44 protein-coding genes and 1 pseudogene (1 of these 45 running past the window's edge) are annotated in these 57,671 nt (G+C 47.3%); 27 read left to right on the top strand and 18 right to left on the bottom strand.

What is annotated here, in order from left to right; all coding sequences use genetic code 11:
- Both ICL55_RS29050 and ICL55_RS29045 read left to right on the top strand, forming a co-directional pair.
- Positions 1 to 483, top strand: partial view of a hypothetical protein gene (locus ICL55_RS29050; RefSeq protein ID WP_188104289.1) — the final stretch only. The gene continues 1,044 nt to the left of window position 1, outside the view; only the last 483 of its 1,527 coding nucleotides appear in the window; its start codon lies beyond the left edge, outside the window; its stop codon occupies positions 481 to 483.
- A gap of 220 nt (positions 484 to 703) precedes the next feature.
- On the top strand, positions 704 to 2,578 hold the full coding sequence (locus ICL55_RS29045; RefSeq protein WP_188104287.1) for a serine hydrolase: 1,875 nt from the start codon (positions 704 to 706) through the stop codon (positions 2,576 to 2,578).
- A gap of 79 nt (positions 2,579 to 2,657) precedes the next feature.
- On the opposite strand, the gene ICL55_RS29040 is transcribed toward ICL55_RS29045, so the two are convergent.
- Positions 2,658 to 10,370, bottom strand: coding sequence for an amino acid adenylation domain-containing protein (locus tag ICL55_RS29040; protein WP_188104284.1), 7,713 nt, complete (start codon positions 10,368 to 10,370; stop codon positions 2,658 to 2,660).
- Between the two features lie 286 nt (positions 10,371 to 10,656).
- Between ICL55_RS29040 and ICL55_RS29035 the strand changes: the two genes are divergently transcribed.
- Complete coding sequence (locus ICL55_RS29035; protein ID WP_188104282.1) at positions 10,657 to 11,184, top strand: hypothetical protein; 528 nt, start codon at positions 10,657 to 10,659, stop codon at positions 11,182 to 11,184.
- 75 nt (positions 11,185 to 11,259) lie between these two features.
- On the opposite strand, the gene ICL55_RS29030 is transcribed toward ICL55_RS29035, so the two are convergent.
- The 3 genes from ICL55_RS29030 to ICL55_RS29020 are packed head-to-tail and all read right to left on the bottom strand — an operon-like array spanning position 11,260 to position 13,512.
- A complete protein-coding gene (locus tag ICL55_RS29030; RefSeq protein ID WP_188104280.1) occupies positions 11,260 to 12,123 on the bottom strand; it encodes an NmrA/HSCARG family protein in 864 nt (287 codons plus the stop codon).
- A 55-nt stretch (positions 12,124 to 12,178) separates the two neighbouring features.
- Entirely contained in the window at positions 12,179 to 12,970 is a 792-nt protein-coding gene (locus tag ICL55_RS29025; protein WP_188104278.1) for a helix-turn-helix domain-containing protein, read from the bottom strand.
- Positions 12,971 to 12,990: 20 nt separating this feature from the next.
- Positions 12,991 to 13,512, bottom strand: coding sequence for a hypothetical protein (locus ICL55_RS29020; protein ID WP_188104275.1), 522 nt, complete (start codon positions 13,510 to 13,512; stop codon positions 12,991 to 12,993).
- A gap of 162 nt (positions 13,513 to 13,674) precedes the next feature.
- On the opposite strand from ICL55_RS29020, the gene ICL55_RS29015 reads away from it, so the two are divergent.
- The 11 genes from ICL55_RS29015 (at position 13,675) to ICL55_RS28970 (ending at position 21,479) form a co-directional block, all read left to right on the top strand.
- On the top strand, positions 13,675 to 14,478 hold the full coding sequence (locus tag ICL55_RS29015) for an SDR family NAD(P)-dependent oxidoreductase (protein WP_188104273.1): 804 nt from the start codon (positions 13,675 to 13,677) through the stop codon (positions 14,476 to 14,478).
- Positions 14,479 to 14,496: 18 nt separating this feature from the next.
- On the top strand, positions 14,497 to 15,354 hold the full coding sequence (locus ICL55_RS29010) for an RNA polymerase sigma factor (protein WP_188104271.1): 858 nt from the start codon (positions 14,497 to 14,499) through the stop codon (positions 15,352 to 15,354).
- A gap of 19 nt (positions 15,355 to 15,373) precedes the next feature.
- Positions 15,374 to 15,895, top strand: coding sequence for a DUF3237 domain-containing protein (locus ICL55_RS29005; RefSeq protein WP_188104269.1), 522 nt, complete (start codon positions 15,374 to 15,376; stop codon positions 15,893 to 15,895).
- Between the two features lie 190 nt (positions 15,896 to 16,085).
- Positions 16,086 to 16,730 carry an SCO family protein gene (locus ICL55_RS29000; RefSeq protein WP_223151633.1) on the top strand — a complete coding sequence of 215 codons (645 nt, stop codon included), beginning with the start codon at positions 16,086 to 16,088 and terminating at the stop codon, positions 16,728 to 16,730.
- Positions 16,727 to 17,092, top strand: coding sequence for a hypothetical protein (locus ICL55_RS28995; protein ID WP_188104267.1), 366 nt, complete (start codon positions 16,727 to 16,729; stop codon positions 17,090 to 17,092). Before ICL55_RS29000 ends, ICL55_RS28995 begins: the two co-directional genes overlap by 4 nt.
- Before the next feature lie 48 nt (positions 17,093 to 17,140).
- Positions 17,141 to 18,007: a helix-turn-helix domain-containing protein gene (locus ICL55_RS28990; protein ID WP_188104265.1), complete on the top strand. Its 867-nt coding sequence runs from the start codon at positions 17,141 to 17,143 to the stop codon at positions 18,005 to 18,007.
- Positions 18,008 to 18,019: 12 nt separating this feature from the next.
- A complete protein-coding gene (locus ICL55_RS28985) occupies positions 18,020 to 18,172 on the top strand; it encodes a hypothetical protein (protein ID WP_188104262.1) in 153 nt (50 codons plus the stop codon).
- A gap of 11 nt (positions 18,173 to 18,183) precedes the next feature.
- Positions 18,184 to 18,318 (top strand): hypothetical protein, encoded by a 135-nt coding sequence (locus ICL55_RS35480; RefSeq protein ID WP_281392632.1) that lies wholly within the window; start codon positions 18,184 to 18,186, stop codon positions 18,316 to 18,318.
- A gap of 186 nt (positions 18,319 to 18,504) precedes the next feature.
- Positions 18,505 to 19,962 carry a c-type cytochrome gene (locus ICL55_RS28980; protein ID WP_188104260.1) on the top strand — a complete coding sequence of 486 codons (1,458 nt, stop codon included), beginning with the start codon at positions 18,505 to 18,507 and terminating at the stop codon, positions 19,960 to 19,962.
- A 17-nt stretch (positions 19,963 to 19,979) separates the two neighbouring features.
- Positions 19,980 to 21,323 (top strand): c-type cytochrome, encoded by a 1,344-nt coding sequence (locus tag ICL55_RS28975; RefSeq protein ID WP_246496691.1) that lies wholly within the window; start codon positions 19,980 to 19,982, stop codon positions 21,321 to 21,323.
- Between the two features lie 6 nt (positions 21,324 to 21,329).
- Entirely contained in the window at positions 21,330 to 21,479 is a 150-nt protein-coding gene (locus ICL55_RS28970) for a hypothetical protein (RefSeq protein WP_188104258.1), read from the top strand.
- A 65-nt stretch (positions 21,480 to 21,544) separates the two neighbouring features.
- On the opposite strand, the gene ICL55_RS28965 is transcribed toward ICL55_RS28970, so the two are convergent.
- From ICL55_RS28965 to ICL55_RS28940, 6 genes are all read right to left on the bottom strand, one after another.
- Positions 21,545 to 22,315, bottom strand: coding sequence for a PepSY domain-containing protein (locus ICL55_RS28965; RefSeq protein WP_188104256.1), 771 nt, complete (start codon positions 22,313 to 22,315; stop codon positions 21,545 to 21,547).
- A gap of 11 nt (positions 22,316 to 22,326) precedes the next feature.
- Positions 22,327 to 22,902 (bottom strand): DUF2911 domain-containing protein, encoded by a 576-nt coding sequence (locus tag ICL55_RS28960; RefSeq protein WP_188104254.1) that lies wholly within the window; start codon positions 22,900 to 22,902, stop codon positions 22,327 to 22,329.
- Between the two features lie 109 nt (positions 22,903 to 23,011).
- Positions 23,012 to 23,410 (bottom strand): HYC_CC_PP family protein, encoded by a 399-nt coding sequence (locus tag ICL55_RS28955; RefSeq protein WP_188104252.1) that lies wholly within the window; start codon positions 23,408 to 23,410, stop codon positions 23,012 to 23,014.
- An 88-nt stretch (positions 23,411 to 23,498) separates the two neighbouring features.
- The gene (locus ICL55_RS28950) at positions 23,499 to 24,356 is read right to left on the bottom strand and encodes an AraC family transcriptional regulator (protein WP_188104250.1); all 858 of its coding nucleotides are present in this window, start codon (positions 24,354 to 24,356) and stop codon (positions 23,499 to 23,501) included.
- Positions 24,357 to 24,477: 121 nt separating this feature from the next.
- Positions 24,478 to 24,966 (bottom strand): DUF4822 domain-containing protein, encoded by a 489-nt coding sequence (locus tag ICL55_RS28945; RefSeq protein ID WP_188104248.1) that lies wholly within the window; start codon positions 24,964 to 24,966, stop codon positions 24,478 to 24,480.
- Positions 24,967 to 25,075: 109 nt separating this feature from the next.
- Entirely contained in the window at positions 25,076 to 26,296 is a 1,221-nt protein-coding gene (locus ICL55_RS28940; protein WP_246496689.1) for an amidohydrolase, read from the bottom strand.
- A gap of 196 nt (positions 26,297 to 26,492) precedes the next feature.
- Between ICL55_RS28940 and ICL55_RS28935 the strand changes: the two genes are divergently transcribed.
- From ICL55_RS28935 to ICL55_RS28925, 3 genes are all read left to right on the top strand, one after another.
- Positions 26,493 to 27,827 carry an amidohydrolase gene (locus tag ICL55_RS28935; protein ID WP_188104243.1) on the top strand — a complete coding sequence of 445 codons (1,335 nt, stop codon included), beginning with the start codon at positions 26,493 to 26,495 and terminating at the stop codon, positions 27,825 to 27,827.
- 186 nt (positions 27,828 to 28,013) lie between these two features.
- Entirely contained in the window at positions 28,014 to 28,217 is a 204-nt protein-coding gene (locus ICL55_RS28930) for a hypothetical protein (protein ID WP_168737423.1), read from the top strand.
- Positions 28,218 to 28,758: 541 nt separating this feature from the next.
- Complete coding sequence (locus tag ICL55_RS28925) at positions 28,759 to 29,502, top strand: DUF4397 domain-containing protein (protein ID WP_168737422.1); 744 nt, start codon at positions 28,759 to 28,761, stop codon at positions 29,500 to 29,502.
- 473 nt (positions 29,503 to 29,975) lie between these two features.
- Here the strand turns inward: ICL55_RS28925 and ICL55_RS28920 are convergent, their stop codons facing one another.
- The 8 genes from ICL55_RS28920 to ICL55_RS28885 all read right to left on the bottom strand — a co-directional run bounded on the left by ICL55_RS28920 (position 29,976) and on the right by ICL55_RS28885 (position 43,333).
- The gene (locus tag ICL55_RS28920) at positions 29,976 to 30,659 is read right to left on the bottom strand and encodes an outer membrane beta-barrel protein (protein WP_168737421.1); all 684 of its coding nucleotides are present in this window, start codon (positions 30,657 to 30,659) and stop codon (positions 29,976 to 29,978) included.
- A gap of 9 nt (positions 30,660 to 30,668) precedes the next feature.
- Positions 30,669 to 31,931: a TolC family protein gene (locus ICL55_RS28915; RefSeq protein ID WP_168737420.1), complete on the bottom strand. Its 1,263-nt coding sequence runs from the start codon at positions 31,929 to 31,931 to the stop codon at positions 30,669 to 30,671.
- Positions 31,932 to 31,935: 4 nt separating this feature from the next.
- On the bottom strand, positions 31,936 to 35,037 hold the full coding sequence (locus tag ICL55_RS28910; protein ID WP_168737419.1) for an efflux RND transporter permease subunit: 3,102 nt from the start codon (positions 35,035 to 35,037) through the stop codon (positions 31,936 to 31,938).
- A 25-nt stretch (positions 35,038 to 35,062) separates the two neighbouring features.
- Positions 35,063 to 36,169: an efflux RND transporter periplasmic adaptor subunit gene (locus ICL55_RS28905; RefSeq protein WP_168737418.1), complete on the bottom strand. Its 1,107-nt coding sequence runs from the start codon at positions 36,167 to 36,169 to the stop codon at positions 35,063 to 35,065.
- A 448-nt stretch (positions 36,170 to 36,617) separates the two neighbouring features.
- A complete protein-coding gene (locus tag ICL55_RS28900) occupies positions 36,618 to 39,161 on the bottom strand; it encodes a TonB-dependent receptor plug domain-containing protein (protein ID WP_168737417.1) in 2,544 nt (847 codons plus the stop codon).
- 119 nt (positions 39,162 to 39,280) lie between these two features.
- On the bottom strand, positions 39,281 to 40,270 hold the full coding sequence (locus ICL55_RS28895; protein ID WP_168737416.1) for a FecR family protein: 990 nt from the start codon (positions 40,268 to 40,270) through the stop codon (positions 39,281 to 39,283).
- Positions 40,271 to 40,348: 78 nt separating this feature from the next.
- On the bottom strand, positions 40,349 to 40,864 hold the full coding sequence (locus ICL55_RS28890) for an RNA polymerase sigma-70 factor (protein WP_168737415.1): 516 nt from the start codon (positions 40,862 to 40,864) through the stop codon (positions 40,349 to 40,351).
- Between the two features lie 432 nt (positions 40,865 to 41,296).
- Positions 41,297 to 43,333, bottom strand: a complete 2,037-nt coding sequence (locus ICL55_RS28885; protein ID WP_168737414.1) for a kojibiose hydrolase — start codon at positions 43,331 to 43,333, stop codon at positions 41,297 to 41,299.
- Positions 43,334 to 43,749: 416 nt separating this feature from the next.
- Between ICL55_RS28885 and ICL55_RS28880 the strand changes: the two genes are divergently transcribed.
- From ICL55_RS28880 to ICL55_RS28835, 10 genes and pseudogenes are all read left to right on the top strand, one after another.
- The gene (locus ICL55_RS28880) at positions 43,750 to 44,325 is read left to right on the top strand and encodes an RNA polymerase sigma factor (RefSeq protein ID WP_168737413.1); all 576 of its coding nucleotides are present in this window, start codon (positions 43,750 to 43,752) and stop codon (positions 44,323 to 44,325) included.
- Between the two features lie 167 nt (positions 44,326 to 44,492).
- Positions 44,493 to 45,683: a FecR family protein gene (locus tag ICL55_RS28875; protein WP_168737412.1), complete on the top strand. Its 1,191-nt coding sequence runs from the start codon at positions 44,493 to 44,495 to the stop codon at positions 45,681 to 45,683.
- Between the two features lie 153 nt (positions 45,684 to 45,836).
- Entirely contained in the window at positions 45,837 to 49,256 is a 3,420-nt protein-coding gene (locus ICL55_RS28870) for a TonB-dependent receptor (protein ID WP_188104241.1), read from the top strand.
- Between the two features lie 34 nt (positions 49,257 to 49,290).
- Entirely contained in the window at positions 49,291 to 51,090 is a 1,800-nt protein-coding gene (locus tag ICL55_RS28865; protein ID WP_168737410.1) for a RagB/SusD family nutrient uptake outer membrane protein, read from the top strand.
- Between the two features lie 20 nt (positions 51,091 to 51,110).
- Complete coding sequence (locus ICL55_RS28860; RefSeq protein WP_168737409.1) at positions 51,111 to 51,833, top strand: DUF3823 domain-containing protein; 723 nt, start codon at positions 51,111 to 51,113, stop codon at positions 51,831 to 51,833.
- Positions 51,834 to 51,891: 58 nt separating this feature from the next.
- Positions 51,892 to 53,472: a beta-N-acetylhexosaminidase gene (locus tag ICL55_RS28855; protein WP_168737408.1), complete on the top strand. Its 1,581-nt coding sequence runs from the start codon at positions 51,892 to 51,894 to the stop codon at positions 53,470 to 53,472.
- 94 nt (positions 53,473 to 53,566) lie between these two features.
- On the top strand, positions 53,567 to 54,706 hold the full coding sequence (locus tag ICL55_RS28850) for an acyltransferase family protein (protein WP_168737407.1): 1,140 nt from the start codon (positions 53,567 to 53,569) through the stop codon (positions 54,704 to 54,706).
- A 519-nt stretch (positions 54,707 to 55,225) separates the two neighbouring features.
- On the top strand, positions 55,226 to 55,705 hold the full coding sequence (locus tag ICL55_RS28845; RefSeq protein ID WP_188104238.1) for a hypothetical protein: 480 nt from the start codon (positions 55,226 to 55,228) through the stop codon (positions 55,703 to 55,705).
- Positions 55,684 to 57,297 (top strand): discoidin domain-containing protein, encoded by a 1,614-nt coding sequence (locus ICL55_RS28840; RefSeq protein WP_168737405.1) that lies wholly within the window; start codon positions 55,684 to 55,686, stop codon positions 57,295 to 57,297. The genes ICL55_RS28845 and ICL55_RS28840 overlap by 22 nt, the downstream gene beginning before the upstream one ends.
- 25 nt (positions 57,298 to 57,322) lie before the next feature.
- Positions 57,323 to 57,671, top strand: a pseudogene (locus ICL55_RS28835) (hypothetical protein); the annotation flags it as partial.

Below are 57,671 nucleotides of genomic sequence, written 5' to 3'. Positions count from 1 at the left end.
AACAAAAACAATGAACTGCGGTGGGAAACCTCTTACGGTCAGTTTGGTTATTATGATCTGCCGGTCAATGTAGTGGCAACTCCCTCAGGCAACTTCTCCGTTCTGGGATATAATAATGTGGAGGCGGGGAAGACAGGAATCTGGTTGTCCCAATTTGATAAGGCCAATGGAAATCTATTGTGGGAGTATAAGTATGTGCATCCTGAACATGGATTATACCCATCGGGTATTTGCATGGGAAAGGACGACCAGTATTATATTACCGGTAATACCCAGGCCACCAGCTACAACTATACGAGGGCTTACATCCTGAAAGTAAATGAACGGGGACATCATGTCTGGAATTACACCTTTCCGACAGCCGGCAGTCGGGGAGAACGTATTTTTGTCAATGCTTCCGGGGAAATATATGTGTTTGGTACCTCCACCAAGGATAATTGGGACCACCGCGCGCTGTATATCACAAAGTGGAAAGAGTCATAACTGCTAAATCGTACGGATACGGGAAGAGGCTTGTAAGTCAGCTTACATGCCTCTTGTCTTTTGGACAGTAAAAAATATTTCCTATATTCATGCATCTTTTTTTAAATAGTTCCTGAGATGCCTACATCTCACCAATCAATAAATCGATGATATACCCCAATTTCTGCACTGCAGCTGTGTTTTGTATCCTCAAATTATCACCACAATCAAATCTGTTAAAATGAAAGTGTCACGTTTATCATTCGTTTTCATTGTCTGCGCTGTTTTCTTTTTTAATGTGCTGGCTGCGCAGTCCTGGGTTGCACGTCATGGGTTGTCCGCCGCGGATTACCAAACTGAAGTTAATAGATGGGTGCAGCAGGGCTACAGGCCTGTCAATCTCAGCGCCTACGATGGCCGCTTTTCCGTGATTTTTGAAAAACAAAACAATGCACCTGCCTGGGTAGCGCGTCATGGGCTGTCTGCTGCCGACTATCAAACGGAGGTTAACAAGTGGGTACAGCAAGGGTACCGCCCTGTGCGGGTATGCGGCTATACCGATGGCGGACAGGCCCGGTATGCTGCCTTATTTGAAAAAAGGGTGAATAGTCCCGCCTGGGTGGCCCGTCATGGCCTCACGGCAAGTGACTACCAAACTGAATTCAATAAATGGACGCAGCAGGGCTATCGGCCCACTGACATCAGCGCCTATACGGTAAATGGTCAGGATTTATATACCGTTATCTTCGATAAAATCACCAATGGTCCGGCGTGGCAGGCCCGCCATGGGCTCTCCGCCAGTGACTTTCAAAACGAATTTAACAAATGGGTAGGGCAGGGGTACCGCCTCACCATCGTAAGCGAGAACAGCGCCGGACGTTATGCCGCGGTATGGGAAAAAACAGGTACCACGGCCTGGCAGGCACGCAGCGGGTTAAACAGCCAGCAATACCAGGACGAATTTGACCGGCTCTTTTACCAGGGCTACCGGCCTGTATGGGTAAGCGGCACCAATGTCAACGGTAAGGATACTTATACGGCCATATGGGATGCCAAAGACACCTATCGCCAGACCGATATGCAGAAAGTAGACGCCGCCATCGCCAAATTTATGAACGACTACAACGTGCCGGGTCTATCGTTTGCCATTGCCAAAGACGGCCATCTGGTGCTGGTGAAAACTTATGGCTACGCCAATAAAGAAACCGGTGAAGCCGTGGCGCCACGCCATCGCTTCCGCATCGCCAGCGTCACCAAACCTATTACGGCAACAGCCATCATGAAATTATATGAGCAGCATAAACTGGAGATGACCGATAAGGTATTCGGTTCCGGCGCTCTGCTGGGAACCACCTACGGCACACAGCCCTATAAAAAAGACGTGGATAAAATCACCGTCCAGAATTTCCTGAATCACAACTGTGGCGGCTGGGCAGCAGACCTGGGCTTCGATCCCATGTTTAACTACACTAACTTAAACAAGGCAGATTTAATTTCTAAAGTGCTGGACGATCAACCGCTGCAGAAAACACCGGGAACAGAATACCATTATTCCAACTTTGGCTTCTGTGTGCTGGGCCGCGTCATTGAAAAATTATCAGGCCAAAACTACGACAGCTACGTAAAAAGCCAGATACTGGCTCCCGCAGGCATCAGCAATATGGAAATAGGCGGCGATACAGAGGCCGACAGAAAAACCAATGAGGTAAAGTATTATGGACAGGGTGGTGAAAACCCCTACAATATGAAGATCTCCCGCATGGATGCACATGGTGCGTGGATCGCTACACCGATGGACCTGGTCCGCTTCCTCGTTCGTGTTGATGACTTTACCACCAAACCGGATATTTTACAGCCGGCAACACTCGGCCTGATGTATACGCCCAGCACCACCAATGCAGGCTATGCCAAAGGCTGGGCCGTCAATAAAGTGCCCAACTACTGGCATAACGGATCGCTGCCCGGTGAACAAGCCCTGATGGTGCGCACCAATGACGGATTTTGCTGGTCGGTGCTGGTAAACACACGCGCCGGCAACATCGGCGGTGATATGGACGCCCTCATGTGGACCATCAAAAACAGCATTGGCTATTGGCCTTCCATCGATTTGTTCTAAAAGAGATTTTTGATAAAGAAAAAAGAACGGCTTGTAAGTGTCACTTACAAGCCTTCCTTTTTTGGGCGGTCAACTTATGTTACAACGGCTCGTGCTGACCTACCGTATTCCATTCATCAGCTGGTAGCAGCAACTGAATTTTCTGTTCAGGGGACGCTATAATATTATTCAATAAAATCAAATATTTCCTGAACAGCTTTGTTATCGTTTCCTGCCTGAAAATGTCTGTATTGAATTCCACTGAAAACAATAGCCCGTCTGGCTTTTCTCTTACGGACACATTCAGTTCGTACTGACTGGTTTCATGTGTCTTCTTCACTTCTTTCATAGTGACGTTATCCAGCTGCAATGGCGGTAATTCAGGTGTATTCTGTAAAATGAAAATCGCCTGATAGAGATATCTGTCTTGTATGCCCCATTCATCCGCCAGGGCTTCCATGATCATCTCCAGTGGCACCTCCTGTGCTTCGTAGGCCTCTATGGCGGTCTGCCTGACCTGTTGCAGTAATGCAGTAAAGGAAGGATTACCGGCGAGGCTGCTGCGGAGCGGCAACAGGTTGTTGGAGAAAAATCCGATGAGGTCTTCCATTTCCCGCGTTGTACGGCCGGCCACAGCGGTGGCCACACAGATATCATCTTTACCGCTGAATTGATGCAATGTAATGTTGAAGGCAGCGAGCAATGTCATGAACAGGGTACTGTCATGGCGCTGCGCCAGTGCATGCAGCGCGGCCGTCAATGTATGGTCGGCGTGGAAGTGTAACATGCGTCCCCTGTTGCTTTCCTGTAAAGGCCGTTCATAATCTGATGGCAGCAACCAGGGCGTGTATCCTTCCAGTTTAGTGGTCCAGTACCGGAGCTTTGGAGTGAGGATACCGGATGCTATCTGCCGGCGCTGCCACAACGCATAGTCAGCAAACTGCAAGGGGAGAGGCGGCAGCGGGATTTTTTCATGGTGGCAATAGGCATGGTAAAGCTGTGTGAACTCTTTCATGAGTATGGCCAGTGACCAGCCATCGGCAGCAATATGATGCAGGAGCATCATCAATAGATGTTCATCGGCACCGGTTGTTATCAGGTGGGCTTTCAGCATGTAATCCTTCGATAGATCAAACGGGGAGGCCAGCCATGATTGCAGGTAGGACTGAATAGCTGCTTCGTCCTGCTGAAACGAGAGATCGGTGAAGGCCAGTTTCCAGTTGTTGGCAGTAAGGAAGTATTGACCGCCTTTTGCGTCAGCAGGCCGTGTCCTGATCACCGTACGCAGCGGTTCGTGCCTGTCTACCAGTGTACGGAACGCCTGTGTCAGGGCTTCTTTGTTAACATCTCCCCGAAGGTGGAAAATAAAGGGCATGTGATAGTGGGCGGTGCCTATCTCCCGGTCTATCAGCCACAGCTCTTCCTGACCGAAAGATAACGGCACCTCCATCGGATGGCTGCGGTCAAACGGTGTGATCACGTTGTCATCGGTACTTTGCTGTAGTTCATCAATGTAGGCTGAAAGTCTGTCCAACGTTCTGTAGTGGAACAGTTTACCAACAGGTATGCTGACATGTAGCGCCATCTTAATATGTGCCCGTAGTCTGATGACCAGCAGGGAGTGCCCGCCTAGTTGGAAGAAATTATCATATTTACCAACGGCGTTTGTGTTCAGCAGTTGCTGCCAGATAGCGGCGATCGCCTTTTCTGTTGCGGTGTCCGGCGCTACATGCTCAATTTCGGCAGTGACCCCGAAGTCAGGTAAGGCCTGTTTGTCTACTTTGCCATTGGGTGTCAGCGGCAGGGCGCTCATCGGATGTATGGCTGCCGGCACCATATATTCCGGCAGGTGGGCTGTCAGGAATTGCAGCAGTGCTTTTTTGTCGAAGGTACCGAGTGGTACTACATAAGCTATCAGCTGCCCGTTGCCCGTGGTGTCTTTCTTAACGATGATGACGGCCCTTTCCACCAACGCGCTTTTTAAGATCATATGCTCTATTTCTCCCGGCTCTATGCGGTAGCCACGCACTTTTACCTGGTCATCTGCTCTTCCCCTGAAGGCTACCTGGCCATCTTCTCCAAAGCAGGCAAGGTCGCCGGTTTGGTACAATCGCTCTCCGGCTACGAAAGGGTGCGCGATAAAACGCTCAGCAGTAAGGCCGGGGTTGTTGTAATAGCCGCGTGCAAGCCCTGCTCCGCCTACATACAGTTCGCCGGTGACGCCCACCGGCAGCAGTCGTTGCTGCTTATCCAGTACATAGGCGGTCCGGTATTTCATCGGGCGACCGATAGGGATATCATCTGATACCTCCGGCCCGATGCGATAGTTCAATGACCCGGTGGTGTTCTCGGTTGGTCCGTACCCATTGATGATGTCAAGGTCGGGATAGGCCTGGCGTAGCTTTCGTATATGTGTTGCCGATAGCTTTTCGCCGCCGGCGATAACCATGTGCAGCGATTGGAAGATGCTGATATCTGTATCTATCAGTTGGTTTAGCCATCCTGATGTGAACCATATTTTGGTGACCTGATGTTGCCTGATTGCCTTTTTCAGGAGCTCGTTGTCCAGCAGCTGTTCGTCGCTGCAAAGCACCAGCTGCCCTCCATTTAGCAGCATGCCCCAGAAATCCAGCGTGGTGCCGTCAAACGAGAGCGCGCTGGTGGTCAGTAAAACATCGTTGGCCGTAAGTCGGGCAAAGTCGCATTGATAGGTCAGGCTCACCACGTTGCCGTGTGTCACCATCACGCCTTTGGGGCGACCGGTAGAACCGGAGGTGAACATGACATAGGCCAGGTCTTCCGGATGGATATCCTGTTGCAGATCATCTGCCGGAAGCGTTGAAAGCGTGTCTCTGAGCGTGTCCAGACAGATCACCTTTGCTGATGTATCTGACAGGTGGGTATCACTGCTCATCGTAATGGCCGCCTGATAGGTGATATCTTCCAGCATACGGGCAATGCGCTCTTTAGGATAGGCCGGGTCCAGCGGAAGGTAGGCGCCACCGGCTTTCAGGATGCCCAGTATGGCAATGATCAGATCGGCGGACCTGTTTATGCAAACGGGAACGGGAGTATCTTTTGTTACTCCCTGCGCTTTCAGGTAATACGCCAGCTGATTGGCCCGTGCATTCAGTTCGGCATAGGTCATCCTGCTGTTGCCGATAAGCGCCGGGGCATCGGGTTGTAAGGATACCTGTTTTTCAAAAGTGTCCGGAATGGTATTGAATAGGGGTTGCTCCGCTGTTATGTTGTTCATCGGAGTGAAGCACCTATCCAGTTCATACGGGGATAGAATGGCCGTTCTGTCTATTGGGTCATCATAATGATGCAGCATTTGTTGCAGTATCTGATCGAGGTATGCGGAAAAATCCTCCAGCGTTTTTCCTGACTTCAGTTGGTAGGACTGGCACAGCAGGATGGTGAGCACATCGCCGGTGATGCTGACGGTACAGTCTAAATACGTATTGGCTACCGCGAAGCTGCCGAAGGTCATCGTTCCGGGATCGTTGACGGTGCCCTGCAGGAGGCGTTCATGTAACTGATCGTACACATGGAAGTTGATAAAGTTGAACAGCACATCAAAGAAGGGATTCCCATCCGTGTTGTGATTCGGGTGCAACTTTGCTATCTCCGCCAGGGGCAGGCGATCATAGGCCCTGATCGTGAGTTGCTGCTGTTCCAGGCCGCGCATCAGGTCGCGCCAGGTAGCCCTGCCGGAAGCGTAGCATCTTAAAGGAATCGTATTGAGAAAGCAACCCAGCATCTGCTCCGCATCTTCCAGGAGAGGCCTGTTGCTGGTCACCAGGCCCAGCGTCAGTTCTTCTTCATGTGTCAGCATACTGAGCGCATAGTAAAATGCGCCCAGGAAAAGCGTGCTGACGGCGACACCTTCTTTTTGCGCTTGCAGTTTTACCGCATCCAGTATGCCGGACTCGTATTTTTTGAGGAAGCGGTGACTAACTTTTTCAGTGGTGAAAATATCGAGGTGCTTGTAGCCGTTCATTTCCTGCGTCCAGAAGGCTTTTGCCTGTGCGTTGTTTTTTTCGAGTATGTTTTCGATAACATAATCTTTGTAGGTAGCTTTCAGCGCGGGCAGTGCCTCCGTAGAGGAAGACGTATAGCGGTTGTTGATTTCCGTATTAAGACTGGCAACGCTCCATCCGTCCAATATCGCGTGATGCATCTGAAGAACGAATACGCAGTGTGTTTTCAGTTTTATCACGGTGGTGCGCCAGAGTGGGGCCTGAGCATAATGGAAAGGAATGGTGCGTTCTTTTTTCAGGTACTCCGCTATCAGCTCGTTGTCGTTTTCCAGATGGCTCCAATCCAGTACGGGCAGTTGTATCGGTACGGACTTGTACACGATCTGCATGTTTTCTGTATGGGCATCAAGACTGAAGGCGGTCCTCAGTATACCGTGCCTGGCGCTGACCTGAGAAAGCACCTTTTCAAGTCTCCGGAGGTCCGTGTTCAGCGGCATGCGGGAAGAGAACTGGTCGTGATAGATGGCGTCTTCCGGCGCGCGCAGCGAAGCATAGATCATCCCGGCCTGTATGTCGCTCATCGGGAAGATATCTTCAATGTTGTCCACATCGGGAAGAGCAGAGAGCAATGAATTTTTTTGCCTGGTTATTTCGGCCATGATAGCCGTTCTGGAAGCATCATGGGTATTTGCCGGCATTTCTCCGATCAGCTGCGATAAATCTGCGATGGTGGCGGCCTTATATACGTCGGCGGCCTGTAGTTCTCTATCGAAGGCCTTTTTTATGCTGCTGACGACTTTGATCAACCGGATGGAGTCGCCTCCCAGTTCAAAGAAATTATCATTTCTGCTGATATTATTTACACCCAGTACCTGCTCCCAGATATGCGCCAGTTGCCGTTCCCGGGCATTTTGAGGGCCAGTTCTTTCCGTATGGTGGCGGATGACAGTATCCAGTGCAGAAAGCGCCGCTTTATCCACTTTGCCGTTTTTTGTCAGGGGTATTTCGCTGACAGGCGTGAGCAATAACGGCACCATATAATCGGGAAGCCATGCACGCAGGTGGCGGATGATGGCTTCTCTGTTGAATTCCCCGTTGGGTACGATGCAGGCGGCCAGTTGTTTCTCTTCCGATGTATTAATACGATTTGATTTGACAAAAACAGCCGCCTGTTTCACGGCGTCGGAGCGATGCAGCACATTTTCTATCTCTCCTAATTCTATCCGGAAGCCGCGTATTTTTACCTGATTATCTATGCGGCCAAGATATTCCATGGTGCCGTCCGGCAGCCATCGCGCAAGATCGCCGGTCCTGTATAAACGCGGGCTTGTATCGGCATCGAAAGGGTTGGCAATAAATCTTTCCGCTGTTAGCTCATCGCGGTTCAGATATCCTCTTGCCAGGCCGGCACCGGAGATATACAGTTCCCCAGGTACGCCTATGGGCTGCAGCTGTTGGCGGGCATCCAGTATATAAGCGCCCAGCGATGGAATGGGCCGGCCTATGATGCTGCCGGTGCTGTGGAGGTGTTCCCGGGTGATAGGCTGATAGGTAACATGGACAGTCGTTTCGGTAATGCCGTACATGTTGATCAGGCTACAGTCAGGAAATTTCCTGTTCCAGGATTGCAGCCTGGCAGGATTAAGCGCTTCTCCGCCGAAGGTAACGTAACGTACCGAAAGATCGTTATAGGCGTCGTTGGTGGCGACTGCTTCCTGCAGCACATAGAATGCGGCAGGAGTTTGATTCAGCACGGTTACCTGCTCTCTTTTCAGCAGCGCCGCAAAGGCAGTGGTATCTCTGGTGAGGTGCTTAGGTACTATGACCAGGCGGCCGCCGTAGAACAGGGCGCCATACATTTCCCATACGGAAAAATCAAAGCAATAGGAATGGAACATCGTCCATACGTCTTTCTCATGGAAGTCGTAATATCCCGGCATGGCGTCAAACAGACTAACGACATTGCGGTGTTCTATGATCACGCCTTTGGGCTTTCCTGTGGAGCCCGACGTATAAATCACGTAGGCCGCATCATGCGGCTGGATGGCAGCCGGGGGCGCTGTTATCCCCGCAGCGGAGAAATCCGACTGATCACTTAATATCACGGTTTCTCCGTGATATATTGTCTGTAACGCTGGCTGGCTTTCTACGGATGTGATCACGATAGGGGCAGCTGTATCTTCCAGCATAAACCGGATACGTTCTTCCGGGTATTCAGGGTCTATGGGCACATAGGCCCCGCCTGCACTTAATATGCCGAGGAGCGCCACGATCATTTCAGTGGACCGTTCTATGCAAACAGGCACCAGTACATCTTTTCCGACACCTTTGCTGCTCAGATAATATCCCAGCTGCCGGGCGCGTGTGAATAGTGCGTTATAGGTAAGCGAGTGGTCGTTACAGGTGATGGCGATGTGGTCGGGCGTGCGGGCTGCCTGCTGCTCAAAAATAGACCAGATGGTTTTGTTGCTATGGCAATCTGCCAGCGGACGGGAAGATGGCAGGAGCAGCAGTTTTTCATCGGCCGGTATGATATCAATTTCACTGACAGGACGAGGCAGGTTGTCGGCGAACTGTGAAATGATATGGAGTATACGCCTGGACAATAAGACCGCTTCCGCTTTTTGGATATGTGTCAGCTGATGGAGAATGTTCAGCTGCAACGGTTGATGCCTGCCATAGTCCTGCCAATATATGCGCAGCGGCCTCCTTTCGTATTCCGTCCATATCTGATGGAAGGAAGTGGAGATACTTTCATCGAAATCGAGCTGGAGGTCAAGCAGTACATAGTTGACAAGTACTTCAAACAGGGCGCTGTCGGTCTGTTTGTCTTTCAGCATCCGGCTGAGGTCATTCAGGGATGCCTGTTGATGAGGATAATCTTCCTTTTGTGCGGCATCAATTTTATGCAGGAGATCGAGGACAGTTTCGTCGGGGCTGTATTGGCCGATGAATGGAACGATGCCGGAATACATGCCCATGGTGCAGCGCTGCTGCGGTGTCAGTCGCCGGTGGCGGACTACGCCTAGCAGGAGTGCTGTATGCCCGGTGATATGCGCGAAGTAGAGGACCACGGCGGCCACCGTGATTTTCTGTAAGCTGTATCCACAGGTTTGCGCCAATTGTTCCAGCGATGTCCTCTCCGAAGGAGTTAATGGCAGGGTAAAGAGACTACTGGTTTTCCCGTAGTCGTGATGGTGAGGATAGGTGTAATTGAATATCTTCGGCGGCTTGTTTTTAAGTTTGTCTTCCCAGTAGTGAAGTTGCTGCCGGTAAGCGCCACTCTGATAAAAAGGGGAGTAGGCTTCAATTTCTTTTGCGTAAGAAGGGTAGGCGTGCGTGCTATCAGGTTGCCTGTACTGCCGTGCTATAGCCTGTAAGAAAAGCTGATATCCGCTGCCATCGATAATAAGGTGATGATACCTAAACTGGTACCAGTGTTCTTCTTCGGTAATTTTTATCAGATAATGTTCGAACAGGGGATGGTCTTTTTTTAGCGGAAAGGTGGTGTTGCATTGCTGCTGCATCCATTCCAGCGTATAGGCTTCCGCGTTGTCGAGGTGGCTGTGGTCTATTGCCTGCAAAGGGATTTCAGGGGAGGTGCTGCTTAGATATCCTTCGGGCTGCGGGCTTCCCAGGTCAAAGCTCATACGGAAAATATCATTGCCGGAAATCACCGTGCTGACAGCCTGGGCAAATCTTGCTTTATTCAGCGGGCCTTTTAATTTGAGGTATCCTGACAGGGTGTAATGAGGACTTTCAGGATGCATTAGTTGGTCTACATAAATATCCTTCTGGGTAGGATGTAGAGGGAAAACATGTGTTAACATAACTAGTAATTGAATAAGAAAAGCAGGGATTAAACGGGTTTAGTCGGATTAATCACCAGGTTATTTTAAAGGGCATATGAAAATAGTGGCATGGAGGCGCATGCAATCTTGTTGTAACGGTATTAACGAAGTACGTGATTTTTAAAAGGGCTAAAATAGCACTTTGGTGGTATTTCTTGTTTGTGAAATTGTTTTAATGGAAGTGTTTATTTACAAGATATAAATGGCGTAATGTGTTCCATGTTCCTATATTTGGCAGTCGAATGCTAAAACAATAAATATAAACATGAAACTATCTATTCTTTGTGCCACCATGCTGGTCACATTGTTTGCTTTCCATCCTTTATCCGCGCAACAAAGCGGTCCTGCTTTGACTGTGAAAAAACTATTTACCTTACTGGACAATCCTAAAAGTCTGATCAATAAAGAAGACCAATGCTTCAAAGAGGTGGATGGCATGGATATCCTGAAATTGAATAAGCCATATATCAGGGTGTATTTAAACAATCTCAAAAATACCGGACTGTTTTCTCCCGCTTATCTGTTGGAAAAAGAAAAATATTACCAGCAAATGGAGAAGGACATTGCAAAAGACGGATACGCCAGTGGCAGGGACTGCGACGAATATACGCTTAGTCAGGACCCACCGGAGAATAAAGAAATATTAGCCGTCCTGCAAAAAACAACCCCGGTGATAACCGGCAACGCGGCCACCGTTACGTTGCGCTTCAAAGGTATTCATCACTATGCGTTGATCTACAAACTGGTAAAAGTCAATAACGATTGGCTCATTGATAGTTTCAATTCAAAGTAACGCAGCCTGATAAAGATAACATAAAGCAGCGCGCCCGGTACTACACCGGGCGCGCTGCTTTTTATTTAATAATACTTAATTCGTGATTCTTTTCGCGCCTGTCTTCTTCAGCCATGCTTCAAACGTCAGCAGGTCCGGATGGAGGTTGCGCAGGCTTGCTTCGTCTGCTTTGGTGGTTTTGCCGGAGTTGAGGAGTTCGTAGCCTCTGGCGAATCGGGGATTGAGTTGCCGGAGTGTTTCCATGGGAAGCAGCTCATAGGTGATGGGCAGGCCAGTGGTTTTGCTCATGGCCGCTGCCATTTGCACGGGAGTTAAGGTATCGCCCGACAGTTCGATGATTTTCTGATTAAATACTTCGGGCTGCCGGAAGGCCATGGCCGCCAGTTTGCCGATATCCTCCAGCGCAATCAGCTGCATTTGGGTAGTAGGTAGCGCTGCGGTGGTAAATGAAGTACCCTGTAGTCCGAATTTTGGGTGGAGGAAGTTTTCCATAAAAGAAGCGGGCCGCAATATAGTATAGGAGATGCCTGTCGCCTGAATATACTTTTCTACGATGGCTTTTTCAGTTTGCATCCCGGTTAGCGCTGCCTGGTCTACACCAATAGCGGAACTATATACCAGGTGGGCCACTCGGTGCGCCTTCGCTGCATCGGCGATATTTTTTCCGGCCTGTACTTCGTCCTGGTCCATGGCTAACGGCCCCGGATGTACGTTAAAGACACCATATACGTCTTCCATGGCCTCATCAATGGAGGCCGGGTCGGCCAGATCTCCTTTTACCATTTCCGCTCCCAGGGCGGTGAGTTCCTGTGCAGCGGTACTGGTGGTGTCGCGGGTAAGTCCGCGTACCGTCCATCCTGCTGTTAATAAGACACGGGCCACAGCGCCGCCCTGCTGGCCAGTGGCGCCCACTACTAAAATGCGATTCCTGTTTTGCATAAATCAAATGGTGTTTACAGGCAAAACTATCACCGCTACCTGGTTTGGAATTGTATCATACCGACATTCTCTGATGGGAGGAACAACACACCTGGAAGTTTTTGGGACTGACACCGGTCAGCCGTTTAAAATCGGCAATAAAATGGGACTGGTCGAAGTACCCCGCCAGATGCGCAACGTCTGTCAGCCGCAGGGAAGGCTGGTTGGCAATGAGTTGTTTGGCCCATTCAAAACGGGAAATGCGAAGAAAGCGGCTCATGCTGATGCCGATATACCGCTTGAAGTTTCGTTCTATCTGACGTTCACTTAATGGCAGCGCCTGTAGCTGCCCGAATGGAGAGCTGCCGATGTTATTTTTAATACCATCTGCCAGGTCAACAATAAGCTGATGGGAAGCATGTGGTGCAGTAAACCGCTGCAATAGAAACGCTTCAAACAAACTGACCCGCGCGGCAAAAGGCTCCGGTTGCAGTTGCTCATACAACCGGTGAAAGCTGCTGCCGAAAATATCTTCCCCGGACACCGTGCCGCTGCTTAATTCCTGCATGGGCAGCCTGGTGAACATACTTAATCCATAAGGGGTGAAGCTGACGAAAAATTTATCTGCGGGAGCGGAATGACTATCAACAGGGCTGAATTGGACCATCTTGTCTTTCACGTTGAGCAGTCCCGTTTTCATGGACTGTCCATCGTAAAAAGTGCCCTGATCAAAATCCATCAGGAAAGAAGTACTCAGCCGGGAATGGATAGATTTGAACAATACACCGGTGCCATCCAGTTGAACGAAGTACTCAACATAAGGTGTTAATAGCTGGTGCTGCGGTTTGGCAAACTGATAGTTAAACATGGCCGGCGTGTTTTTCCCGGTTATCGCACCGGGGCGTACATCGGGGCATAAAACGGAGAATAGCCCTGGTAGGTGCCTCTGCCTACGCCAATGCTGCCGGAAATGGAGAAGGTCCTGTCATTGCTGATATACATGATGCCTACTTTCGCATCTGAATAGGCGGCAACGTTACTCGTTTGCATGAAGCCACTATTCTTATTGATCGCAGGTTGATACGGCACATTGTTGTAACGGAAAACATACGGTGTCACTGATACGCCGCCAAAGGCAAACAGGTTGTTGGTCAGTTGACGGTTGAGCTGCAACCCTAAAGGCACCGACATAAAGGAACTGCTCCCGCCGTTAAAGGCGATAAAGCCGGTGGAGATGCCCGCATATTTGGTCGTAAACCATTTTTTGTGAACATGGCCGGTGTCGCTGACCCGTTGCGGGTAGCCGAAAGCCGGCTCCATGCGATGTCCGTCACCGAAAGCCGGCGCTGTCTGCGCTTTTGCAGCCATAGCCGACATGAAAACGCCCACTAAAAAGATTGTCCGTAACATATGGTTAAAGGTAAGTATCCTTTTTTAATTAAAATGCTAATAACATCTTAATATATAGTGGAGAGCTTTATAGTCAGGCAGTTATAGCTGTTTTTAAAAAAATTTCTCCAAAACCCGATCGTTTTGTGCCGCTCAATCGTCCAAATAAAAAAGCGACACAATATGAGCAGTTTAAAAGACAAAGTAGCCGTGGTATTTGCGGCATCCGGGGAAGTGGCAGGGGCCGTTGCCCGCGCGTTCGCCCAACATGGGGCAATCGTATACGTGACCGCCCGTAACCTGGATGCGGCCAGGTTACGGGCCGAAGAAATCGTTGCCAGCGGCGGCCGCGCAGAAGCCGGTCAGGTAGATGCGCTGAACGAAGCTGCCATCGACGCCTATTTACAAAAGGTGGTGGCGGATAACGGGAGACTGGACATGGTATTTAACGGTATCGGCAGCTACTATAAAGATGCGGGCAGTGGTACGCCTACTACCGTCGCCACTTTCGAACAATTTATGAATCCTTTGCAGCGGATCTGCGGATCACAGTTCCTGACCTCACGGGTGGCCGCGAAGTACATGATCGAATCCGGATCGGCCGGCACCATCCTGCTGTTCAACGCTTCCATGGCGAAGACCAAGACGGCCAATATGGCGGGATTTGCTGCCGCCTGTGCGGCCATAGAGGGCCTGACCCGCGTCATGGCGGCCGAATTTGGCCAACATGGCATCAAAGCCATCTGCATCTGCTCCGGCGCGCTGATGGAGACCAGCAAGATCCGGGAAATGATCCGCGACTTTTCCGCATTAGCCGGTATCCCACGGGAGGAAATGGCCGGGAACTACACGCGGTTCGATCTGCTGAAATCGGGCCCTACCCTCAAACAGCTGGGCGAAACGGCTGCTTTCCTGGTATCGGAGAATGGTGCGCCTTTCAACAGCCACATCGTCGATTTTGATTGCGGAAAAATAAATGTATTATAGAAGCCTTAAACTGTTACCATGGAAAAAGAAGCCTTCCTCCGGAAAGCCCTGGCAGGGGATATTACATCGTTTCAACTCCTGTTTGCCGAATTTCAAAACCAGCTGAAATCCTATCTCTATCGTTTGGTGACCGACCGCAATGATGTGGATGACCTCACACATGATACCTTTATCAAAGCTTTTGATAAAATTTCCACCTTCCACCAGGCGTCGTCGCTCAAAACGTGGGTGTTTAAAATAGCCACCAACCTGGCCTATGACCATTTGAAGCGGTTGAAAAGATGGCCGCTCGATGCGCAGGACCAGGGCGCCAGTCTGGCCATCGGCTCAGCGGAGATCGCCCAATCGTTCCGGATTGTGCACAGCACCTTCAACGCCGGAGCCTATGAGATGAAAGAACATATCGATTTTTGTTTTACCTGCATCTCCAAAACCTTGTCCATCGAAAATCAGGTGGCCCTGATCCTGAAGGATATCTATGATTTTCCGGTGAAGGAAATCTGTCTTATCCTGGATAAAACGGAAGGGGTGGTGAAACACCTGCTGAACGATTCCAGGGAAACGATGACGGAAGTGTTTGATCACCGGTGCGCCCTGGTCAATAAAAATGGCGTCTGCGACCAATGCAGTCAGCTCAATGGTATCTTCAACCCCAAACAGGACCAGCAGGAGCAACGCATGAAACTGGACCTGGTAAAGGGATCGAAGAAGTTTAACAGATCGGAACTGTTTGACTTAAGGACCCAACTTGTCAAAGCAATCGACCCGCTTCATGCGGAGGGCACCGATCTGCAGGATATTATCATGAGATGTACCCGGACGGCTATCGGAGAGGTGAATAACTTTTTTGAGAAAGCACCCGTTAAAACGAATTAAATATCAAACCCTGATCAACATGAAAAAAGGCATCTTTTTTATCATATTAAGCTTCACTTGTTTGCAGTTATCTGCGCAGGAACTGAAATCTACATTTTTATTTGACCTGGAAATCAATCTCGACCCGCCGCAGGCGGTAGGGCCGGTGCTAAAGGGAACACGACTGATTTTTCCTTTTAGAGAAGGCGTGGTAAAAGGAGACAACATCAACGGGGCGATACTGGGATGCAGCGGAGAATGGGGGCTGGCACTGGATTCTGCCACCTTTAAAATGGATGCGCGGGCGACTATCAAAACCACCGACGGCGCGCTTATTTATATGGCCTATTCCGGATACAACTATGGCAGCGGCAAAAGCGCTGCGTTGCTACAGGCCGGAAAAGGGCATGAACTGTCGCCGGCGGATTATTACTTCCGGTCGACACCGGTTTTTGAAACCAGCGCTCCGCAGTATGCCTGGCTAAATCATACGGTGGCCGTTGGGGTAGGCCGCTTTGCCGCGCCGGGAAAAATAATTTACCGCATATACGCCATTCAGTAAAAAGAAAGGCAGTCAGCCAATCCCGGCTGACTGCCTTTGTAGGATATCTTATCTGAAATTATCCGGTAGTCACTTTATTCTAAATTATTGTCCGCTCTAATTGTAATACTTTTGTGGCATTGCATATAACTTTGCAGCGTCGGCGATCATTCGCCCTGTTATAGTAGTGTAAAAAATATATGTCGTGCGTATGAGAGTTGTTATGTTCATGCTGCTATGCATCCTGATGATGAGTGCCTGCCAGCATACAGAAAAAAAACTGCCTTATCTGGGGGAGCCAACGGTGACCAAACACTTCCGGGACGGTCATACGGTGTATGACTCCGCCTACCCGGTGATACCGGCTTTTTCGCTGACCGACCAGGACAGCCTCACCGTTACGCCAAAAACATTCAACGGGAAAATATATGTAGCCGACTTTATCTTTCTGTCATGCCCTACCATCTGCCCCACCATGAACGATAACATGCTGCAGCTGTATCATCATTTTAAAAATGAAAACAGGGTGAATTTCCTGTCTCACAGCATTGATCCGAAGCATGACACCATTCCCCGGCTGAAAGCTTATGCCAACAGCCTGCATATCACCGATGACAAATGGCGGTTCGTCACCGGCGACCAGGATACGATTTTTCACCTCGCAGAAAAGGGGTACTATGCAGCCGTAGCTAAAGACAGTGCGGACGCCACCAATTACATACACAGCGGCGGCTTCTTCCTGATCGACACGCAACGGCATATCCGCGGCGTTTATAATGGTACGGATAAAGAAGCGATGCAACATTTGATCAACGACATTCAGATCCTGTTAAAGGAAGACTCCCAAAAACGTTGAGGAACATACTGACCATATGGCTGCTGAGTATCATACTGATCCAAAGTACAGGTAACTGCTGGATTATAGCGGCGTTTTACCTGAACAGGAACCGTATCGCCAACGAGCTGTGCGTAAACCGGTTTGAGCAGATACCGGTGTGCCGCGGGATCTGTTACCTGGAGCAGAAACTCACGGAAAATGAGCATCAACAGAATCGGGCGCCCGAATTGAAACACAAAGAGGTACTGCTGTTCTTTGAACCGGTATCTACGCCGGACATCGGCATGCAGGCCGACGATCAGCGGCCTTCCGGTAGGTATCTCTCTCCCTATTTCCCCACGTCTCACCTACACGAGGTATTCAAGCCTCCGGTCTGCTAACGATCACGACTAAACGCCCATTTAACGTTACCAATCTTGTATGTGCTTATGAAAACAGAAGAAATCGCTGTTTTGTCCGTTGGCATGTTTCAGGCAGGTAGTGATCATTGCTGGGTAGGTGATCTGGAGCATCTGTTGGAGAAATTCCCCCTGTTGGAGTTTCCTAACAAAAGGCGTTTCTATGTATTGATGATCATAGAAAGCGCACAGGGTACGGCTGTGATAGACGGCAATAGCCTGCGGCTGGACCATCCCAAGATTATCTGTATCCATCCCGGCAGCATATTCAGCCTGGAAATAAACCGGAAGGCCAGGGGTACCATGCTCTGTTTTACAGAAAACTTTTTCTCTATCAGGTATAACAATAACGCGCTGTCCAACTTCACTTTCCTGGAAAGGGAATATGGCAGTTATGTGAGGCTGACGGAAGAAAAAGCAAAGGAGTGGGAACAGCTGTCCGCTTTTATGAAAGGCGAATATGCCAGGCAACAGAAAGGGGCTGACAGTGTGCTGCGATCTTTTCTGAATATTATGTTGTGTAAGCTGGACCGCGAGTTTTCTCATGTGGTGCCGCTGATGAAGAAAAACACATATGAAGAAAAGATTAAACAGTTCAGAGCATTGCTGGACGAGCATTTTGTGGCACACAAAACACCTGCGTTCTATGCTTCCAGATTAAATATCACGACCAATTACCTGAATAAGCTATGCGGAAAATACCACGGCGTATCCACCGGCGAATTAATCAGAAAGCGGATCACTATTGAAGCCCAGCGGCTATTGCACTATACGGTACTCCCGATTGCAGATATCGCCAAGCAGCTGGAGTTTGAAAGTGTGTCTTACTTTATTACTTTTTTTAAAAGGAGTGTGGGTACTACACCGGAAAATTTTCGAAAAAATCATTCACTATAAAAATCTCTATATATGCTGAAAGATACCAATGAGGTGCTGAAGAGCAACGAGAGAAAATTCAACGGCAGCAGAAGAATGCTGAAGGCGGTGTTATTATTGTTGATATTGTTGATTGTCATACTGCAGTTCGACCACCTCACCACATTGCTGAAAAACATTTTTTAAACTATTGTTCCATGAAACGAATACATTTTTTGTCGAGATATATTGATCCGGAGAACAGGACTATGATCGATGCCATCATATGGCTCAACAGAATAGCGCTGGTGGTGCTGTTTTGTTGCCTGGTATTGATGTTGATCCGTATCTAGAGTAAGCAATAGTGCCGGAATTGTATATTGTTGTCCTTAAAATCAGCATTGGCACTATTTTTTTTCTAATCTTTTATTTATTAAAACTGCAAAAGCCGGCTTGTTTCTTTAAACTACCGGCTTTTCTGTTTCTTCGCTTTTGCCCGCCACCAGTCTAACTTTGCAGCGTATTAAACGTATTGCTGCATGGATTTTCCAATGTTTCATCTGGACTGGCTCAATGACCGGTTTTTGATAGCGATGATCGCTATTATACATGTATTTATCAATCATGGTCTGGCCGTCGGATTTATTCCGTATATCACCTGGCTGGAGCAAAAAGGGGTGAGGATGGCCGGTACGTCCAGTATTACTAATTCAGAATGGGATGAGCTGGTATATCGGAAAATGAAGGTCGCCTTTATCATCACCACTACGTTGGGCGCGATGACCGGCGTGGGCATCTGGTTTTCCGCCGGCCTGATCAGTCCTTCTTCCATCGGCAGCCTTATCCGGGTATTTTATTTCGCCTGGTTTGTGGAGTGGTTAACGTTTGTGACGGAGGTGGTATTGATCATGATATATTTCCTTATCTGGAAGCAGAGCAACCGGTCGTTGAAAGCCAAAATAAGGCATATCCGTTTCGGCTGGTTTCTGTCTGTTTTCTCCTGGATCACCATGTGTATTATCGTTTCCATACTGGGATTTATGATGGACCCGGGCAACTGGAATACGGACCATTCGCTGATCAGCGGTTTTACCAATCCGATTTATCTGCCGCAGCTGTTTTTCCGCACGCCCACTGCCATGGTGCTGGGCGGCGTGTTCGGTATGTTGCTGACCACCTTGTTTACAGCTCGTAACGCCGCCTGGCGGAACACGGCACTGAAGTATGGTGCGCGATGGATATTGTGCTGGGCGCCGGTTTCCCTGGTGGCTGCCATCATCTATTACAAGGCGATGCCGGAAGCGATGCGCGAAAATATGAGCACGGCGGTAGGCACGATGGAGTTCGCCCAATACTACGACTTGTTGCGTTACATGATTCCGGCATCCGTATCGCTGGTGGCGGTGCTGGGGATAGCGACATGGATCCGGCCCCGTGCTATCCGCATGTGGATGGTGCTGATACCCTGTGTGGCCGCCTTTGGGTTCCTCGGGATTTTTGAACGGGTACGGGAATTTATCCGTAAGCCTTATGTCATCGGAGGGTATATGTATTCCAATTTATTACGGGAAGAAGACTATCCGCTGTTTAAACGCGACGGCCTGCTGAAATACGCCACCTACGCCACCGCCGGCAAGGTAACGCCGGAGAATAAACTCAGCACCGGGCGCGATGTATTTATGCTGTCGTGCAGCCGTTGTCATACCACCAACGGCATCAATTCCATCGTGTATGTGTTTGAAAGGCTGTATGGCCCGGGAAAACCGCTGGATGAAAATTCTATGGCCGCCTATATTCCCAATATGCATAACGGCAGGACCTACATGCCTCCCTTTCCCGGGAATCAGGAAGAACTGGGCGCGCTGGTAGCCTATATCAAACATCTTCAACTGACAGGGGAGTCGTTGGAAGGGGCACAGTCGGCGGGCGTAACCGTTAACCCGGATAACAACATGAACCTGGCTGAACACATCACCGATACCACCCAATCGAAATAATAATTTACACTTATTCCATGAATCATATGTTAACGTTATTGCAGGCTACCACCCCTGTTCCGAGAGATATTCCATTAGCGCTTCCTCTGCCGGAATGGCTATTGGTGGTGTTACTGGTGGTTTCCTTCCTGGCCCACATCATTTTTGTAAACCTGATGCTGGGCGGTTCTATCCTGACCTTATGGGCCCAGATAAAAGGGATGAAAGACAAAGAATATGATACGCTGGCCTATGAAATCGCCAAAACCATTACCGTTAATAAAAGCCTGGCGGTAGTGCTGGGCGTGGCGCCGCTGCTCAGCATCAATGTACTGTACACCGTCTATTTCTATTCCGCCAACGCCTTGACGGGGCTGATGTGGATACTGATCATCCCATTGGTGACAGCGGCTTTTCTGCTGACCTATCTGCACAAATATGCGTGGCATAAGCTGGAGCATAACAAAGGACTGCATATTTCCATCCTTGCTTTGGCGGTGCTGATTTTCCTTTTCATCCCCCTGATTTTCCTGACAAACATTAACCTGATGTTGTTCCCGGAGAAATGGGGCACCGTAAAAGGGTTTATGGATGCGCTGGTGCTGCCGAACGTGTTCCCGCGGTATCTGCACTTTTTATGTGCGTCGTTGGCCGTCACGGGATTATTCCTGTTCTGGTACCTGGGAAGAAAACGATATCCTTTTGAAACGCACTTTACGACTATTACCCGTTACGATATCCGGAAGCGGATGTACGCGCTGGCGTTGGGCGTTTCCCTCTTTCAGTTTGTGCTGGGGCCGCTGGTATTAATCACGCTGCCGGCCAAAGGGGTGCGGTGGAACCTGGTGGCGGTTATTCTGTGCGGCGCCACGGCTGCATTGCCTGCCATGTACTGGATGTGGAAAGGCATTACCGGAAAGCCGGAAGACATAGGGCGTAATTTTAAGAAAGTCGTTGCCGCCATGACGCTGACAGTATTGCTGATGGCCAGCGGGCGGCATGTTTACCGCTCCAATGCGCTGGCGCCTCATAAAAAACTGATGGCGGAAAAGACCAAAGCATTTGAGCTGTTGTCTGCCGAAGCGAGGAAGCATCCGGCGCCGGAGGGCGCTGCATCGGGCGTGACAGCCGCCAGGCCTGTAGCTCCCGGCGCTGCCGTATTCCAGGCTAATTGTGCTTCCTGTCATAAAAAGGAAGGGCGGCTGGTAGGGCCACCGGTAACAGAAATGGTCAGCATCTATCAGGGCAATGTGCCGGGGTTGAAAAAGTGGATACGTCAACCCGGGAAAAAAAGAGCAGACTATCCCCAGATGCCGGGATTTCCGCAGCTCTCCGAGCAGGAGCTGAGCATACTGACCGACTACATTCTATCTGTAAAATAAACATCTATGTTATCTGCAATCTTTATGGTCTCCATCGTGCTGCTGCTGTTTTGGATAGTAAGGCAACTGATATTGGCCTCCACCAGTATTTTGTATTTATCGAAAGACGATGAGCTGGCCCATTCCGGGGAAGAAGTCCGGTGGATGGAGTTTTGACTATTAAACAAAAAGAGGCTTGTAAGTCATTACAAGCCTCTTTTTATTCGATAAAACCAAGGTGGTTAAGGCCTTGCGGCTAACCTGACTTTTTTCCTTTTTTTAAACAGACGGGAACTGATACCGTATAAAAGGAACCCGGAGATAACCGTAATTAATCCCAGTATGGAAAAGATCCGCAACAACAGATTGCCGATATTGTCTCTCGATTCATAGTCCATGGTATGCAGCATCCAGAGGAAGTCGAAAGCCCGCCATTTACTGTTGCGGAATTTCTGGACGGTGCCTAACTCCGTAGATACGTACACGGTAGTGCCGGAAGGGTGGTCAAAGGTGACCGCGTAAGCCGGCAGGGCACTTTCTCTGTATTCATGGTGGCCGCCTGTAGCGGTAAGGTATTCCACCTGCTTTACTGTCGGTGCTCCGTTAAACCGGTCCTTTGCTACTTCCACGGCCTCTTCTTCTGTCAGCGGTGATCTCAGTTGGCCGGTGTAGGCATCGGCGAGGTAGGTCTGCTGATGGGCAGTGTGTTCATGTCCGGCGGCCAGGTGTTTTTTATCTGCCGTTTTTATCTGATAATACGGGTGCCCTAATATCTGTATCAGTTGCACGGAAGCAAAGGAATCTATATTTTCAAATGCAACAGACGGAGACACCAGTTTCCCTTTGAATGCTAACGGTGGCGCTGCTTTTTTTTGCAGATCGCCGTGAACATCATCCATATTGCTCCAGCTGAAGTACAGCCCTCCGATGGTCCATAGCAGAAACTGGATACCTAAGAACAAACCCAGGTAGCGGTGCGATTTACGGATGTAATAGTGTTTGCTTTTAGCCATAAAGGGAGACATTATTTTTTTAGGATGACAGGAAATTCAATGCGTATTTTTTCCCAGGCCATGGCCATCTTCCCTGCGCCGGCTTTTCCGGGTTCGATAAAATATTGCAGTCTTTCCGTCAGCGCATGTCGCTGCGGCTTTACTTTCAGTCGGACGATGTCTTCCTTTTCATCATATTCCGTTGCCAGGTGCTGGTCCCATTTGGAATTGATAATAACGGTCCATTCGCTTTTGCCGGGGATGGTGAAAAAGGCGTACTTGCCCGCCGGGACGGCCTTTCCGCCGATGATGGCGGTGACTGGCAGCTCCAGCGTTGTGGCATCATGCGCGCCGGTAACCCACACTTCGTCGTAAGGCACGAGGCCTCCCCAGATGATCCTGCCACGTACGCCAGGGGAGTGGTAGTTGATCTTTACCGTGTCATTCCCGATCACCCCTGCAACGGCTGATTTGATGCTGCGTTTACTGGTATCCTTTACCAGGTTGGGGTTGTAGCAGACTTCCCCTGACTGCGCTTTTAATAAAATACTTCCCAATAGTAAGCAGGCGAGGGACAGTATACCGAATGCTTTTTTGAAAGAGAGCATGTGTGGATATAAATTTAGATGGATGTTATGGTGTTGAAGGTCTGCACCTGTAGGCCATGGTCATAGGTATGCAAAAAGGTGCAGGTAAAAGAATACAGGGAGAGGGGTATCAGATGCGGTAGGTGCAGTGCAGAATATGTGCCGGTACTTTGTTACTTCGCGGCGGTGCGTTGCCAACAGGACAGGCTGTTACCGGAGAAACGAAAGAGGGCACCGGCATGACGGCGAAAGCAACAGGCGTGGCCATGGCCACCTGCTGGAGGGCATGCATGGTTTGCGCTGTTATTTTCTGGTCTTTCTCCAGTTTCACCGTTTTGTGCTCGTCTTTACAGCATTTCCTGGCGCATACAGTATTGGGCTTAGCCCCGCACTTACCGCATTGTTTCACTTCGCTGTGCCACAGGTCTACCTCTATCAGCTTTCCTTTGCAATAATGCATGTGGAAAGTAGCACCGGTAGAGGTACCCATGTATAAGACAGCCAAAATGAGTATCAGGAATTTTTTCATTTCGAAACAAAAATAGCGGTTGCCCGGCATAAAGTGTTACATAATTTTGGTATGCGCTAATATTTCAGCAGCAGATTGACTCCCGGCATTAACCTTCCCTGAACTGCGTAGGCGTGATACCGGACTGGGCTTTGAAGAAATTGGAAAAATAGGCATGGTCCACAAATCCCAGTTCAAAAGCAATTTCTTTGATGGAGAGGTCCGTAGTCTGAAGCAGCCGTTTGGCTTCCAGCAGTACCCGTTGTTGTATCAGTTTGGTGGCGGATACGTGCAGATGGTTCTTACAGAGAATATTCAGGTAGTTGGCGGAGATGTGCAGCTTCGCAGCATAAAATCCGACCAGTTTTTCCTGCTTGTAAAATTTATTAATGAGCATATTGAAGGTCGCCAGCCTGGGATTGGACTGGAACACTTTCAGATCAGTAAAGATGTTCTCTGCCTCCTTGCTCACAATAGCAGCGATAACGGCCGCCCTGGCGCTGATCACCTCCTGTACGGAGTTGGCGGCCCCCAGCTCATCTTTGATGGCATCAAATTCATACTTCAGCAGCTGGAAACTATCGTTGGTCAGCGGAATCACCGGGTGATTCATATAATTCGAAAACGAGAAGCGGAAAAAAGGAGCGAAGCGCTCAAAGAAATGCTGCTGTATCATCAGCTGGTAGCCGGTGGTGTTGGGTTTGATGCTCCAGGTATGTACCTGTCCGGGAAACAGCACATGCACTTGTTTATTGCCGATGGGATAGTCGTGAAAATCGATGTTGTGCACCCCTTTGGCTGATTCGAACAGGTTGATGATAAAAAAATCATGCTTGTGTGGCTTGTCGATATGCCGTTCACCGTGCAGCTCGTTGAAAAGGAGGTCCTCCCGGCCAGCCAGCTGGCCTTTCCTGAATTCCTGTATCCCTAAGACAGGGATGTAGCCGGTGTCGTCATAAATCTTCATATCAGCAAATTGAGTTGGGCGTTCAACTTGTAAAATAGGGGAATTTTACGGCAAAAAAAATGGATTGGCCCTGAAAATACAGGAGACCAATCCATGTTGATGATCATATCATATAACCGGGCTACTTTTTAGGCTCAGCGTGGGTAGTCGGTGTATGGATAATGTCAAAGTATACCGTTTTGTCGTTGGCGTTCGGATAGATGCGGTAGGTGAACTCCTGTTTGGTCAGCACGGTGATGTCCACCACGCGGGTGAACAGTACGGCGCCGGCATCATTTTTAGCAACGATGGTACGGGTTTTACCGTCAGCAGTAACGCTCCAGTCGCCGTGCATTTTCGGAGAATCGTCCAGGTTGAACATGGTGAACGTACCGTCTGTTTTGAAATAAGCGAAGCCTACAAAGTTGGATACGTTGGCATCGTTCAGCGCCACTTTCTCACCTTTGTTGTTTTTGGCGTTGGTGGTTTCCCAGGGAGTGCTGGCAAGTGTTTCGCTGGGAGTGAGTGGTTTTGGTTCAGGTTCTTTGTCTTTGTCCTTGCTACAGCTAAAGAAAAAGGCGCTACCTATCGCCAACAAAAGAACGGCGGTTACTTTTTTTACATGTTTCATAGCAATGAAATTTTTTAGCACTACAAAGGTATCTGGCCCGTCTAACTTAGCTTTGCGTTTTTCATCCCAAAGCTTGAAGGATTTATAAGGGGCAGATGAGCCGGCATGATCAGAATACAATGTTTCCTTTATGGACGAGTGATTTCACCGGTGAAACCCTTGCCACCGCTTCGGCGGAGCAGGACGCTTCCAGGAATACCAGGTTGGCATCGTGGCCTGCTTTAGGCCATTGCTGGTTGCCTTTATCGTCCAACGGAAGTACGTACCGGGTGGCAAAGGCCAGTGCTCTCGACAGCGCCCATTCAGAGCTATAGCCATACAGGCCTGCAATGAGTTTGGCTTTCTGCAGCATGTGGCCTGGACCGAAAGTATTCCAGTGGTCCTGGATATTATCATTGCCCACCAGCACTTCCACGCCGTGTTTCCTCAGCAGGGGAATGGGCATCACGGTATCGCCAAAGGGCACGGAAGACACAATGCCCACACCGGCTTCGGCCAGGCGTGCCGCGATGCGCTCTGTTTCCAGGGCGGAGAGATGGCCCAGGGCAAAAGCATGGCTCACGAAGGTTTTACCACGAAGCCCGGGGTTTTCATTGGCCTTGTTGATCAGGTATTCGATGGTTTTTACACCGGTTTCACCTACTTCGTGCAGGTGAATATCAATCCCTTTGTTGTGATCGATCGCCAGCTGCGTGATCAGGTCCATCGGTTTTTCGATGCTGCCGTCGATAGCGTACGGGTCTACGCCGCCAATGAAATCAATATTCATTTTAACCACTTCTTTCAGCAGCGGGGCGGTATTGGTATAAAACACGCCGTGCTGAGGGAAAGCCACCAACTCGGCACCCGCCGTTTTTGCTTTGTGTTGGAGCGCTGTTTCCAGGTGCCGTAAGGAGTCGAAGCCGGACGTGGGATCGATATTAAAATGAGAACGGATATAGTGGGTACCGTTTGACTGTAGAAAATCGATCATCTTCTCCGTCCGCTCCACGGATGTTTTCAGCCATTCCGGAATCATCTTTTGCTCATAGGCAATCTGGTCCTTCACGGTTTTTCTTTTCGCTGAAACTGCCTGCCACGGCAAACCATAAAGCATCTTGTCCAAGTGGGCGTGCATGTCCTTAAAGGCAGGCAGCATCAGCCATCCTTTGGCGTCAATGGCATCTTTACCGGGATCGTTGGGAGTGATAGCTTTCACCTTCCCATCTGCTACCTCCACACAGAAAAGCGCGGTCTTTGTCTTTACGACCTCTTCTCCATCATACCCGAAACCCGTTTCCAGCAATACATTCTTAAATGTATAGTGGCTGTCGTTTGCTATTTTATCCATTAGTTCCATTTTTTATGCGGTGATTACCACAGCAAAGTAAGGGGTAAATATCTCCACGGCTTTGTGTTATCTATCCGGATGCTTGAAAGATTTATAATTCGCAACGACTTAGTGATAAATCTTTCAAGGCATGTCATGAATCCTACACAGAAGAGGAGAAACGGAAGCCTATTTTTGTAAAAAAATGATGGGGACTATGAAGAAAAAGGAAATATCCCGCAAGGAATTTATCAAAATGTCCGGATTAGGACTGGCAGGAGCGGCCTTTGCTTCCGGCTTATTGGGCGCTGCGGAAGCGTTTGCCGGTGAGGCAGCTAACAAGGACGGGAAAAGCTATTTGTTGAAGAACGTGCGACTGGAAACAGGATTTGCGTATGAAGAAGGGGAGGTCGTTCACACCAACACCGAATTGTTCTGCGTTGCCATCAAAGACGGAAAAATCAACCGTATCTCTGCTAATCAACCGAACGCTGCCAACGCTATTGATGCGAAAGGCTGGCTGATGTTGCCTGCTTTTAAGGATATGCATATCCACCTCGATAAAACCTTCTACGGTGGCCCATGGCAGGCCACCAGAAGAGGACCGGGCGGGGTGAAGGGCATGATCGCCCTGGAGCAGAAAATCCTCCCGGAGATGCTGAAATCGTCTACTCATCGCGCAGAAAAACTGATAGCACTACTGCAATCCAAAGGGACCAACTTCGCCAGAAGCCATGTCAATATTGAACCAACATCAAAACTGCAATCGCTCAATAACCTTTTCAAAGCCCTGGAGAACAAAAAGAGCTCCTTCGGAGCCGAACTGGTGGCGTTCCCGCAGCATGGTGTTTACTATACCGATTCCGTTCCCTGGCTGAAAGAAGCCGCCAAAATGGACATCGATTTCATCGGTGGTGTGGACCCTTACTCCATCGACGGCGCCATCGAAAAAACCATCGACTTCACCGTGCAACTGGCGCTGGACAATAAAAAAGGAATTGATATTCACCTGCATGAATCAGGGGAGTCCGGATTAAAAACCGTGGAATATCTCATTAAGAAGGTAAACGAAAATCCGGCGCTGCAACATAAAACATTCATCAGCCATTGCTTTGTGCTGGCGCGCATCGATAAGGTGAAGCAGGAGGAGATAGCAGCGCAGTTGGCGGCAGCAGGCATCGGTATTGTGTCTACCATCCCGTTCGGCGGTCTGATCATGCCTATTCCCACGCTGTACAAGCACAACGTAAACGTGATGACCGGCAACGACAGTATCATCGATCACTGGAGCACGTTCGGGTCCGGAAGCGTATTGGAGAAAGCCAATACCATGGCCCAGTTATACGGCTACGCCACCGAGTTTCATTTGTCGAGAAGCCTGAAACTGGCTACGGGGAATGTACTCCCGCTGGACGACAAAGGCGTACAGCAATGGCCTAAAGCCGGCGATGCAGCTGATGTGGTGCTGATAGATGCCAGCTGTTCTGCGGAAGCGGTATCAAGAATATCACCGGTAAGATCATTGATCAACAAAGGACAGATCGTATACTAAAAAGGGGACAGAGGGAGCCTTAAAAATAAATGAACATCCCGAGAATGGTTTAAATGACTACCTGACTCCATCAGGTGCCCGCATAAAACGAGGCCGTATCACACTTTTGATACGGCCTCTATGTTTTTCAATTGTACGTATCGGTTATTCTACCGGTTAATATTTAATAACGCAAAAATTAAAATGATGAAGTACAGATTATTTTTTTCAGCGATGCTGGCAGTGGTTGTTGCCGTGATTTCTACTACAGGTGCAATGGCACAGCAGCCATCAAAAGAACAACGCAAACAGATGGCAGATACCAGTAAAAAAACTGGATCCCGTCCCGCAGCACCGGTATTAAAACCAGCAAAGGTAGATACTGCGAAGAAGACAGGCAAAAAACATTGATTCTATCAATATTGTATTTACCAGGCAGAATAGGAAACGTTATTGCAAGCAGACAGCGGTGTACCGGCGTGTTCATTTGAATGTTGTAGAAACAGGAGCGTAATAAAACAGGAACATTTGCTGTTCCGGAAAACCGGAAGGTTGCGGCCGCTGTTTGTAGTTCCTGGAATGGGGAGAGCAATAACTTTACCAGGGTCCGTAGCGGTATATTATTGATGTTGGGCTATTACCTGTCATACCAACGAAGTTGCTGATGTCGCAAATGGTGAAATATTAGTAGAATGTTTACTACGGAAGCGCTTCAGTTATTGGTGCATTAATCAACGGAGGCGGCTCTTCAGCGGCCAGCCTCCTTGTTTAGATAGGCTATTGATGACATTTATAGGCAGCTATTAAATATTTTCTTTCAAAAAAATTAAAAATAACATTGGTTGCCATAGGAAGAATGCGCAATCTGTTGTTTTCTATCAGGAAGAAGAACAGCCTTCCGGTGAACGAAACGTAGTCTGTACAGTAGTATTTATTCAAAAAAAATTAGTATATGAAACAAGTAAGAATGCCCCTGAAAGGTATTGCCTTTACCCTGTTAGCCGCCACTTTGGTGACCTCCTGCAAAAAGAAAGACGATCCGGCTCCGCCACCGCCACCAGCCAGGAATGCAACTATGCAATTCGTGCATGCTTCTCCAAAGACCGGTGAATTGACCGCAGATATCAATGGCAAAAAGCACCAGGATAAACTGAAGTTCCTTGGACAGTCAAACGGGTACATTCCTGTGCCGGCTGACAAAGAAGCGGTATTGAAATTCTTACTGGACGGAAGTAAGTTAATAGTGGATGGGAAATATGCGTTGACAGACAAAGTGAGTTATTCGTTGTTCGTGTATGACACGCTGTTGAACAACAAAGTAAAGGCATTGTTGTTAACGGATGACCGCAGCAGCCCGGCAAAAGGGAAGTCCAACGTACGTTTCCTGCACCTGTCACCTGATGCTACCGCTGTTGATATTGATGTTTTTAAGAATAAAGACAGTCTGCGGTTGGTAAGTAATGCTACTTATGTTGGGGATAAGCCCGATATTAAATCACTATCTGTATTCAAATCTGTTGCTGCGGGTGATTATCATGTGAAAGTCAAAACCAAGGTTGGTGGAAAAGAAACGACGATACTCGATATTCCTATTGTTAAACTGGAGGATGGAAAAGTGGCAACATTGTACCTGAGTGGTCTGGCAAAGGGGACGGGAACCACCAAAGTTGCACTCCAGGTATCACAACATAAATAAATTTTTTGGGATGTAGAGAACGGAAAAGGCCACCTCTGAATACAGAGAGTGGCCTTTATGTGTGATAACCTATATGGTTATACGTTAAAAGAGCTCTTCCTTAAGAAGTTGATGTACAAATTGGACAGCAAAGTGCATGGGCGGCTACGCATGTGTGCCTGGAAGCAATGGAAGACAATCAAAGGGCAGTGCCGGCATCTCATAAAACTAGGCGACCTAAAGGTGACGGATAGCAGTGGAGTAACGCCAGTTCGGGATATAGCTGCATGTCACGCAGTCCGATATTGTGTAGCATACTCGCCAGCAAGTACTTTAGGAAGAAAGGTTACTTAGGATTCTATCATCACTAAGATATGAAAACAGAACATCGGAAGAAATTATTCTAACAAACCGCCGTATACCAGGCCGGTACGTACGGTGGTGTGAAAGGACAGTGAGGGAAATAATCCCTCACTGTCTACTCGATTTCCTGTTTATTTTCTCCGCCATTGGTAACCCAGGAAAAGGTTGAACTGCTGGTTGTATATTTTCCATTGATGCTGTATGCGTGGGTCTTCTATAACCGGTATAAATCCACGGGAATAGCCAGCGCCTATATTCCAGCCATTGTTGCATTCATAGCGCAGCTGTACCACGATGCCAGCATCAAATTTGTAGCGGAATCCTCCCGGAGCAGTAGCGGTGCCGAAAATGTTTCTTTCTGTTGTTATTTGTCCATCGGCGCCTTTTCGTTCTATACTGCTGTGCAGCAAGCTGCTAACGTAAGGGCCGGCAGATAACCGGAACCGGTGAAAGTAAGCAGTAGTTGAGATGGGGGCTATCATCAGATAAGTGCTCTTAAAACGGCTGTTGTATACCTGTTGGCTGTTGCTGTCCAGGAGATGCAACATCACCGGACTTTGCCCAACTGATAATTCGGATTGGATGCCAAAATACTTGCTTAGCCTGGAGTGCACCGTAATTCCTGCAAACATACCGGGCAGAGGTTTTACGTAGCTGCCGGACGACAATAAATGAAGGTCCCCACCATATAGTGAGCTGGAAGATACCCCTGCTTTTATGCCAAATGATACTTCCCGGTATCCGCTACTGTCTTGCTGGGCGCAAACAGGCGGAAGTAATGCAAGGAAAGCTATCATTATCAGAATATGTTTCATATCATTCGTTTATAAGTTAATATCCCAGATGCCGGCTGTTCTTTCCATTTCCACCAGCGCCGCGGCATATCCATTTAGTGCCTCGTAATAGCTCTGTTTCAGGCTGTTGTAGGTGCGCTGGGCATTCAGTACTTCCAGCAGATTGATCTCGCCGGACCGATAGCTGTATATCTTACCGTCGAGTGCTTTCTGCGCATCTTCCAGTATGCCGGTATGAAACTGGCTTACTTGTTTGCGGGCAGCGAGGTAATTATAATAGCTGGTGGCCACTTCGGTTTGTACCTGTAATGCCGCCTGCTGGTAACGGGCAGCTGCCTGGGCTGCGCTGTATTGGGCCGATAACAGCTCCGCCTTCGACCTGCCGGAAAACTTCAATGGTATGCTAATACCTGCGGAAATAACATTCGTGGAAGGGGCTGGTGCTATGGTGTTGGTAGCACCGGAGTTTTGCGCCATTCCCAGGCTTAGTCCAAGGTCCGGCATCCTGTTGGCCTGTGCCAGCTTCACCAGGTTGTTGGCCACTTCTTTATCTTTCACGGCAGCGAGGACATCGGCCCGGTTGCTGACAGCGGTGTTGATAAGGTCTTTTAAACTAAATTCCCTGTCAAATCCGGATTTGAACGTAGCAGGGTAGTAAAGCGTATCTGATGATTTTCCCATCAGCATCCCCAATTGTAATAAGGCGGCCTTAAAGCTGGCTTCATGCTTATACACTGTATTCAACATGTTGGCGGCTTCCAGTTTACTCTGGCGCGCATCTACTGCTTTTATTTCTCCCAGCTGAAATCGGATGCTATCTGCCCGGGCAAACAGCGACATGTTTTGATAAGATTCCGTGGTTACTTTGAGCAGGTTTTCCTGTAGTGTGGTTTGCAGGTAGGCCAGCGTGGCATCTGCCCTGAGCTGGCGATAGTAGTTTTCCAGCAACAGGTTTGTCAGTTCCAGCTGGCTTATTGCTACGCTGCTTCTGGCTTGTCGTTTATTGCCCAATTCCAGCAGCCAGTTGACAGAGGTACTAAATCCATACCCCATTTTCATTCTTTTCTGCCCGTTATCCACCCAGCCAAATGACAGCGTCGGGTCTGGGAAAACCTTTGCCGCAGCAACCCTTGCGGCAGCCAGGTTGACGTTGAACCGCTCTGTTACATACGCCAGGTTGTTATTTGTTATTTCCGCCAGGAAGCGGGTATAAGTCAACGAGTCAGTTACTTGTGCATTTCCCCGTACTGCCAGGAAAAGCAATAGCAGGATATTACCATATCTGATAGCCATCTGTTTATTTTTTTTCATCCTTTTGCTGATAGTCTGTAGCACCCCATTTGCTTTCAGACAGATAATACAATGCCGGCAAAACAAATAGCGTAATGACGGTAGCAGCCAGCAGGCCGTATACTACTACGGTAGCCAGTGGGCGCTGAACATCTGAGCCAATGCCGGTAGCCAATGAGGCTGGCAATAAGCCAAGAATGGCAACGGTGGCGGTCATCAATATGGGCCTGAACCTGTTGGCCGCACCGGCAATTACGGCTTCCAGTAAGGTAGCTCCCTGTATGCGCAGCTCATTGAAATTGGAGATCATGATCACTCCATTTTGAATAGCTACGCCAAACAATGCAATAAAGCCAACCGCAGAAGATACATTGAGGGTCATACCTCTTATATTGAGCGCCAACATGCCGCCAAAGAGTGCCAGCGGAACAATGCTGAGGATCAGCCCCGCCTGCCGGAATCGTCCGAATGCGCCGTATAACAGAAGGAACATAAACAGCAGCGTTACAGGCACCACCACCGCCAGTTTTGCGTAGGCGCGCTTTTGATTCTCGAATTGCCCTCCCCATACAATCCGGTATTTTCCGTGATCATAAGAGATGTCTTTTTCTATACTGTGCCTGGCCTGTTCCATAAAAGAAGACAGGTCCACGTTCCGGAGATTTAGTTTTACAGTCAGGTGCCTTTTGTTCATTTCCCTGGTAATGATGCCTTCCCCGGTAGTGGTGCTGATAGCAGCTACCTGCGACAAAGGAATCCTGGCCCCAGTGGGAGATGCCAGCATCAGATTGGCAATTTTTTCCGGCGTATTTCGGCTGTCTTCTTTATACCGGCAGGTGATATCATATACTTTATTGCCGGTAAAAAGCTGGGACACCGGTTTACCACCAATGGCTACTTCTACCAGCTCCGACACAGTGCTCACGTTCAGCCCGTATTGCGCCAAAGCCGCTCTGTCGATTTTAATTTGCAGTTGTGGCAGAGGGGGCTCCTGGTCGATAGAGAGATCTACCGCGCCTTTTATCTTTTTTAGGGACTGTAGCACCTGCTGCGCTATCCGCCGGGTTTCTGCAAAATCGTCGCCATATACTTTTACAACCAGCTCGCTATGGGCGCCTGATATCCGGTCCATCACGTTATCGATCATCGGCTGACTGAAGCCAACATTATAACCTGGCATTGCGGCATAGTCGGCCGCCAGTTCTTCAATAAGATCGGCTTTGGTTTTTCCTTTGGGCCACTCTTTATAAGGCCGGAGCCCTACAGAACATTCAAAATGGGAGGCCGACCAGGGGTCTGTTCCATCGTCATTTCTGCCGGCATGCACCATCATATAGGTGATCTCTTTGTGTTTCAGGGTTACCATACGTAAAGAGTCACTCATTTCTTTCGACTTCTGGAGTGATATGCCCGTGGGGAGTTGTATCTGTAGCCATATAGAGCCTTCATCTAAAGAGGGGAGAAAGTCTTTGCCTACGGTCGCGGAAAGTATAGCAGCGCTTATCAGCACTATGCCTAATGGCCACAAAACCCTTTTAGGCTTTTGCATGATCTTTCTGGTACGGGCCAGGTAGGCTACGGATAATTTTTCCAGCCATTTGTTGTGGTATAATTTGCGCGGCTTTCTGTATACGCTGTAAGCGAGACCTGGAATTAGCAACATTGCTACTATCAAGGCACCTGCCAGAGCGTAGCTCACCGTAAACGCCATTGGTGTAAACAGCTTACGTTCTACTCTTTCAAAAGCAAATAAAGGCAGGTAGGCGGTAATGATAATAATGGTAGCAAATAATACCGGCTTGCCAACAAGCGCCGCCCGTTGCGCTATGGAACGCTCGTCCAGCGGTGCCAGTTCATTTTCTTCCCGTTTTTTCAGGATCGTTTCCATCATCACAATGGCGCCATCCACGATAATTCCAAAATCAATGGCGCCCAGGGAAAGCAGGTTGGCCGGAATGTTGGTAAAATACATCAATATAAAGGCAATCAGCAATGCTAATGGTATTGTAATAGCAACGATCAATGCCCCCCGCCAACTGCCAAGAAATACGATGAGCACTATAATGACCAGCATCATGCCCTCTATCAAGGTGTGTGAAACCGTATTCAGCGTGGTGTTCACCAGGTCTGTACGATCCATATATGGCCGGATCCGTACTCCCTCAGGCAGCAGGTGGTTGTTGAGATCATCAATGGCATTGTGTACTCCCTGCAATACCAGCGTAGGGTTTTGCCCTTTTAGTAATTGTACTACGCCTTCGATGCTTTCATTGTAATCTACCTCCCGGTCTGTAAAGCCCAGGATGCTTTTCCGCTCCAGGTTGCCATATCTGAGTTCACCTACGTCTTTTAGCAGAATAGGAACGCCTTTGTTGGTTTTAATAACCAGGTCGCCAAGTGCTTCCAGTGTTTTCACCAATCCGATTCCGCGGATCACATAGCCCAGGTCGCCCTGGTTGAGTATACTTCCGCCGGCGTTGGCGTTATTGTTAGTGATGGCGGCCTGGACATCGCCGAGCGACAATTGATATTGTTCCAACCGTGCGGGGTCTAGTTCTACCTGGTATTGGGTGGTAATGCCTCCAAAATTGGTGACGTTGGTTACACCGGCTTCCTGTTTTAAACGGGGTATAATTACCCAATTTTGCAGGTCGGTCAATTCCCTCAGGTCATGGCCTTTACTTTCTATCACATACCGGTAGATTTCCCCGATAGGGGAAGTCAACGGGTCCAATCCCGGTTTGGCTCCATAGGGAAGTGTTAATGCGTTCAGTCTTTCATTGATACGTTGCCGGGCCCAGTAGTCTTCGTAACCATCCTGAAAAACAACGGTAACGATAGATAAGCCGAAGGTGCTTTTACTGCGCATGACGCTCATGCCGGGAAGCCCATTCAGTACCCGCTCTACCGGGACGGTAATCTGCTGTTCCATTTCCTCCGCTGCCAGTCCGGGCACCTGCGTAATAATCTGGGCGCTTACATCCGCAATATCCGGGTATGCTTCGATAGACAATTGTTTCCACGAATAATAGCCAAATAGTGCCAGCATTATAAAAAAGCCTATCAGTAACCATCTTTTCCGGATGGTTATATAAATCAGGTTCATCATGTTGTTTTCAATTAATAAATAATGGCTACCTGGCGTCCAATAGATAATAGGCGCCATCGCTAATGACGGTATCGTTTTCTGAAAGCCCCGACTTTACTACCACCTTGTTGCCGAGGACACCGTTTGTTTCTACCTGTTGGCGTACGTACCTGCCAGCAGCGACCTGCCGGAAAACGAAGGAGGTATTGCTTTGCTGCAGCAGTGATTTGGGGGAAATCAGGATGGTAGGTTGCGGCGTGTTTTCAAAATTAACATTCACATACATACCCGGTTTAAGTGCATGGTCGTCATTTTTGCACTCCATTAATACTTCCACGCTGCGGGAGCTTTCCTCGATCAATTCGTTGATATGAAAGATTGTTCCCCGTATAATTTTACCTGGCAGCGCGGCAATGGTGATCTGTGAATGGCTCAGCTGACGGATAGCGCCCATATCTTTTTCTTTGACATGGCCAGCTACCCATACCTTTGATAGTTCCGCTACTGAGGCCACACTGGCGCCGTCATTTTTTATCAATTGGCCTACTACTACTTTATTCTCTACTATTTCACCTGTAATAGGGGCGTAGATGATCAGGGGCTGTCCCAGGACCAGTTCATCGGGATTGGCCTTGTATAACCGGATACTCAACCGGGCGCTTTCAAATTCTTTTTTTTCTACATCATAATTCATTTGCGCCTCTTCCAGCTCCCGTTGAACGCCTACGCCATTGGCCACTAAATTACGCTGTCGTGCCAGTCTTTTCTCTGCCAGCAGCAGTTGTTCTTTCGCCTGAAAGAATGCTTTCTGCGCTGTAATAAAATCCTGCGAACTCATGGAAAAAAGGGGAGTAGCAGGCGTTACTTTCATGCCAAGTTTCAGGTAAGCTGAAAGGACCCTGCCCGAAAAAGTCGGCGCTACTTCTGCAAACTTATTGGGGATCACCTTTACCACGCCTGCTACAGACATCTGTTGACGTAACAGCTGTCTGCTGATGGTGTCAATATGGATTTTTTTTGCCAGTGCAGATTGTGAATTAATGATTACAGTGTCGCCGTGCAGCTCACAGCTGTTGACAGTTGTACGAGAAGGCTTTTGTGTACATGATGTCATGAGTAATGTACCATAAAAAAATGCCTGTATTTGTTTCATTGTGCCATTGTTAAGCGTTATAAGTTCATATATGCGGATTTTATTTATCCAGCCATAGTTGTAAATTAATGGTAGCATCTACTTTGCTGTTGCCTAAAAAAGCATATACATACTGCTTTTGAATGTTTATTATTATATTCATTTCCATTATTTTTTGTTTACTGATAGAAGAGTGGTGCTGCTGTTGTTTTAATTAGGTCTACGTTTAATAAAACCGGAAGTAGAACGACCTTCCTATTCTTTTGGGGAGAATGCAGGATCTTTAACATTTTATTTCGTAGCTATTCAGAAAAGGCTTATATAAATAAAAATAGGAGGCGCTATAAAGCGCCTCCGGGTTAATTATAGGTATGATGTGAGCTACAATCTGCGATTGGGGTTGACTTTAACCATATCTGTTATGAAAACAACAAAAAAATGAAACTTCCTACAGAAAAGAATAAAAAAACTAGAATCTGAGGGTATAGGATAAATAAAAAGTAAGATCAAATAAGCGGTTTCCTGATGATGTAGTATTATAGCTATTGTCTTCCAGGTTCCAAACATCCCGAATGTACTTGTTACGGGCCTGGTAGGCATTATAAAGGCCGGCAGATAACTTGTGCGTAAGCTGCTGACCGGTATGAAATGAGAAGCTGGTGTTAAAGTTCAGTCGATGGTAGGCCGGCAGTCGTCTGGACTTGTACCCGGTTCTGTCAAAGACAAAGGGATTTTTCTCGTCGGGTTCTTTATTGCCAGGATCCACAGGAGCGGGAGTATCAAAGTCATCATTGACTCCCGGAGGAAGGAACTCTGCATCGCCGGAACTGAAATACCATACGAGGCCGAGGTTCCAGTTTTTAAGCGGGCTATAGTTGATGGTGGCATTTAAATTATGCCGCCTGTCATAACAGAAAGGATATTTTTTCCCTTCGTTAATGTCTGGAAATTGTCTTTCGCTCCGGGTAAGCGCATACGAAAACTGAAACTGCCATTTATTGATTTGTTTCCTGGCCAGTACTTCCAGTCCGTAACTCCAGCCTTTCCCCGCGAGGATATCGGTTTCCCAGGTATCTTCATTATAGAAGATATTTCCCTTTTCTGCGAAGTTGGTGTTGTTGCTCATCTGCTTGTAGTAAGCATCTACAGAGAGGAACAACCCTTTTTTGTCATTGAAATTATATCCCAGGTTTACCATATGGCTTTCCACAGGGCGCAACAGTCCGGTACTAGGCACCCAAAACTCGCTGTTGATGCCTAAAAACGGTGTAGTTACCTGGTGAAGGTATTGTATCATGCGGGCATACGAAAAAGTAAACTGCTGGTCATGATTGATCCGCCATGCGGCAAATAGCCGGGGCTGAAGGGAACGATGGGTGTAGCTATGGAATTTGTAGGTGGCGTAGTTCAGGCCCGGTCGGATTAATATATTCGTTCCGATGCGCAATTCATTTTCAGCATAAAGGGCGAACTCGCCAAAGCGAAGCGGTTGCATGGGCCGATAATAACCCTCTTCTTCCAGAAATTCGGGAGAAATGGTGGTATTAAAAGGCCGGATCGTGATATGGGCATACCTGGCGCCAAACCGGAACCGGGAATTGGGTAATGCGTTGTATTCAAATTGGGTTTTTGCTTCCAGTTTGTCAATGGATGCATAATTGTTAAACGCCTTACTATCTTCAGCCTGCTGGGTAGAATCGTTGAACAGCGCGAATTTAATACCGGCAAGATTGGTATAGTTACTGACATTTACAGTGGTACTTACAAATGAGCGGACGCCGAGCAAATGGATCCAGTTGAGCGTTCCCAGCCGGTTTCCCCAAGCCTGCAGACGTTGATAATCCGAATTATGGATATTCAGGTGGTCTTTGCCGAGGTAGCCGGTAAGCATCAGCTTATTATTGGCATTGAGGAGATGGGTTAACTTAAAATGGATATCATAAAACCGCAGTTGGTACTTGTCATCCAGGATATTCAACAGTGGATTGGACCAACTATGGCGCATGGAGAACATCATGGCGGTTGATTGTTTGCGTAATGGACCTTCTACGGACATGGCGCCGGCGAGCAGTCCCGCATTGGCTTCCCCCGTCCATTTGTCCATGTTTCCATCCCGGGTATTAACTTCCGTGATAGAAGAAATGGCGCCATCGAAACGACTGGGGAAGTCATTTTTATATTGCCTGATTGATTTAACCAGCGTACTGTTGATGATTGAAATTTCACCCAGCAGGTGACTGGGATTGTACACCTGGTTGCCATCCAGCAGGAAAATACTCTGGTCCGGATCACCACCTCTAACCACCAGTTTTCCGGTAGTCTCCTGTGTTTCCACATTGCCCGGCAACAAGTATAAAGATCTCACGGGGTCTGTTTCTCCCATGAAATTGTTGTAGGCATCAGTTTGGTATTTATCCATCCGGGAGCCGCCATCGGGTTGAAGTGTATTGCCCGCGTCAATTTTTACCTCTGGTAGTTTAACTGGTGAGATGATGAGGTTTTTTTGAGTAGATGTCTCAAGCAAGATGGTGATTGTTTTAGGAGGGAGGCTGCTGTGTTTTACCTCCAGGTAGTGTTTGCCCCGAGACAACATCATGTTGTAATAGCCAAACCTGTTGGCCTGGCAGATCTGACCGGACGCCAGGTCTTGTATTGTGGCATAGGCCAATGGTTCCATACTGCCTTCTTCCATCGTGAATCCGTAGAGCGGATACTGCTCAGGTGTTTTTTTTGCAGGCAGAAGGATGATCTTGTTGTTTATTTCTTCTATTGTTACTTGCTGCCCGTTCAGTAATTTATGGAGTACGGTACCCAGCATGACATTTCCGTCAGCAATAGAATAGGTACTGTCTGTAGTGAGGTAGTTGGTGGAATATTCGATGATCGTGCCGCTATAGCTGCTTATTTTGGATAGTAAGAAAGGAATGCTGCCGGTGGCAGCATGGCATGTGAATATTTTCCTGGTAAGGGATTGTTGGGCATAGGAGTGTAATGCACTACAAAGCAGTACCACGGATATGAGAAAGCCTAAAGCTTGGCAACGATTGACACAGCAATGCCATAACGGCCGACGGCCGAAAATGTGAATGTATTTGCTATGTTTAAAATTCCTTACAATAAGTCGAATAAATGTTAGTATAAAATAAGGGTGTCTTGTTGTCGTCGGTAATGAAGCCCTGTTAATTTTGCTATTTCATCTACTGCCTGAGATAAAGATTCCTTTCCAAAGCTGGCGGTGATAGATATTTTACCTGCCCCTGGCGTCTGTGTGGTATCAACTTTGACAGGATGATTATAATAAATTGCAAGTGTTTGGAGTACCTCTTTTAACGGAATACTTCTGAAACTTAATTCTTCTTGTTGCCATTGCAGGGGAGAGCCGAAAAATATGTTTTTTTCAAATGTATCTCCTGTGTAGATAGCTTCTTCACAGGCTGTTAAGATGCACTTTTTTTGTGGATGGTTTTTATCTGCAAACAACACCTTGCCGGTAGCGACAGCTACTCTTTCCTGCTGGCGCCCGGCATTTACCAGGAAAGCGGTGCCGAGTACCGTGATCAGTCCCTTTCCGGTTTCGATGCGGAATGGCTGCTGTGTGATTGTTTTTACGTCAAAATATGCCTCGCCTGAGAGATATATCTTCCGCTCATGAGCTTTGAATATTTTGGGAATCCGGATAGTAGCTCCTTTTCTAAGCCATACCGTGGTGCCTTCGGATAATGTTATTTGCTGATTGGCAGCAGCTGTGATGACGGTAAGGGATTCCTGCCGGTTGTTGTACCACCACCATCCACTGAAAATGAAGCCTCCTATAATAGCCGCGGCTACCATTATTTTCTGGAACGTGTTTATCCGGAACACGGATTTAGCTGTGTCGGTCTCCTGCTCTGTGGCCAGCATAATTCGCTGATCTACTTTTGACCATGCGCGGCTAATGTCAAACTCTTTTTCCTCCAGCCATTGGTCTGCCATGCGCCAGGTGGCAGTCAATTGCGCAATTGACTCTTTGTTAGCAGGATCCGGCGATGTCCAGTCGTCGATTATTTTATCATCCGCCTCGGAGGACAAGCCCTGAAGCTTTTTGAGCAGTATTTCTTTTATATAGTCAGGTAATTGTTCCATTTGTTATCTTCCCCTATTTACTAAAACACAATTGTTGGTAAAATTCCTACACGCAGAATAAAATAATTCAAAGAAAATTTATGGCGTAGCTTTAACGAAAATTCTTAGGAATTTTAGCGCCTTCCAAAGTTGGTTATTCACTGTTTTAATGGATATACCCAGGTTGTCAGCGACCTCCTGGTTGCTGAAATTACCGATACGACTTAATAGAAAGACCTCTTTGCATTTAGTGGGAAGCTGCTCAATCCCTTTTTCTAACAATTCTTTATAATTTATGAGTTCTCCTTCACCTGTTTCTGCCTCTGCCGGTAACGCTGCTTCTATGTCCATGTTCGTGAGGCTGTACACAGGGCGGCATTGTCCACGGTAGAGGTGGTTAAGGCAATTATTGCGAACAGCGGTATAAAGGTAAAATTTTATACCTGCAACCATCAGGAGGTCTTTGCGGGTTTCCCATATTTTCACGAAAATATCCTGTACAATATCTTCGCACACCTCCTTTTCCTTTATGAAACTGAAGGCATATTTACAAAGTGGCTTATAATACTGTTCGAAAACTTGCTGAAAGTGTCTGTAAAGTTTCTCTGTGCTCACTGATGAAGTTTATAAATATAATACTTAGTAATCATATATTTGCGGCCGGAGATGTATAGCAGATTTTATTCGGAAATTCCTCCTGTAATCTATAAACGCACGACGATTGATTACCCCCTATCGCTTTAAATGAAAAAGTACACGGTGCGATCGTAAAGAGGGGCAGATATTACAGCGCAAACCACAGGTCTTCTCAGGTTTACTTTTCAGGAACTCTCTTCCTTAGACATAACACCGGTCAATTACATTTGACCCATTGAATAGCCGATATATTGGGGAAAAATATTTTCTGGTCGGCAGGAAAGTGGAGACTGCGATTTTTGCCCTTTTGCTGTTACTATGGCACTTGGGGGAAGTTCCTTCTAAATGAAAAGACCGGCAGAGCCGGTCTCCAACATGGTAAGGGAAAATTATCCCTTTGGGCTCTTTTTACTATTTCCGTTCAAAAGTTTTCTTCTCAGTGCCGGCTCCGGTGATGGTGAGTTTTTTCCATCCTTCCGGCAGCACGGAGTATATCTGTCTGATGCCATTGTCAGTAATGTCCAATCCGGCAAATCCCATCAGAACACTTTGTAATATTCCTCCCGCGCCGGTGGCAAAGTAGGGATTGGTACCTCCTTTTGTTTCTGCGATCACGCGAAAGGGCGGTAAGAGGTTAGGTTCATAGGATTCTTTGAACCAATGCGCTGCTTTACGGGAATCTCCAAGACGACTGTAGAGTAGTGCAAACACGGCCTGCGTCATGGCGGGTGTGCCTTCGTCAGGTACTCTTGTTTCGTAGTAGGCAAGGTCTTTCTTTATCTGCGCAGTATCCGTTATTGTTTTCAGCGGGTATGCCAGCAGGTTCACATCACCTTGTTTGATAGGTTCGCCCTTGTAGGTGGCGTGTTCTCTTGTTACGCCGTTGTCGAGGCTTAATAACGGTATGTTGGCGGCTACATGTTGCCAGTCGGGATCTGCGTTTGTATTAAGCAGTCGGGCTGCTTCGGTGGCAAACACAAGATTGGCTTTAGCCGCGGCATTGGTAAAGGCATTGTTGTCTACATTCTCCGCCCACTCATCCGCAGCCACTACGTTGTTGATGTTATAATGTCCCGGGCCATCGCGCTCCACGCGGCTGCTCCAGAAATCAGCGGTATGCTTTAATATAGGCCAGCCTTTTTCCCGCAGCCATGCCGTATCTTTTGTTACCAGGAAATAATTCCATGCAGCTATGGCCACATCGGCAGTGATATGATGTTCGAAGGGACCGCTCAGCGCCCATACCGGCGTTTCTTCCGCGCCGCTGCCGGCGCTTTCCCACGGATACATAGCTCCCTTAAAGCCTTTGGCAAAAGCATTGCGCTTTGCCTGTTCCAATCGCTGATAACGGTATTCTATCATAGATTTGGCCAGTTCAGGGTGTAGTACCAGCAATGCCGGGTACATCCACAGGTCGGTATCCCAGAATACGTGGCCGTTGTATCCCAGGCCGCTGAGTCCCATAGGGGAGGGCGATAGCGCGCTGTTCTCACGTATAAACGAATACAGGTGATATAACATACTATGTACATCCTGCTGCGCCTGTGCTGCCCCCTCTATGCGAATATCACTCTTCCATAGCTCTTCCCACGCCTTGTTGTGTAGTTTCAGCAGGCGTTCACGGCCTTCGAGCCTGGCATACAGGGTTAAACGTTCGGCCTGGTTCAGCGGATCGTCATCGTGTGCGGATGTGATGGAAGAACCTGCAATAGAGAAGCGGTAAGTTTCCCCAGCATGCAGTGTTTTACTGAACTTCATCAGGTGCATGCTGTTGTCCCACATTTCGTGAACTACCCTGGGTTCCTTACCATGAGGCTCACTGAAAAGGAAAGTATTGCTGGCACAAAGCTGCAGTTTTCCTGTAGGGCTTTTTGCTGATGAGCTCAGGAGGCTGATAAGGACATGGGGCCGGTCTATTTCATTATAATAGTTTTGTACATCTTTCAGCGCATCGGGCGCTTCCAGTACACTGCCTGCTGTAATCGTAATGGATTTCCCGGCAGTGATGCTCACATCCATCAGCACGGTGAAAGGAAGATGGCGCAGCGCATAATAGGTGTAGGTAATGGTAGCTTTATCACCGTAATCGAACGACGTGGAAAAACTGCCATGCTGCATATCAAGCTCCTGTCGCATATGCCGGACAGCAGCGCCCTCAATATTCTGGTTGTCTATGCTCATACGCATGTTCAGTAGGTTAAAGCTGCGCAGAAAATTACTTACCCGTCCCCGTCCATACAGATCATAGGCTCCTGCCAGCACAACATCTTTTACTTTAAAAGGTTCGGGTGAAGATACAAGGCCAATCATGCCGTTAGCTACTGTGACGCCGTAGTAACTCGCCGGATTGATGTTGTCGGTACGTATCTTCCAGGGATGCTGGGCATTTGCAAGTAATGTAACTCCCATCAGTACAACAATCAGGCTGAGTTTTTGGATGCTGTTCATAATTAATAACCATATTTAGCGTACACAATATATACTTATGTTACCGGTTGAGGGATAAGTTATGCGAAAATATAAAATTAAAAATAGAAAGGAACCCTGCTTACACTTATCCGAAAATGATGCCTCGTACAATGGTTTGAATCGCAATCTCTATCGGCCATCGTTCAAATATCGCTGAAGGCATGTATACCCCATACAACAACCTCGATGGTTGCACCCGGTGCGCATGAATGGAGGAGTTGGTAGACGCCGGCGGTAATAGGGTGCCTATAAAAAAACATCCATGCCTTAATATTATTTTAAGAAATTTCATTACCTTAACATCGCACTTTAATACCAGTTACCTAAAAAGTAGCAACCAAATCTTTTGCCAGATCCTGGGTTAATAAATTTCCCCTTCTGAGAACAAGTAGCTCGTGAAGCCCAACAGAGAGACATATGATACTTATAGTGACAATGATTTGCTATTGCTGCTCCGCAATAGCGACGAGCAGGCTTTTGCTGCACTATATGACCGGTATTGGGACAAGGTTTTTTATATGGCCATGCAAAGATTGAAGATAGCCAGTTGTGCAGAAGATGCTGTACAAGATGTTTTTGCAGACATTTGGAAACGTCGAGGCGAACTGGAAGTGAAAAATAGTTTTCCCGCTTATCTCGCCGTTGCAGTGAAATACCGGATAATCAATATCCAGGCTAAAATGAACCATGCTACACGCTACGGGCAGGAAATTATCCGAAACATCGACGTCTCATGCTCAAGCCAGGAAGAATGGCTTGACTTTAAAGAATTGCAACAACGCCTGGAAACTCATATTGCCTCCCTGCCTGAGAAAGCAAGAATAGCTTTTCAACTTAATCATAAAGGAGGGTTACGCCATAAAGAAATAGCCCGCGTAATGCAAGTGTCTGAAAAGGCCGTTGAACGAAGTATTGCCCGCGCCATTCAATCATTGATGAACTCTTTCAGGCATTTTACCAGCTTCTTTTGATATTTCCCCGCTTTCTGAAATTTTAAGTTGATTTTTAATAACTTACAAATAAAGGAACACTTTCATTAAAATATTACCCCAAAAAAAAGCAAAAAACAAGGGGGGATTTTTATTCCCTGATTGACTTCCTATTAACAGGGGCTTCCGGAAAACTTCCCTTCAGCGAGATGAGTGCTTTCAATAATCAAGAACACGACCATAACAGGAGATACAGTGAATTAGCCAGGAAGTGGTTAAAGGGAACGCTTACTCCAGAGGAAGAGCGGGAGTATAATGACTGGTATGACAGCGTATCAGACGATAAAGAGATTAAGATGGAGCCGGATTTTGCCGCTTCCAGACAACAGCTGAAAAGGCGGATCTTTGTGAAGATTTCCCGGATTGCCGACTTGCATCGTCCTGCCTTATCCATTCAAAAAAGGAAGAAATTATACTTTGCCGCGGCTTCTGTGGTGTTGCTTTTTATAGCTATTTCTTTTTACCGGTATAGTAGCAGTAAGGATTCCATGCAGGATCCTGAAACCCTGACAGAGAGTCCATATTTCAAAAATGACATTGCCCCCGGTGTAAACAAAGCTATTCTTACATTATCAAACGGGAGAAAGATAACGCTTGATGATTCAACAAGCGGTATGCTGGCTGACGAAGGCGGTGCCCGGATCGTCAAATCCGGCAAAGATGGTGTTACCTATGAAGAAGGAAAGGGGGCCGTCACTGTTGTGAATAATACGGTAACCACGCCCCGTGGATCCCAATACCGGCTCACTTTACCCGATGGTACGAAGGTATGGCTGAATGCATCGTCGTCGATAACTTTCCCTACGTTGTTCCAGACGAGAGAAAGAGCCGTAAAAGTATCGGGGGAGGCATACTTTGAAGTAGCTAAAAATGCTGCACAACCTTTTATTGTATCCGTTGGTAACATGCAGGTAAGTGTGTTGGGTACGCATTTCAACGTCAATGCCTATGCTGATGAAAATACAATCCGGACCACGCTGCTGGAGGGAAGCGTCAAAATAATAGAAACGTTCACCCAACATGGAAGAATAATTGTTCCCGGTGAGCAGTCAAGGTTGGATAAAATGGGAAATATAAGCGTAGAAAAAGTAAATACTGAAGAAATCATTGCCTGGAAAGATGGATTTTTCCGCTTTCATAGAACCGATATTGCCACATTGATGCGCCAGATAAGCCGCTGGTATAATGTTGATGTGCAATATGAAGGTGCGCCGGCAAAGGATCTGTTTACCGGCACTGTGCCAAGGACATTACCCCTTTCAGAGCTCCTGATGGTATTGCAACATGCAAATATCCGTTTCAAAATAGAGGGGAATAAATTAACTGTTTTATCCCTATAATTTTTTTATCAAAATCAAACAGACAGATGTATACATGACTTCATGGACGCCTTATGCAAATAAAAATCCCAGTGTTGACAGCACCGGGACGTTAAAAGGCGTAAACAAGATTTAATCAGACCTTCTTATTATCAGCCTTAATCTATCAAAGATATGCAATTTCTTATCACGAAATTTGTATTATTATTTTATTTAATACAAATATTGGTAAAACGATCCACGTTCCTTTTATTCATGAAACTCACAGCTCTCCTGCTTGTCATTGCCTGCCTGCAATCCAGGGCCTCAACCGGTCAGGTCATCACTATTAAAGTGAAGAATGCAAAATTAAGCGAGGTATTCTCCAGAATACAGCAACAATCCGGCTACTTTTTTTTCTATAATGAAACACATATTCAGAATGCCAGGCCGGTTACGGCAGACATTAATAATCAATCGTTGAAAACAGCGCTGGATATATGTTTTGCAGGTCAGCCCCTCACCTACAAAATCGTTAACAAAATGATCGTGGTCGGGGAGGCCCCGGCATTGCCCTTTTCCCCTACTATTCACAACGTCACCCCTCCAGCCAGGATTTCGGGTAAGGTCACAGATTCAGTCGGGCGTCCGGTTATTGGGGCTACCGTTTTTATAAAAGGGACCAAAACAGGTACTGTGACCAAAGACGACGGAACTTTCTTCCTGGAATCACCGGAACCCGCCGGCATACTTATTATTTCCTCCATAGGGTTTAAACAGCGGGAAATAGCCTTTTCAGGCAGTAATTATTTACAGGTCATACTGGCTGTTTCAGAAAATAAATTAGAAGACCTGGTGGTAGTGGCATATGGAAAGCAACGGAAAACAACCCTCACGGGATCAGTAGCGCAGATCAGCGGCGTCGAAATAGCAAAAGCGCCTGTTGCCAATGTTATCAATGGTTTACAGGGGCGCCTGCCGGGTTTAACGTTTCGCCAGGGCGGCGGTCAGCCCGGAGACGATGTAGCGAAGTTTAATATAAGGGGATTTGGATCTCCTCTGACAATTGTTGACGGCGTTCCATCCGACATCGCCCAGATTGATCCTAATGAAATTGAAAGCTTTACCATTTTGAAAGACGGCGCTGCCGCTATGTATGGCTTCAAAGGCGCAAATGGCGCAATACTTATTACTACCAGGAGAGGGAAAACAGGGGAGCCAGTGGTTGCGCTAAATGCTTACACAGGCATCCAGGGTATCACAAGATACCCCAGGTTAATGAATGCGGGGGAATTCACTGAACTCATGGATGAAGCGAGCGTAAATGCAGGGAATGCGCCAATTTACGGAGCGAAAGAGGTGCAGAAATGGAAAATGGGAGTTGACTCCGGTTACAAGAGCACAGACTGGTATAACGAAGTATTTAGAAAATGGGCCACTATGAACAATGTTAATCTCAATATACAGGGTGGCACGGAGAAGGTAAAGTACTTTGTTTCAGGCGGGATGTTAGACCAGCAGGGGTTACTTCGCTCAGGAGATGTGAAGTTCAGGCGTTATAATTTTCGGAGTAATATCAGTATGCAGATTAATAAAAGATTGACTGCAGAATTAAACCTGGGGGGCAGAAAGGAAAACAGGTTTTCCCCTAACGCCCCTATACCTGGCACCGATGCCATTAACATCGTCAATGTTATTCAGCGGTCTTATCCTATAACGCCGGTATATGCCAACAACGATCCCAATTACTTTGCGGTTACAAATGTTCAGGTAAATCCTGCTGCCATGGCCCAGGCCGCCTATTCTGGCTATAACAATAGCGTCTGGGATGTTTTTACTGGTATTGGCACTTTAACATATAGTATCCCGTATATTGAAGGATTGAATGCCAGACTTTCCTTCAACTATGAATCGAATAATAACAGGTATTCGACCTGGAGCAAACAGTATTTCCTGTACAGCTATGATCCCACAACAAAAAAGTATACCCCCACTTACACCGGAAATGCGCCTTCCACCTTAAAGCAGGGTTATTCACAGGGAGGGACCACTTCCAATGTACAACTTTCGCTTAATTACGATCATACCTTCAACGGCGCCCATCACTTTACAGGTTTGTTGCTGCTGGAGAGAAGAAAAACCAATTCTACCGGCATACAGGGATCGAAGCAGTTTACCGTTGATGCTATACCCAATCTGGACCTGGGCAACGCTGCCAATCAAACCACAGGGACTTACCAGCTCGGTCAAAGCGCGTACCAGGGCTATGTAGGTCGTATCAACTACGACTATAAGGCTAAATACCTGTTAGAGTTGGGAGGAAGATATGATTACTCTTACAAATTCTTAAATGGTGCTTTCTTCCCGGAAATTTCTGCCGGTTGGGTGATCAATAAAGAACCATTTTTTAACTTCGCCTTCCTGAGTAATTTGAAATTGCGTGCTTCCTGGGCGAAGGTGGCAGATGACGGTTCATTCGACGAATTTAAATATCTGAGTGGGTACAACTATCCCAGCGGTAACTATATTTTCTCGGGCAGTACAGTTGTTAATGGTCTGCAAGTAGGTACTCTTGCCAATCCACGCCTTTCATGGCAAACAGCTAATATCTTTAATGCAGCGCTTGACTTTGGATTATTTGACAATACTATTACCGGTACCTTTGAAGTATTCTACAGAAATGTGACAGGTATTCCGGCCTATCCTGCCGCCTCCTTTCCCAGCATTGCCGCGATACCCGTAGCCCAGCAGAATCTGAACAGCACCAATAACAGGGGATTTGAACTGGAGCTGGGATATTATAAACGGATAGGTGACTTTGTATTAAATGTAAGTCCCAATATATCATGGACCCGGGGCAGGAATGCATATATAGAACAACCTCCTTACGGGAGCGCAAGTGAGAACTATCTGAATAATACCGCTTACAGATGGCAAAATAGGTTAACTGGTTACCATGCCATCGGCCAGTTTCAGTCACAGGAAGAAATAAATCGTTCTCCTGTACAGGACAGCCGTGGTAATGCAACCTTACATCCCGGTGATATTAAATACGAAGATATAAATGGAGATGGTGTAATTGATAGCCGGGATCAAACAGTAATAGGCAGGGGCGACTACCCCGAACTTCAATATGGACTTGCCTTGAATGCAAGTTATAAGGGTATTGACGTCTCCCTGCTGTTTGCAGGCGCAGGCAATTTTAATGTGAATTACAGCGGCGTGCTGCAAAATCCCTTTTGGAATAACGCTAATTCCTATGCCTATTTTACTGATCGTTGGCATCGTGAAGATATATATAATCCGAACAGTCCCTGGGTACCTGGAAAATTCCCGGCTACCATCATAAGCGGCAATCCAAATAACAGGTTAACCTCCAGCTTCTGGCTGCAAAAAGGCACCTATCTGCGCCTGAAAACCGTACAGATTGGCTATGCCATTCCAAAGAAAATATTGGCAAAATCAGGTATAAAAAGTTTACGGTTCTTTGCTTCAGGTCAGAATGTATTTACTATCACCGGAGTAAAATATCTTGACCCCGAAGTTGGTGATGCTGAAGCGGCGTATTACCCTCAGCAGAGAACATTTGTATTTGGAATAAATGCAAAATTTTAGGTTTAAAATCCTTCATTTTATATTCAGTAAAGTCATGAAACGTACATATATATTATGCCTGATTTGGATGACCATACTTTTGGCCTGTAACAAAGACTTTGTGAGGCTTCAGCCTCAGGACCTGATAGCGGACAACCAGGCTTATGCTTCTTCTGCTGCTGTGCAGGCCCTTGTTGCGGCGCTCTATAACGATCTCTCCGGCGCCGGATACGAAGATTTTACCTACGGGCAGGGAAGCAACTATATGAGTGTTTGGACAGACGAAGCCGTTCAGTCTTATGCCTGGTCGGATCCGTCAATCATTGGCGTGATACCTAATGGACAATTTGGGAATTGGTGGCCGTATGATCTTATACGCCGGCAAAACGACTTTATTGCCAAAATCGTTAATGCCACAAATCTGGGAGCCGCTGACCGCAATCAATATTTGCAGGAAGTACGGTTCCTCCGCGCGCTCACGTATTTCGGATTGGTTAAACGCTATGGAGGCGTACCATTGGTTACCAAAGTACTGACCACCGCTGACAATCTGAAAATACCAAGAAGTACAGCGCAACAGATTTATGATTTTGTTGCCAGTGAGTTAGATGATATTATTGGCAGTAATGGATTACAGGCTGGCGGACCACTCAGAGTCACTAACGCTGCCGCCCTTGCGTTGAAATGCAGAGCAATGTTATATGCCGCCTCAGAAGCCAAATATGGGCATGTGCAGCTGAATGGTCTGGTAGGTATCCCCTCATCTATGGCAAACACATATTGGCAAAAAGCGTATGAAGCAGCCAGGGCTATTATTACATCTGACAAATTTAAGTTATTTCAGGGCAGCAGCGATCCGGCCAAAAATTTTCAATTATTGTTCAATGGCCGGGATGCTGCCACCAATCCGGAAGCCATTCTGGCTGAAGCCTATTCATTACCAAACAGAGGACATAGTTTCGACTACTATAATTCCCCTCAAAGCTTTAGGGTTGACTATGGCAACTCTGTGAATCCTGTGATTGAGCTGGTTGAAGAGTTCGAATATACAGATGGCACACCGGGTAAACTAAAAATAGTAGACGACAGAGGCAACCCGATCAGGTATAACAATCCGGCCGATCTGTTTAAAGGAAAGGATCCGCGTTTTTTCGCATCCATTCAGTATCCTGGTGCTGAGTGGCATGCCAATAAAGACCCTCAGGGTGGATATATTGAGTTAAGAAGAGGAATTGTGAACGGAACTGACACACTCATTAACGAGGATCTGACCAAAACTTATGGTACTGCTCCATATACAATTGCATTCACAGGGAAAGACGGACCTACTACAACAGCAGATCCAACAAAATCTGGTTTCTATCAGAAGAAATACCTGATAGAAGATGCGAACTTTACGCCAAATGATGGACAGTCACACCAGCCGTGGCTCGTATTCAGGTATGGTGAAGTGTTGCTGAATTTTGCGGAAGCGGCTGTGGAGCTGGGAAAACCAGGTGATGCTTTATCCGCTATTAACCAGATAAGAGCCAGGGCCGGAATAAAGTTACTATCAATGGTTGGCCTCAGTCAGGTGAGACATGAACGGCGGGTGGAGCTGGCTTTTGAGAACCATCGTTACTGGGATTTACGGAGATGGCATATTGCAGACCAGGTGTTAAATGCCACCACATTCCACGCACTCTTTCCCTGGTTAAACTGGAAAGCAAATACCAATCCGGCACAAATGCAATACACGTTCACCATTGCTCCCATACCTGTTAAACCCGGTCGTACTTTTCCACCACGGCTGTACTATGAGCAAATTGACGTCAGTGGAGCAAATAGCTACCTGGCGCAAAATCCAGGTTATTGAGTGTCTTAAAATTTAAAAATATGAACCAAAATAAAATCCTTTTTTACCTGATATTCCTTGCCGCATGTATACAGAGCGGTTGTAGTAATAAGCTGGATAACTATGAGCCTCCCCGGGCATCCCTGTCTGGCGCAATAATAGACAGCAGAACGAACGACACCGTTCCTATGGCGAGCAGTATAGGACAGGGAGGCATACTTAATTTGTTTCAGATGAACTACAGTTCAACAGCATCTGGTGCTATTGGAAGCAACTTTCTTACCAACGGAACATATAAAAATGCAAGTATTTTCTCCGGAACTTATAAGGTGGCGCCATCAGGACCATTCTATGCAGATACTATTATTGCGACTGTGAATGGAGATACGAAACTGGATCTCAAAGTACGCCCCTGGATTTATGTGACGTTGAAGACGGGTAATATAACCGACACCTCCGCAACTTTTACTTATAGTATCAAGAGCAATGACGCCGCTCAACAAATTGCTCAGGGGGGAGCATTTTTAAATACCGCTTCAGTTGTGGATGTTCAGGAATTCCGGGGGGTGAATAAGGGAGACACCCGGTACCGGAAAATACAGCCTGTAAATGGAGATACGACTATTACTGTAGTATTCACAGGGTTAGCTCCCAATACCACTTATTACATAAGGGCAGGCAGCAGCACTGCCACAAGCAGTATCAATCCGCAGAATTACTATAACTATTCTAAAATATATGCAATAAAAACGGCCGGCAAATAAACGAGCATTCATTTTGCCACAGTCTTAGCAATATTCAATAAACAAAAAAAAATATTTGATGAAACAATTATTTGCCTTTGGGGTATATGGGTGCATGCTACTGATTATCAGTATTCCTCTTCACGCGATCAACATTATACCTCAGCCAGCTGAAGTAAAAACCGGCACCGGCGTGTTCCAACTGACCAGCGCCACAGTCATAAACGCCGGCAACAATATTGTGGAAGCGCGTCAATTGCAACAGGCAATACAGGAAGCATCTGGCCTGAACATCCAATTGAAAACATCTTCGAAAAACAACTCTATTCGGCTGATTGTCGATGAAAAATTGAAAAAAGAACTCGGAGAGGAGGGCTACCTGTTGAAAGTAAATCCGGATAATATCTCTATCACTGCCCCTGCTTCAACTGGCATTTTTTACGGCATTCAATCCTTGCGCCAACTCATTCATGGTAATGGTAACACATATACGTTAAATGCGGTCAGTATCAAAGATAAGCCTCGCTTTTCGTGGAGAGCCTTCATGCTCGACGAAGGCAGATACTTCAAAGGCAGCACAGTCGTGAAGCGTCTGCTGGATGAAATGGCCTTGCTCAAGATGAACACTTTTCACTGGCACCTTACCGACGACCAGGGCTGGCGCATTGAGATACTCAAATATCCGCAGCTCACTGCCATCGGCAGCCACCGCGACTCTACGCAAATTGGCGGGGATGCTGACGGCAATACCTATGACAGTAAGCCTCATGGGGGCTTCTATACGCAGGCAGCCATCAAAGAAATCATCAATTACGCTGCTGAAAGACATATCACTGTTATCCCGGAAATAGAAATGCCAGGGCATAGCGCTGCAGCCATTGCTTCCTATCCCTGGCTCGGAACATCGCAAAAAAAAATCCGGGTACCATGCAAATTTGGCATACAATACGATGTATACAACGTAGCAGATCCAAAGGTAATTGCCTTTTTGCATGATGTTTTAGAGGAAGTGATCAACCTATTTCCTTCTAAAGTAATACACATAGGTGGGGATGAAGTGAAGTTTGACCAGTGGAAGGCAGATGCCGGCGTACAGGCTTACATGAAAGAACATCACATTGTGTCTCCTGGAGACCTCCAGATTGCGTTCACCAACGGGATATCCAACTTCCTGGCTGGCAAATACCGCAGGATGGCCGGATGGAATGAAATCATGAACAGCATGCTGGAGGATGTTGATGCCGGCAAGGTTTCCAACAGAGAAAAATTAGCGCCCGGCACTATTATACAGTTCTGGACAGGCGACCTTAAAATCATTGACCAGGCTGTTTCAAGAGGTTACGATGTGGTGAACTCCTTCAGTGAGTTTACCTACCTTGATTATTCCTACAAAGACATTTCCCTGGAAAAAGCCTATGGCTTTGATCCTATCCCCAAAGGGCTGGATCCAAAATATCATGCAAAAATACTCGGCACTGGCTGCCAGATGTGGGGCGAATGGATACCCGATGAAGCCAGTATGAATAAGCAGGTGTACCCAAGACTGGCCGCTTATGCGGAAGATGGCTGGACATTGGTTGCCAACAAAAATTTTGGCAATTTTTGCAAAGCACTGGAATATTTTTCTGCCAGATGGAACGTAAAATGGGACGTGAACTAATATGGCGATATCTGATCAGTCTCGTTCAGCTTCCGGGAAACAACGGCCCCAAAAATCAGATATTTCTTTTTTTAGCAACTTATTCAAATCACTAATGACGAAAGAATCCACTCAAATGAAAGGTACGCGCTTGTCCCATACTGTTGCGCCTGCAGAACGTATAGTTTCAATAGATGCGCTACGGGGTTTTGATATGTTTTGGATTGCGGGCGGCGGCCCTATGGTATATGAATTTTTCAAGCTTTTCGCCAACCCGCTTCCATCCTGGTTGGAAGAACAATTCGATCATGTTCCGTGGGAGGGTTTTGTTGCCTGGGACCTGATCATGCCGCTCTTTTTGTTTATCGTGGGGGCCGCCATGCCGTTTTCGATAGGGAAACGGCTGGCGCAGGGGGATGGTCGCCGCCGCATTTACCTGAAAGTCATTTATCGCGTGCTGCTATTGTGGGCGCTTGGCATGGTTGCCCAAGGCAATCTGCTTCATTTCCGCATGGACGACCTGCTGCTTTACAGCAACACCCTTCAGGCAATTGCGGCGGGCTACCTGATTTCCGCAATTGCATTGGTAGAGCTGCCGGTAAAAGGACAGGCTGTGCTGGCAGGCATTTTACTACTGATTTTTTGGGGGCTGATGCGTTTTGTACTGGTGCCGGGCCATGGAATTGGGGTGCTTTCGCCCGAGGGAAATCTGGCAATGTGGGTTGATCAGTCTCTGTTAGGCCGTTTTCGGGACGGTAATGATTACACCTGGATACTCAGCAGCATAGGATTCGGCGCTACGACGCTGATAGGCGTTCTGGCGGGCCATTTGCTACGCGCTCCGGGGCCTAAATTGCCCAAAGTGTTCTGGTTAATTATATCAGGTTTGGCCTGCCTGTTGGCAGGCTGGCTTTGGAGTTTTGAATTTCCAATCATCAAGCATATCTGGACCAGCTCGATGGTTTTGTGGGCGGGAGGCTGGAGCCTCTTGTTACTTGCATTATTTTATTGGGTGATAGACATTTTAGGCTTCCGGCGGTGGGCATTTGTCTTCATCATTATCGGCACAAATGCTATTGTAGCCTACATAGCGCCGGGTATCATCCCCTTTGGCGACATCAGTAATACCTTGTTCGCAGGTCTGGCAAAACATCTCGGGCAATTTGGTGGTTTTCTGCTGACCGCTGGCACTTTTGGCGTTCTCTGGCTCTTACTTTATTATATGTATCGCAATAAAACCTTCGTGCGGATATAACGTACTGCCCATGAAACCCTGGTCAGATAAGACGAATCGGTGCATGATTTTTCACCAAAAAAATGAATCTCTATGAGAATTTATGCATTGTTACTAGAGGTTATTTCATAAATACTATATAATTCTTCTCATCAGGATTAAAGCAAAAGCAAGATGAATAAGTGCTTGATAGCGTTCTATTTCTCTGTCATATCGTGCGATTACACGTTTGAAGGCATTGAGCCATGTAAAAAAAACGTTCTATCTTCCATCTGCGCTTGTATCTTCTAAGCTGACGACCATCCTGAGCTGCCATCTTAAAAAAAACGGGCGGGATTGTTGTAAACTGATTCTTTTTTACTTCAAAACGCTTTCATTTTTCAGATTTTTTCCGAAGAATAAAAAAAATCAGCTGTCGCATAGGAAGAATGTAGTCGATCGGTGTTTTATTAGTTTGGCAGATTCCTTTTATGACCTGGACCATATTTTTTAACGATCATACCTATTATGACCTGGACCATATTTTTAACGATCATACCTATGCTAAAAAGACATAAGCTATCGCTTTTGATGGTGCTTTTATTGCCTTTTATTACTTATGCTCAGGAAGGGATGCCTGTATTTGTCCGTCCTTGTGGTACAGAGATACTACAAAAGGAATGGCGAAAGAATTCTATTTTCCGGGGAAGGGAGCAAGCTGCCAACAAAGCTATCCTGCAAAGGCATTACATGGCCGCCCCTGGTCAACTGGCGCCTCCTCTGACTTTAGTTACATTACCTGTAGTTATACATATTGTGAATGAAGACCCAGACGCTTATTCTGATGCTGATGTCGCGGAATCAATAAAGATACTTAATGACGCATTCAGCGGGAAATTCTCTTATCCCGTAAGGACAAGCCGCGTATTCGATAAAAACAAACACTACCTTATCCCCCCTGCGGCGCTGGCCGCGGGGGATAACAACCTTTTATTATCTCACCTTAAACACATACATATATGTACCGTAAACTATTGTTGATTATACTTTTGAGTATTGGAGGGATGGGGTGTAACAAAGAAATGGTAAAGGAAACAGTGGCCCCGGATCCGAAAAATACTGCTAAACGCTCGCTCACAGAACGCTCGCTCACAGCAGGTGTGATAGGCTCCAGTGCTACCTATGATTCTATTCTCTGGAAAGTGGATACCGTAAAAAACGAAAATGCGTACAAGTTTGATCAGATGGCGGGCATCGACAGATACCAGGGGCAGCTCTATATACTCGGCGGAAACTGTGCTAGTTGGGATGGCGAGTATAATTTATGGGAGCTATGGAAAGGCGCTAATGTCAACAATGCCGTGAAGCAGTTGCAGCAGCCAAAACCTGCAGCTAACTTTCCTTACTATACTACGGAAGGAAACGACGACTGGTGTAACTATTGGCTGATGGGACTTTGGATAGATCCGTCTGATGGTAAATTCTACTCCATTGCCTACAGTGAATACAACTACATGAAAAAATGGGAAACCGAAGCAAAGGAACGGCGCATGGGGCTTGCTACGTCGGTTGACAATGGACAAACATGGACCTATCAGGGCGATATCATCACGCAGGACAAATCCATCCCACCGCCGCCGGGGCAAAAATATTACGGTGCGGGTGATCTTGATCTTTTCATTCCGGGCGATGGGTATGCGTATGTCTATTATAAAAAAGGCTTCTATTCAGATAGTTCGGGGCACAGAACGGAGCAGGATATTTGTGTGGCCAGGTGCCGGCTCAGTGATAAACTTGCACCGGGGTATTGGAAGAAATTCTACAACGGTAGCTGGGTGGAAGCCGGCATTGGTGGCCATGAAACCATCATTATACCGGACGTGAATATTGCCAATGTATGTTACAATAAATTCCTCAAAAAATATGTTTGCATTGGCAATGATACCGATGGTAAAACATTTATTTCTTTTGCCAATAGTATGCCAACACAGGATTGGAGCCCCAGGGATTTCGGTTTTCCGCAAATCTCCTGGTGGTACAACTGGTTTGTGAATGTAACCAACAATAACCAGCATGTCATGGGGCAGTCGTTCAAGCTCTATACAGCCGGGTTAAATCTGGTTACCAAGGCCCGGCACGGGTATGATTACCATATCGTGTTCGATATGAAAGAATATGACCGGACTGGTTGGGAAGTGATCGACTTTTCCTCTCAGGAGCCCTGGCCTTCAGCGCCGGAGGAAGGAGGTGCTGCTTATGTACTGGACAATAATCCATATACGTTTTGGTCTACCGCCGGGGTAAACGGGGAAGCGCCTTTTCCGCATCATATTACCATCGATACGAAATCGGCAAAATCGTTGCATGGTATTACATTTAAGAATCGCAAATTTGATATCGACTATTCCAGCGGCCAGCCCAAAGATATGCAGGTATTGGTGAGCGAGGATAACGTTAACTGGCAAACGGCGGCTACTTATACTAACATCGAAATACCGGAAGGCCCTGTGGATGAAAGCAAAACAAGGCTTTCATTTCCTGCAGCAGTGAATGCACGTTACCTGAAACTGGTGGTCACCGCTATTCACGGCACTAACAAGGTGTTGTACTTTTCTGAGATCGGTGCATTCTGATGATTTATCTTTAATAATTAACAAGATGAGAGTTACATTGATATCTTTTTTACTACTGGTCCTTAACAGCTCGTGTTTTGGCCAGCAGGATACTGTTGAGATAAACGTAACAGATTATGGCATCCATCCTGACAGCCGGGTCAATGTAGAACCGGAGATCAGGAAGCTGTTGAAAGAAAACAGGAACGCGCGCTACCTGAAACTGGTTTTTCCCCGTGGCAGGTACGACTTTTGTCCGAATAAAGATAGGGAGGATTTGTCCGACGCCCCCGTTGGGATTGAGATCCGCGACAGGTCGGGTGTATGCATCGACGGTCAGGGATCGGAGTTTGTATTTCATGGAAAGATGATGGCGTTCAACGTACAGAATGCGG

The sequence above is a fragment of the Chitinophaga varians genome (genome assembly GCF_014529945.1).
Taxonomy (GTDB): Bacteria; Bacteroidota; Bacteroidia; order Chitinophagales; family Chitinophagaceae; genus Chitinophaga; species Chitinophaga varians.
Note: the sequence above shows the minus strand (reverse complement) of the source record. Positions and strands in the feature narration are given on the sequence as shown.

Excerpts from the sequence above, each read along its gene's own strand:
- ICL55_RS29045 (WP_188104287.1), top strand. The coding sequence starts at position 704 with ATGAAAGTGTCACGTTTATCATTCGTTTTCATTGTCTGCGCTGTTTTC.
- ICL55_RS29040 (WP_188104284.1), bottom strand. The coding sequence starts at position 10,370 with ATGTTAACACATGTTTTCCCTCTACATCCTACCCAGAAGGATATTTAT.
- ICL55_RS29035 (WP_188104282.1), top strand. The coding sequence starts at position 10,657 with ATGAAACTATCTATTCTTTGTGCCACCATGCTGGTCACATTGTTTGCT.
- ICL55_RS29030 (WP_188104280.1), bottom strand. The coding sequence starts at position 12,123 with ATGCAAAACAGGAATCGCATTTTAGTAGTGGGCGCCACTGGCCAGCAG.
- ICL55_RS29025 (WP_188104278.1), bottom strand. The coding sequence starts at position 12,970 with ATGTTTAACTATCAGTTTGCCAAACCGCAGCACCAGCTATTAACACCT.
- ICL55_RS29020 (WP_188104275.1), bottom strand. The coding sequence starts at position 13,512 with ATGTTACGGACAATCTTTTTAGTGGGCGTTTTCATGTCGGCTATGGCT.
- ICL55_RS29015 (WP_188104273.1), top strand. The coding sequence starts at position 13,675 with ATGAGCAGTTTAAAAGACAAAGTAGCCGTGGTATTTGCGGCATCCGGG.
- ICL55_RS29010 (WP_188104271.1), top strand. The coding sequence starts at position 14,497 with ATGGAAAAAGAAGCCTTCCTCCGGAAAGCCCTGGCAGGGGATATTACA.
- ICL55_RS29005 (WP_188104269.1), top strand. The coding sequence starts at position 15,374 with ATGAAAAAAGGCATCTTTTTTATCATATTAAGCTTCACTTGTTTGCAG.
- ICL55_RS29000 (WP_223151633.1), top strand. The coding sequence starts at position 16,086 with ATGAGAGTTGTTATGTTCATGCTGCTATGCATCCTGATGATGAGTGCC.
- ICL55_RS28990 (WP_188104265.1), top strand. The coding sequence starts at position 17,141 with ATGAAAACAGAAGAAATCGCTGTTTTGTCCGTTGGCATGTTTCAGGCA.
- ICL55_RS28985 (WP_188104262.1), top strand. The coding sequence starts at position 18,020 with ATGCTGAAAGATACCAATGAGGTGCTGAAGAGCAACGAGAGAAAATTC.
- ICL55_RS35480 (WP_281392632.1), top strand. The coding sequence starts at position 18,184 with ATGAAACGAATACATTTTTTGTCGAGATATATTGATCCGGAGAACAGG.
- ICL55_RS28980 (WP_188104260.1), top strand. The coding sequence starts at position 18,505 with ATGGATTTTCCAATGTTTCATCTGGACTGGCTCAATGACCGGTTTTTG.
- ICL55_RS28975 (WP_246496691.1), top strand. The coding sequence starts at position 19,980 with ATGAATCATATGTTAACGTTATTGCAGGCTACCACCCCTGTTCCGAGA.
- ICL55_RS28970 (WP_188104258.1), top strand. The coding sequence starts at position 21,330 with ATGTTATCTGCAATCTTTATGGTCTCCATCGTGCTGCTGCTGTTTTGG.
- ICL55_RS28965 (WP_188104256.1), bottom strand. The coding sequence starts at position 22,315 with ATGGCTAAAAGCAAACACTATTACATCCGTAAATCGCACCGCTACCTG.
- ICL55_RS28960 (WP_188104254.1), bottom strand. The coding sequence starts at position 22,902 with ATGCTCTCTTTCAAAAAAGCATTCGGTATACTGTCCCTCGCCTGCTTA.
- ICL55_RS28955 (WP_188104252.1), bottom strand. The coding sequence starts at position 23,410 with ATGAAAAAATTCCTGATACTCATTTTGGCTGTCTTATACATGGGTACC.
- ICL55_RS28950 (WP_188104250.1), bottom strand. The coding sequence starts at position 24,356 with ATGAAGATTTATGACGACACCGGCTACATCCCTGTCTTAGGGATACAG.
- ICL55_RS28945 (WP_188104248.1), bottom strand. The coding sequence starts at position 24,966 with ATGAAACATGTAAAAAAAGTAACCGCCGTTCTTTTGTTGGCGATAGGT.
- ICL55_RS28940 (WP_246496689.1), bottom strand. The coding sequence starts at position 26,296 with ATGGATAAAATAGCAAACGACAGCCACTATACATTTAAGAATGTATTG.
- ICL55_RS28935 (WP_188104243.1), top strand. The coding sequence starts at position 26,493 with ATGAAGAAAAAGGAAATATCCCGCAAGGAATTTATCAAAATGTCCGGA.
- ICL55_RS28930 (WP_168737423.1), top strand. The coding sequence starts at position 28,014 with ATGAAGTACAGATTATTTTTTTCAGCGATGCTGGCAGTGGTTGTTGCC.
- ICL55_RS28925 (WP_168737422.1), top strand. The coding sequence starts at position 28,759 with ATGAAACAAGTAAGAATGCCCCTGAAAGGTATTGCCTTTACCCTGTTA.
- ICL55_RS28920 (WP_168737421.1), bottom strand. The coding sequence starts at position 30,659 with ATGAAACATATTCTGATAATGATAGCTTTCCTTGCATTACTTCCGCCT.
- ICL55_RS28915 (WP_168737420.1), bottom strand. The coding sequence starts at position 31,931 with ATGGCTATCAGATATGGTAATATCCTGCTATTGCTTTTCCTGGCAGTA.
- ICL55_RS28910 (WP_168737419.1), bottom strand. The coding sequence starts at position 35,037 with ATGATGAACCTGATTTATATAACCATCCGGAAAAGATGGTTACTGATA.
- ICL55_RS28905 (WP_168737418.1), bottom strand. The coding sequence starts at position 36,169 with ATGAAACAAATACAGGCATTTTTTTATGGTACATTACTCATGACATCA.
- ICL55_RS28895 (WP_168737416.1), bottom strand. The coding sequence starts at position 40,270 with ATGGAACAATTACCTGACTATATAAAAGAAATACTGCTCAAAAAGCTT.
- ICL55_RS28885 (WP_168737414.1), bottom strand. The coding sequence starts at position 43,333 with ATGAACAGCATCCAAAAACTCAGCCTGATTGTTGTACTGATGGGAGTT.
- ICL55_RS28875 (WP_168737412.1), top strand. The coding sequence starts at position 44,493 with ATGAGTGCTTTCAATAATCAAGAACACGACCATAACAGGAGATACAGT.
- ICL55_RS28870 (WP_188104241.1), top strand. The coding sequence starts at position 45,837 with ATGCAATTTCTTATCACGAAATTTGTATTATTATTTTATTTAATACAA.
- ICL55_RS28865 (WP_168737410.1), top strand. The coding sequence starts at position 49,291 with ATGAAACGTACATATATATTATGCCTGATTTGGATGACCATACTTTTG.
- ICL55_RS28860 (WP_168737409.1), top strand. The coding sequence starts at position 51,111 with ATGAACCAAAATAAAATCCTTTTTTACCTGATATTCCTTGCCGCATGT.
- ICL55_RS28855 (WP_168737408.1), top strand. The coding sequence starts at position 51,892 with ATGAAACAATTATTTGCCTTTGGGGTATATGGGTGCATGCTACTGATT.
- ICL55_RS28850 (WP_168737407.1), top strand. The coding sequence starts at position 53,567 with ATGACGAAAGAATCCACTCAAATGAAAGGTACGCGCTTGTCCCATACT.
- ICL55_RS28845 (WP_188104238.1), top strand. The coding sequence starts at position 55,226 with ATGCTAAAAAGACATAAGCTATCGCTTTTGATGGTGCTTTTATTGCCT.
- ICL55_RS28840 (WP_168737405.1), top strand. The coding sequence starts at position 55,684 with ATGTACCGTAAACTATTGTTGATTATACTTTTGAGTATTGGAGGGATG.